This window comes from Microvirga sp. P4_A5 (assembly GCF_056402495.1).
This window is the reverse complement of sequence record NZ_JBFUHH010000001.1, coordinates 1-54,771: the sequence shown is the minus strand read 5'-3', so window position 1 is coordinate 54,771 and position 54,771 is coordinate 1. Positions and strand designations below refer to the sequence as shown.

Sequence of the window (54,771 nt, the reverse complement as noted above, 5' to 3'; positions counted from 1 at the left end):
ATGCTCACCGCCGAGGGGCCCCGCAGCTCCGGCGCGCCCGGGACGGGATCAACCGCGATTTCCCGGGTGTCCGCGAATGCCCGGGCGAGCGGGATCTCATCGTGGGCGAAACGCGGCTCGCCCATATCCACAGTGAAAACGCGGTCGGCGACCCGGTCGACCGGCAGCAATCCGGCCTTCGTTTCCAGCGCCAGCGCGTCCGAGGCACCGCTTCCCATGACCGGGTCGCTCATCATCGCCCAGGCGACGCAGCGGGTGCCGTTGCCGCAAGCGCCGGATTCCGTGCCGTCGGTGTTGTAGATGCGCATGAAGGCCTGGGTGCCAAGGGTCACGGGGTCGTGCAGCACCATGAGCTGATCGAAATGCGAGCGCGGTTCGGCCGCGATGGCGCGGGCCTCGGCCGCGCTGACGCGCAGGGGCGAGCCGCGCAGGTCCAGCACGGTGATCTCGTTGCCGAGACCGTTCATCTTGAGAAAACGGCAATTCGCGAGGGCGCTCATGGGCCGTATATGGCGCAAAATCCCCATGACCGCGAGGGGGGTCGGTGCTCCCGCGCTCATCGGATCGGGGCGCCGGGGCGAAACCCGCAATTTCGACCCCTTCGCGCCATCGTGCCGGCCTCGCGGATACACAGAAACGCCTCTATGGTGCGTCGCAATGACGTGGTGATTCGTTGAGAGGCCCCGATGCGGCTCCGTTTGAGTGTTTTTTGCCTGCTGGCTGCTCTCAGCCCGGGCCTGTCCCTGGCGCAGACGCCCCCTTCGGGCTCGGTGGACGCGCTCGTTCCCACCATCGCACCCGCGCCGGTGATCCTGCCGGGGCAGGCCGCGCCCGTCCCGCAGGCACAGATTCCGCCCGCCGTGAGCGCACCGGCCGCGCCCGCTCCCTCACCGACCCCGCCTGCGGCAACTGCCCCCACGATTGCCCCGGGCACCCGCACGACGCTCGCGCCCAATCCGGGCGATCCGACCAATGTGGAAGAGGTGACGCTGCCGGGAAAACCCGCCGCGATCATCGCCGGCATCAGCAACTGGGAACAGGCCTTCGACAACCTCAAGGGCGTGTTCGCCCGGATCGAGGCCGAACTCGCGCGCGCAGGCATCACGCCCACGGGCAAGCCGCTGACGGTGTTCGTCCACACCGACGATCAGGGTTTCCGCTACGAGGCGATGATCCCGATCGCCGCCGTGCCGGAGGGCAAGAGCGAGTTGACACCGGAGATCAAGTTCGGCCGGACGCCCGAAGGCAAGGCGTTCCGCTTCGTTCACAAGGACGCGTACGAGGAAATCGACGGCACCTACGAGACGATCACCGCCTATCTGGACGCCAAGGACATCGTCGCCCGCGACGCCTTCATCGAGGAATATGTGTCGGAGATGAAGGACGCGACCGATGCGGATCTCGAAGTGAACATCTACGTCCAGCCGAAGGACTAGGCCCGCCACACCTCACCCGGCCGCAGCGCGAGAAACCGCTGCGGCGGGATGCCGGCGGATTCCATCGCCGCCGCGAGATCCGCCACCGGCTCCTCGATGCCCTCGTCGGTGAGCCGGAACGTGCCCCAGTGATGGCCGAGCGCCTGCCTGGCGCCGACGATGTCGAGAACCCGCACGGCATCGCCCGGATTGATGTGCTGGGGCTCCATGAACCAGCGCGGCTCATAGGCTCCGATGGGCAGATGCGCCACGAGCGGCGCGCCGAAGCGCTCGCGCATGTCCGCGAAGATGCGGCCGTCGCCGAAGCCGGTATCGCCCACATGGTAGATCGTGCCGCTGGGCGTCGTGAGCGCGAACGCGCACCACAGGGCCATGCGCCGGTCGCCGAGCCCGCGCGCGGACCAGTGATAAGCCGGCAGCAGATGCGCCGAGATCCCGTGGCCCAGATCCACCGCCTCCCCCCAATCCCGCGTCTCGACCGCGATGTCGGGATGCCGCGCCTTGACGATCGTATCGTTGCCGAGCGGCGCCACGATGTGGGGACGGTCGCGCCGCCACAGGCGATCGAGCGCCGCGAGGTCCAGGTGATCGTAATGGTTGTGCGTGAGCAGCACCGTGTGGATCACGGGCAGATCCGCGAAGGCGATTCCGGGCGGGTTGACGCGCTTCGGGCCGGTAAAGCCGAACGGGCTTGCGCGGTCGGCGAAGACGGGATCGATCAGGATATTGCGGTCCGCCACCTGAACGAGAAACGACGCATGGCCGATGAGGGCGGTGCGCAGGCCCGCGAACGTCGCCGGAGGCTTGTCGGCGAACGGGCTCGGAAAGCTTTCGGGCCACGCCTTCCTGCCGCCCGCGAATCGCCATCGCAGCAGGTCGGCGAGTTTCTTGTCCCTCGGCTGGGCGGGAAGATGGAAGCGCAACCCGTCGAAATGGTCGCTGACCGGGCCGCCGTAATAGGCTTTCGGGCGCACGAGGCCTTGCAGGGCCAGAAGTCTTCGGGACAGGCGGCGGCTCATTGGTCTTCTTCTTTCGACAGCTCGAGAAGCGTGGCGATCGCGGTTCGGGTCCGCAAGGGGTTCCGCGGCGTTTTGGCCCGTGCCGCGATCTTCGACTTTCTGGTTACATGGTCACGCTTCCGCCCCCGACGGGTGCTTGTTAACCTAGGGGTAAGCGCACTGGGCGGATGCTCTGCCTGTCGGGCCCGCCCGCCATCGCCCTTTGCCGAGGCTTGAACCCATGAGCGACCTCCTCGTCAGCATCCGCCGCGCCAAGACCGAGGATTCGGCCGGCTTGTCACGGGTGTTCGAGGCCGCATGGCGGGAAGCCTATCTGGGAGTGATTCCAGGGGTGGCGCTGGAAAAGCTGATCGCCCGGCGCGGCCCCGATTGGTGGCGTTCGACCATCGGACGCGGGCGGCCGCTCGCCGTCCTCGACGTGGGCCAGGGCATTGCGGGCTACGTGTCGTATGGCCGCTGCCGCGACCGCCGCCTCGCAGCCGAGGGGGAGATCGACGAGCTCTACCTCGCGCCCGAATACCAAGGTGTCGGCTATGGCCGCCGGCTCTTCAAGGCGGTCCGCAACGATCTTCACGACCGGGCCCTGAAACGCATCGGCATCTGGGCCCTGTCCGACAACGAGCGCGCGCGGCTGTTCTACGAGAGCCTGGGCGGCCGCCGGGTCGCCGAGGTGGAGGAGCGGATCGGCGGCGTGACCCTTGCCAAGACCGGCTATCTCTTCGCGTAGGCCCGGTTTTGCCGGTTCGCGCTCAATTTCGCCGACCCGACTTGTTGCCCGGCGTCACTGCGGTTAGTGAAGCGCACGAATTGTCTTTTGCCTTCGAAGTGGATTCTCCATGCGCCTTGACGCGATTTCAATCGGACAGAACCCGCCGGACGACGTGAACGTCATCATCGAGGTCCCCCTCGGCGGCGAGCCCATCAAATACGAGATGGACAAGGATTCGGGCGCGCTCTTCGTGGATCGCTTCCTCTACACCGCCATGCGCTACCCCGGGAATTACGGCTTCATTCCCCACACGCTGTCCGGCGACGGCGACCCTTGCGACGTGCTGGTGGCCAATACCCGCGCCATCATTCCGGGTGCCGTGATGAACGTGCGGCCCGTCGGCGTGCTGGTGATGGAGGACAATGCGGGGGAGGACGAAAAGATCATCGCGGTCCCGTCGGCCCATCTCACCCAGCGCTACGACCGGGTGCAGACCTATACCGACCTGCCGGAGATCACACTCAAGCAGATCGAGCATTTCTTCCAGCATTACAAGGACCTGGAGCCCGGCAAGTGGGTCAAAATCCTGCGCTGGGGCGACGCCGAGGACGCCCGCCGCCTGATCCGCGAAGGCATCGAGCGGGCCGCGAAGGCGAAATAGGCGAGCCCGAAGGCCGGGATCACCCGGCCTTCCGCGCCCCTTGGCGCAGGTCGAGCTCCCAGTTCTGACCCACCAGATCCTTGCCGAACGAATGGTGGTTCTCCTGGGCCACCAACCGAAAGCCCGCCTCTTCGTAGATGCGGCGGGCGGAGGCCAGGATGTCGTTGGTCCAGAGCGTCAGGGTCCGGTAGTTCCTAGCCCTGGCATAATGGATGCACTCGTCCACGAGCCGACGGCCGATGCCGAGTCCCCGGGCCGCCGGCTCCACATAGAGCAGGCGAAGCTTGGCGACCTCATCCGATTGCCGGACGAGGAAGATGCTGCCGACGATCTCTCCCTCGCGCTCGGCGATCCAGCAGCCTTCCCGCTTCGGGTCGAAGGTCTTGACGAAGGCGGCGGCGATTTCCGCCACCAGCGCCTCGAAGGTGTCGTCCCAGCCGAATTCTTCCGCATAGAGCATGCCCTGTCGGCGGATGATCCAGCCGATATCGCCGACCCGCAGCGGTCGCAGGATGTAGGGAATACCGGGCTCGCCTGTGCCCCCGAGCAGCTGCTCGACAATCGCCATCGCGGAGACGAGCCGATCACGTCGCGGCTTGGGCAGATCCGCGAGGATATTGCCCGCTTGCAATTCGGAGGCGCGGTTCAGCGGCGCGAAAGCCTCCCGGCCTGCCGCCGTCATCACGAGCACGGCCTGCCGCCCGTCGCCGGCCGCGGGTGCGCGCTCCACCAACCCGCGAGATTCGAAACGCTTGAGAATACGGCTGAGATAACCCGGGTCGAGGCCAAGCTCCCGGCCGAGCTCGGCTGCCGTCAGACCCTCGCGATGGGCGAGTTCATACAGGACCCGGCTCTCCGTGAGGGAAAACGGACTCGTCAGGAGGCCTTCGGGAAGCAGCCCGAGCTGGCGGGTATAGAAGCGGCCGAAGCGACGGATCGCGGCAATCTGCTCGGCGGTTGGCTGTTCTGACATGTCTCACCTCTTGGGCGAACATCGTCAACAAGTTACTTGACTGAGTCAAGTAACTACAGCCCCTCCCCTTTCAAAAGCCGTGGCGGTTCGCGGCCGGTGAGGCCGGCGGCCTCGCTGATGAAGAACCGTTTCAAAGCCGGCATCCTGTCCACGAGGCCGAGGCCGAGGTCGCGGATGAGGCGGACGGGCAGCAGGTCGTTGGAAAACAGGCGGTTGAGGCCGTCCGTCACGAGACCCATGGCGGTGATGTCGGTGCGGCGCGCGCGCTCGTAGGCGTCGAGAACCTCCGGAGAGCCGGGGTCCTGGCCGAGGCGGATGCCATCGACGATGGCCTCGCCCAACGCGGCGGCGTCGTGAAGGCCGAGATTGAGGCCCTGCCCGGCAATCGGGTGGATCACGTGGGCGGCATCGCCCAGCAGCGCGAGGCGATCCGCCACGAAGGAGCGCGCGACGCCAAAGGAGAGCGGATAGGCGTGGGGCTTGGTCTCGAACGCGATATGTCCGAGCTGCAGGCCGAAGCGGCGCTCGAGTTCCGCCAAAAGGTCCTCGGCCTCGGATGCGAGCAGGCCCGGCACATTGTCGGTCCGCTCGGTCCAGACGATGGACGAACGGTGTTTCATCGTGCCGTCGCTCTGCGCTTCCGGCTTCAGTGGCAGGATCGCGAAGGGCCCGGAGGGGAGGAAATGCTCGACCGCCCGGCCGCCGTGATCCCGTTCGTGCACGATGGTGGCAACGATGCCGGACTGGCGATAGGGCCAGGAAATCCAGCCGATACCGGCCTGCTCGCGCAGACGCGAGCGCCCCCCATCGGCCGCCACCAGCAGAGCTGCCGACAGAACGTCGCCCTCCGACAGTTTGACCTCCGTGTGAAGCGCGTCGGTGCGGAAGCTCTCGACCCCCTCTGGGCGGAGATTGACGCCAGACGCCCGGCAGGCCTCGACCAACGCGCCCGTGAGATCGCCTGCCGTGACCATGTGGGCGAAGGGCTCGCCGTCGCCGACCTCGCCGTCGAAGGTGAGAAAGGCGGGTCGGACGGGATCCTGCAGGCGGCTGTCGGTGATGACCATATCGAGGATGGGCTGCGCCCGATCCGCGACCTTGTCCCAGATTCCGAGCGCCGCGAGCATCCGTCGCGCCGCGGCCGCGATCGCGAAGGCGCGCTTGTCCCCATGCGGATCGCGTCTGAGCGCCGGGTCGCACATGACCACGTCGAGGCTATCGCCCAGGGCCTGCTTCAGCGCGAGCGACAGGGACAGCCCCGCGAGGCCCCCGCCGGCGATGACGATGCGCCACGCTGCGGCGCTGGAAGGCTCGGAGCTCATGACATCCTCCCGGTCGATGCAAGTGCCTGAACCGCGATAGGCTTGCGCCCGTTCCCTGTCGAGCCCTTTGTGTCGCGACGACAGGCGGGCCGTTCCGAGACTTGACCTCGGCGGCGCCCTCTCCGATGGATGAGGCTCCACAAAGGAACACGCAAAGATGCCCAGCGCCGTGGCGAACCTGCTTTCCATCCTCGATCTGGAACAGCTCGAGCTCAACCTCTTTCGCGGCCAGAGCCCGAAGGTCGGTTGGCAGAGGGTTTTCGGCGGACAGGTGATCGGGCAGGCGCTGGTGGCGGCGAGCCGCACGGTGGAGGGACGCCAGCCGCATTCCCTGCACGGCTATTTCATGCTGCCGGGCGACCCCAAGATCCCGATCATCTACGAGGTCGACCGCATCCGCGACGGGCGCAGCTTCACCACAAGGCGGGTGGTGGGCATTCAGCACGGGCATGCGATCTTCTCCATGTCGGCGTCGTTCCAGGTGGAGGAGGAGGGATTCTCGCATCAATCCACGATTCCGGACGTGCCGGGGCCCGACACCCTGCCGAGCGAGGAGGAGATGCAGGGCGAGATCATCGCCGCCATGCCCGAGCCGATGCGCACCTATTACGAGCGCGAGCGGCCGATCGAGATGCGGCCGGTCGAGATCCAGCGCTACATGTCGAAGGACCCGATGCCGCCGATCTTCCGCGTGTGGATCCGGGCCACCGGCCCTCTGCCGGACGATCCGGCGATTCATCAGGCGGTCCTCGCCTACGCGTCCGACATGACGCTCCTCGACACCTCGCTGATGCCTCACGGCCACACGGTGTTCGACAAGACCATCCAGGCCGCGAGCCTCGACCACGCGCTCTGGTTCCATCGGCCCTTCCGCGCTGACGAGTGGCTGCTCTATGCGCAGGACACGCCCAATGCCTCCGGCGCGCGGGGCTTTTCCCGCGGCTCGATCTACAAGCAGGACGGCACCCTCGTGGCCTCCGTCGCCCAGGAGGGCTTGGTCCGCGATCGGGGCTGAGGACATGCCTTTTTTTTAGGCACATTGGTCAAAAGCTGCCGTTTTGGACTTGCCTGTTTGGTAGGCAACCCCGTGTCGATGCCGGATTCCAAGGTTTGGCACCCTTCTTGCTTTAACCCTGCCTGAGATCCCGCCGCGACGGCAGGATTCATCGGGAAACCGCTTGTCGAACCGGAACCGGGTCGGCAGCGCCACAAGGGGGGCAGCAACCCATGAAAATCGTGATGGCGGTCATCAAGCCGTTCAAGCTGGACGAGGTGCGCGATGCGCTCACCGCGCTCGGCGTCCACGGCCTGACGGTGACCGAAGTGAAAGGCTACGGGCGACAGAAGGGGCATACGGAAATCTATCGCGGCGCCGAATACGCCGTCAGCTTCCTGCCGAAGCTCAAGATCGAGGTGGCGGTGGCGAGCGAACTGGTTCCCAGCGTGATCGACGCGATCATCGCCTCCGCCCGCACCGGGCAGATCGGCGACGGCAAGATCTTCGTCCTGTCGCTGGAAAAGGCGGTTCGCATCCGGACCGGCGAGACCGACACCGATGCGCTCTGAACCCGCCCTCCGCGATTTCCCCTCTTCCCTCCACCGGAGTTTCAATCCGATGAATCGTCGACTTTTCGCAACCCTTCTCGGAGGGGCCGGTCTGGGTCTGATGGCCTTCGACCCGGCGCTCGCGCAGGATGCAGCGCCCACCATCAACAAGGGCGACACCGCCTGGATGCTGATCTCCACCGTGCTCGTCATCCTGATGACGATTCCCGGCCTGGCGCTGTTCTATGGCGGCCTCGTGCGCACCAAGAACATGCTGTCGCTGCTGACCCAGGTCTTCGCGGTGTTCAGCCTCGTTGCCATCCTGTGGGTGTTCTACGGCTATTCGCTGGCCTTCACCTCCGGTCCCGGCAGCCTCGGGGCGATCATCGGCGGCTTCTCGAAAGCGTTCCTCGCCGGCGTCACCAACGAGACCACCGCCGACACCTTCACCAAGGGTGTGGCGATTCCCGAAATGTCGTTCCTCGCCTTCCAGCTCACTTTCGCGGCGATCACCCCGGCGCTCATCGTCGGCGCCTTCGCGGAGCGCATGAAGTTTTCCGCCATCATGCTGTTCACCGGCCTGTGGCTGACCTTCGTGTACCTGCCGATCGCCCACATGGTGTGGTTCTCGGAAGGCTATCTGTTCGGCCTCGGCGCCCTCGATTTCGCGGGCGGCACGGTGGTGCACATCAATTCGGGCGTCGCGGGTCTCGTGGGCGCATTGCTGGTCGGCAAGCGCATCGGCTACGGCCGCGACCTCCTGGCGCCGCATTCGCTGACGCTGACCTTCGTCGGCGCCTGCCTGCTCTGGGTCGGCTGGTTCGGCTTCAATGCGGGCTCGAACCTTGAAGCCACCGGCGGCGCGGCGCTGGCGCTGCTCAACACCATCGTGGCGCCGGCAGCGGCGGGCCTCGCCTGGATGACGGCGGAAGCCTTCTCGAAGGGAAAGCCCTCGCTCCTGGGCATCGCGTCGGGCGCGGTGGCGGGTCTCGTGGCGATCACGCCGGCGGCAGGGCTTGCCGGACCGATGGGCTCCATCGTGCTGGGCCTCGTGGCGGGCGTGGTGTGCTTCTATGCGGTGACGGGGGTCAAGAATGCGCTCGGCTATGACGACGCGCTGGACGTGTTCGGCATCCACGGCGTCGGCGGCATCATCGGCGCCATCGGCACAGGCATCGTGGCGGCGCCCGCGCTCGGCGGTTACGGCGTCGGCGAATATTCGATCGGCGGCCAGCTCGTCACGCAGATCATCGCCGTCGTGGTGACCATCCTGTGGACCGGGATCGGCTCGCTGGTCCTCTACAAGATCGTCGACATGGTGGTGGGCCTGCGCGTCACCCCGGAAGCCGAGCGCGAGGGCCTCGATCTCGCGGAGCACGGCGAGCGCGCTTACAATTACTGATCATAAGACGAAGCCATCCAGAGGCTCGAACGACGAAGCCCCCCGGCTCACCGGCCGGGGGCTTTTCGCGTTACAGCTCCAGCGTCACCGTGACGGGGACGTGGTCGGACGGACGTTCCCAGCCCCGCGTCTCGCGGGTGACGTCCATGGCGCGAAGGCTGGGGGCGAGATCGCCCGACACCCAGATATGGTCGAGCCTGCGCCCCTTGTTGGCGGCGGCCCAATCGGGCGAGCGATAGCTCCACCACGAATAGATCTTCTCGGGCTCGGGGCGCAGATGCCGCATGGCGTCGATCCAGCCCGCCTCCTGGCGCAGCAATTCGAGGGACGAGGTCTCGACCGGCGTGTGGCTGACCACGTCGAGTAATTGCTTGTGGCTCCAGACGTCGTTCTCCAACGGCGCCACGTTGAGATCGCCGACCAGGATCGCCGGCGCGCCGGTGGGGTTCGAACGGGAGCCCCAGGCGCGGATCTCGTCCATGAACTGCAGCTTGTGCCTGAACTTCTCGTTCAGGTCGGGATTGGGGATGTCGCCGCCGGCCGGCACATAGAAATTGTGTATCGTGATCCCCGACGCAGCCCTGGCCTCGGTCAGCGTCACGGTGATGTGGCGGGCATCCGCCCGGCCGCACATCTCCATCACGCTGGTGGCCCGGAACGGATAGCGCGACAGGATCGCGACGCCGTTATAGCCCTTCTGGCCTATATGGACGACGAACGGATAGCCGAAGCTTTGCAGCACTTTCAGCGGAAACACATCGTTCGGACACTTGGTTTCCTGAAGGCACAGGACATCGGGCCGGTTCTGGCCGAGAAAGCGGCCGACCTGCTCGATGCGCAGGCGGACGGAGTTGATGTTCCAGGTCGAGACGGTGAGTTTCACGGGAGATCCTGTCGGCGGCGCGGGGCTACCGGCTACGACAGTTCGGCGCGCGAGGGAAGCGCCAGCGTCTTCTTCCCTTCCCCTTGCGGGGAGGACACAAAGCCCGCCCTATCGGCTGCTGCCGATCGTGGGGGCGTTGGGAATGCGGAACAGCGCCTGGTCCAGGGGCTTGCCGCGATCGATCTTGTTGAGCGTCAGCACGGTCTGGAAACCCTGCGGGTCGACGATCCGCCATTGCGTGAGGGTTTTCACCTCGGGATCGAAATACAGCGTGATGCGGGACGTGCCGCCGAGGGTGGACTTGTCCTCGAGATTGAGGCGCACGGAATTCGCCTCGTTGGAAATTCCCGTAATGGCGATATCGCCGCCGAGATTGACCTTTTCGCGCAGCAGGAACTTCAGCGGCGTCTGCTGGATGAAGTACATGTCCTGAGTCAGAAGCTTCTTGTCGCGCACCGCCACCGACGTGCCGTCGGCGATGACCTCCAGCGTCGCGGGCGGATCGAACTCGAACCGGAGCTTGCCGGGACGCTGCAGATACAGCGTTCCGCCAAGGCGGCGTCCGTCGCCGCCGACTTGCGTGAAATCGGCCGTCAGCGTCGAAATCCCGGTGAAATAGGCGTTCGCGCGGTCGACGATCTCGCGGTTGGAGAGCTGCTGGACCTTGGCGATCGCCACCGGTCCGGCGGCGGCGGTCACGATGGGTTTGGGCGCGATCTCGACCGGCCCGTTCTGTCGGCCCTCGGACCACTCGGCCTGTTTGGGGATCGGCACCGGCTTGAGCGAGGCCTCGCGCACGGGCCGCGGCGGCAGCGGCGCCAAGGCCGGCTGCGCCTCCTCCATCTCCCGGATCATCGCGGCTTCGAGAGCGCTTTCCGAAACCTCCACCGGCTCAGGAGCCCGCGCGGCGGCGGGTCGGAACCTGGCGGTGGGAAGGGGCGCGGCCGAGAGGTTGAAGCCCTCGGCGATGGACGCGATGGTGGCGGGTGCGAGGGCGGTCTTGGGCGGCTGGAAAAGATCGGTCGGCGCGCCTTGAGCCCCAGCCGCGGACGTGGCCGCGCCCGCCAGGGCGAGGATGGTCGTGACGGTGGCGAGGCTCGACAGGCGCGTTTTCAAGAGGCTCTCCGGCAAACTCGGAAGGGTTGTGGGATCGGCGGCACTCTACCGCCTCATGTGGCTAATCGATGACCCCACGCCAAGGTTCCGAGGCGATCTGAATCGTCACGGGCCTGCAAGTCCGGCTTCATTCGTCGGAATCCGCCACTTCGATGAGAATCTCGCGCTTCCCCGCATGGTTGGCGGCCCCCACGATGCCCTCCTTCTCCATCCGCTCCATCAGCGAGGCGGCGCGGTTGTAGCCGATCTGCAGGCGGCGCTGGATGTAGGAGGTCGAGGCCTTCTTGTCCCGCAGGATCACGGCGATCGCCTGATCGTAGAGATCGCCGGACGGGGCGCCGAAATCGCCCTGGTCGAACACCGCCGGATCCGCGCCGCCCTCGTCCTCTTCGGTCGTCACCGCGTCGAGATATTGCGGACGGGCCTGTCGCTTGAGATGCGCCACGACCTTCTCGACTTCCTCGTCGGAGCAGAACGGCCCGTGCACGCGGGTGATGCGCCCGCCGCCCGCCATGTAGAGCATGTCGCCCTGGCCGAGCAGCTGCTCGGCGCCCATCTCGCCGAGGATGGTGCGGCTGTCGATCTTCGAGGTCACCTGGAAYGAGATGCGGGTGGGGAAATTCGCCTTGATGGTGCCGGTGATCACGTCGACGGAGGGACGTTGGGTSGCCAGCACCACATGGATGCCGGCGGCGCGGGCCATCTGGGCGAGACGCTGGATCGCGCCCTCGATCTCCTTGCCGGCGACCATCATCAGGTCGGCCATCTCGTCGACGATGACCACGATATAGGGCAGCGGCTCGAGATCCATGATCTCGTCCTCGTAGACCGCCTGTCCGGTTTCCTTCTCGAAGCCGGTCTGCACCGTGCGGGTGATGACCTCGCCCTTGGCCTTGGCCTCCGAGACGCGCACGTTGAAGCCGTCGATGCTGCGCACGCCGAGCTTCGACATCTTCTTGTAGCGATCCTCCATCTCGCGCACCGCCCATTTGAGCGCCACCACGGCCTTTTTCGGGTCGGTGACGACCGGCGTCAGCAGGTGCGGGATGCCGTCATAGACCGACAATTCGAGCATCTTCGGATCGACCATGATGAGGCGGCATTCTTCCGGCTTCAGCCGGTAGAGCAGCGACAAGATCATGGTGTTGATGGCGACCGACTTGCCCGAGCCGGTGGTGCCGGCGACGAGCAGGTGCGGCATGCGCGCGAGATCGGCGATCACCGGTTCGCCGCCGATCGTCTTGCCGAGGCAGAGCGCCAGCTTCTGCTTGGTGTTCTCGAAATCCTGGCTCGCCAGCAACTCGCGCAGGAAGACGGTTTCGCGCTTGTGGTTCGGCAGCTCGATGCCGATGGCGTTGCGGCCCTGCACCACGGCGACGCGCGCCGAGATCGCGCTCATCGAGCGGGCGATGTCGTCCGCGAGCGAAATCACCCGCGAGGATTTGGTGCCCGGCGCCGGTTCGAGCTCGTAGAGCGTCACGACCGGACCCGGCCGCACGTTGATGATCTCGCCCTTGACGCCGAAATCCTCCAGCGTGCCCTCCAGAAGGGCGGCGTTCTGCTCCAGCGCGTCGGCCGACACGATGGGGCCCTGCTGCTTCTTCGGCTCGGCGAGCAGCGTCAGGGCGGGAAGCTGGTAGAGGCCCTCGTCGAGGAGCGAAGGCTGCGCCTCGCGCGCCATGCGCTTGCCGGGCTTCGGGGCGACCGGCAGCGGCGCCACCCGCGCGGCGGGCTGGTCGGGACGACCCTGGCCCTGCCGCGGCGGCACGCTTTCCATGTTGTCCCACGGCTCGTCGTCCTCGTCGTGGAACGGGGCCGCGTCCGGCGCCGGCCGCGCGCGGGGTGCCCCGGCATCGAGACACGGTTCCCGTCGCGCGAAGCCCGCATCGCCGCGACTGGCCGGAATGTCGGCGAAATCGTCCGGATCCCCGCCTCGCCGGGCTTCGGCGAATCGGCGCGCGGCGCCGCGCAGGCTCATGATTCCGTGCGCCAGAGCGCCCAGCGAAACGATACCCCAGCCCGGTTCGTCCGGCGTCAGGTCGTCGGCCTCGTCCCAATCGGCGATCTGCTTGGCCTTTCGCTGGGGGGCCAGATTGTCATCGAATTCCTCCGTCACATCGCGATGGGGCTCGTCCGACAGGCCAAGCCCGCAGGCGGCGCTCAGGCTGAGGATGGCGATGACGGCGAAGACGATGCCCAGAGCGGCGCCCGCCGAGCCGCTCGCCATGCCGGTGATGGCCCGCGCGCCGGCCAGAACCGCATCCCCGACGACGCCGCCGAGACCGCTCGGCAGGGGCCAGCGGTCGGTGGCCGGCATCGCGCTTGCAAGCGCGGTCGCGGCGCCCGCGCCGATGACCCACAGGGCCAGACGCAATTGGCGGCGGCCGAGTTCGCCGGACTTCATCAGCCGCCAGCCCCAGACCGCGAGCGGCAGCAGGGCCGCGACGGAGCCGAGCCCCAGGATCTGCATGGCGAGATCCGCCACGATGGCGCCCGGCCAGCCGAGGAGATTGCGGACGGGCGAATCGGTGGCGTTGTTGAGGCTGGGATCGTCCACCGACCACGTCGCCAGCGAGGCCGCCACGAGGCCCGCGATCGCCAGCAGCGCCAGCCCGATCAGCTCCTGGGCGCGGCGGGCCACGAAAGCCCGCAGGCCGCTGGCAAGACCTTCATAGGATGAGGAGGAACGGCGGGCGGTGCGCATGGAAGGACCAGACGGAATCGAGAATTCTGACCTCCAGCCTAGCCGCGCCGGGTTAAGGGTCCTTTAACCCTAAGAGCCATGCGTGGATATTGACGGGGACGCCGCTTCCGGACCATGGTCCGGCCCATGTCGGGCAGAGCCACCACGAGCGGTTGGAAGCGCACCCTCCTTGCGGCGTTGCTCGCCTATGCGCTGGTGGCACAAGGCGGCCTTCTGGCGCTCGCCGGCGCGATGCACCTAGGAGCGGCGGAACTGCCACCGGCGGTTCTGTGCATCAAGGCGGATGACGGCGGATCGCCGCACCAGCCGGGCCAGACGGACCATGCCGCCGACCATAAAATGTGCTGCATCGCCGGTTGTTCGTCGCCCGCCGGCGCGGCAGGACCGTTGCCGGTCGCAGCATCGCTGACAGATCGTGTTTCCGCCGCGATGGAGTTGGGGGCGGCCCTGGCATCCGCCGATCGCGTCATCGCCCCCGCGCTCCCCCCGGTCGGTTCGCGCGCGCCGCCGCGCCTCGGTTGAGTCCTCGATCTTTCGTTTCCCGATCAATCGACAAAGCCGGACTGCCATCATGAAATCATCCTTCGCCTCCGGCGCGCTCGTCGCGGCCGGGTTTTTCGCCCTGTCGCTGCCTGCTTTCGCCCATGTGTCGTTCGATGCCGCCGAGGCGCGGCAGAACGCCACCTACAAGGCAGTTCTGCGGATCCCCCATGGCTGCGCCGGAGAGCCGACGCTGAAGGTCAGCGTGCGCATCCCGGAGGGCGTCATCGACGTCAAGCCGATGCCGAAGGCCGGCTGGACCCTGGAGACCACGAAGGCCGCCTTTGCAAAACCCGTCATGCTGCACGGAAAGCCCGTCGCCGAGGGTGTGAGCCAGATCGTCTGGTCGGGTGCGCTCGCGGATGCGCATTTCGACGAGTTCGTCTTCCTGGCCCGGATCACCGACGCGGTGGCTGCCGGCTCCGACCTCGCCTTCCCGGTGGAACAGACCTGTGCCGGCGGCACCGAGGCCTGGACCGAGATCGCCGCGCCCGGGCAGGACGCTCACGCGCTGAAAAACCCCGCCCCGACCGTGAAGGTCGTGGCTGCCGCCTCCGCGCCGAAATCCTTCGCGGCGGGAACCATGACCGTCGAGCAGCCCTGGTCCCGGGCGACGCCCGCCGGCGCGAAGGTCGGCGGCGGTTATCTGCGCGTCACCAATGCGGGCAAGGACTCGGATCGCCTCGTCGGCGGCACCTTCCCCCTCGCGGCGAAAGTCGAGCTGCATGAGATGTCCATGGCCGACAACGTGATGCGCATGAAGCAGGTGACCGGGGGCCTCGAGATCAAGCCCGGGGAGAGCGTGGAATTGCGGCCGGGCGGATACCACCTGATGTTCCTGGACCTGCGCGAGGGACTGAAGGACGGCCAATCGATCAAGGGCACGCTGATGTTCGAGAAGGCGGGCGCCGTCGAGGTCGAGTATCAGGTCCGCGCGATGGCGGGGGCGGGTGGCCCGGCCGCCCAGCCCCATCACTGACCGGCAGGAGTCGACAATGAAACTAAACCGATCCCTGCTGCTGCCGTTGAGCGTGTTCCTCGTCGCCGCGCTCACCCTGCTGGGCACGCTTCTCTACGTGATGCCGGAGCCGAAAAGCGGCGCCGCGCGCGTACCCATCGGCGGTCCGTTCGAACTCACCGATCAGACCGGCAAACGGCTGTCCAGCGAGAGCCTGAAGGGCAAGCCGAGCGCGGTGTTCTTCGGTTTCACCCATTGCCCGGAAGTCTGCCCGACGACACTGTTCGATCTCACGCAAGATCTGCAAGCGATGGGCGCGGATGCGGAAAAACTCAACGTGGTGTTCATCACCGTCGATCCGGAACGCGACACGCCGGAACTGATGAAAACCTACCTGTCATCCTTCGATCCGCGGATCGTCGGCCTGACCGGAAGCGAGGCGGAGATCACCGCGGTCGCCAAGGAATACAAGGTCTATTTCAAGAAGGTGGCGACCGATTCCGGCTACACGATGGACCACACCGCCACGATCTTCCTGATGGACCGCAAGGGGGACTTCTTCGGTTCGTCGAATTTCCAGGAGGCTGAGCAGGTCCGCCGTGACAAGCTGAAACGGCTGGTGCGGGAGGGGTAAGGCGCTAGGCGTTCCCGTCGATCGCCATGAGCTTGCGGCGGACCTCTTCGAGACCCCGGGTGAGCGTCGACAATTCCTCCGCCATCGCGGCCTGCATGGCGGCGGCGGCGGTGGGGAATTCCTCGAGGACCCGGCGCATGAGGCTCGGCGAGACGCGCAACACCGTAGAGGGCTCGCGGGCCGTGGCGGTGGCCGGGCGCTCGATGCGGGTGAAGAGGGCCGAGCGGCCGATCACCGCGCCGGGCGCCGCGATGAAGGTGGCGGGCGAGCCGTCATCCTGCGCGTCGAGGGCGATGGCGCCCCGGGTCACCACATAGCCGCCGTCGGATTTGTCACCCTTGCGGAACAGCATGTCGCCGGCGCGCAGCTGCCGGCTTTCCGCCGCGAAGGCGACAAGCCGCAGCGCATCCCGGTCGAGAAGGCTGAAGAGCGGTGCGGCGGACAGGATCGCGATGTCGTCGTCGAGAGCCATCTTATGGGATCAGCTTGTAACCGCCGGGTTCCGTCACAAGAATGGTCGCCTTGGAAGGATCGGATTCGATTTTCTGACGCAGGCGGTAGATATGCGTCTCGAGCGTGTGCGTGGTCACATTCGAATTGTAGCCCCACACCTCGGCGAGCAGGGTTTCGCGCCCCACGACGTTCTGACCCGCCCGGTAGAGATAGCGCAGGATCGCCGTCTCCTTCTCGGTCAGCTTCAGCTTGGAACCCTTGTCGTTGGTGAGCAGCTTCGAGCCGGGACGGAACGTGTACGGACCGATCTGGAAGACCGCGTCCTCGCTCGCCTCGTATTGGCGCAGCTGGGCGCGGATGCGGGCAAGCAGCACCGCGAACTTGAAGGGCTTCACCACGTAATCGTTGGCGCCCGCCTCCAGCCCCATGACGGTGTCGCTTTCGGAGCTCTGGCCGGTGAGCATGATGATCGGGCTGCGGAAACCGTCCCGGCGCATCTGCTTGACGGCGTCCCGTCCGTCCATGTCGGGCAGGCCCACATCCATGATGGCGAGATCGATCCGGTCGCCCTTGATGGCCTGCATGGCGCCCGAGGCCGTGCCGGCGGTGGTGATCTGAAATTCCTCGTAAAGTCCGAGCTGTTCGACGAGCGTGTCGCGCAGGTCCTGATCGTCGTCCACGACGAGGAGGCGGCTGGCATTCGACATCTCAGGCCTTTCGAGAGAAATTGACGCGCGCGTTCATGCGTCCGGGACCGATAGACTAGTCTTTCCCGGCTTGACAACAAGGGGATGGGGCGGCCCTTCCACTGCGATGATACGATCCTACGTCAACTCCGTGCGGGTTTATCGCTCGCCGCTCGACCCCAAGCGAGGCCGGATCGAGGTCGGCGGCCTGGTGATTCCATGCGCGCTCGGGCGCTCGGGCACGCTGCGCTGCAAGCGCGAGGGGGACGGCGGCACGCCGATCGGGCGCTTCGGCCTCATCCAGGCCTTCTACCGGCCGGACCACATGACGCGGCCCCGCACCGGCCTCCCCTTGCGCCGCACGACCCCGCGCGACGGCTGGTCGGACGATCCGCGCGACCGGCGTTACAACCGCCTCGTTCCGCTCCCCTGCGCCACCAGCCACGAAAAGATGTGGCGGGACGATCACCTCTACGACGTGGTGATCGACATCGCGTGGAATCGCGGTCCGGTGGTGCACGGTCGCGGCAGCGCCATCTTCCTGCACCTGGCGCGGCCGGAATTTTCGCCCACCGAAGGCTGCGTCGCCGTCGCGCCGGCCGTGATCCGCCGGCTGCTGGAGCGGATCGGGCCGAAGACGCGGATCGAGATCGTCGGCTAGCGAACCTCTCCCATCACCGACGCATAGAATACCTCCGGCGCCTCGATCTCGCGCATTCTCACCCCTTCCACGAGAAGGAAGCGGGTGCCGATGGTCGCGACGAAGGTTCGGTCATGCGACACCACGAGGCAGGTCGCCCCGGAGACGAGGATCTCCGCTTCGAGCTGCTCGCGCCCGGAAATGTCCACATGGTTGGTGGGCTCGTCCATGAGGTAGAAATTCGGCTCCGTGAGCCGCAGACCGAGCAGACCCAGGCGTGCCTTTTCCCCCGGCGACAGGCGCGCGATGGGCAGCTTCTGCTTTTCGACGGAAAACCCGGCGCCGGCCAGCAGCGCGCGGCTGCGCTGGTCGCCGAGGCGGAAGGTCGACAGGATGAAATCATGCGCGGTCGCCCCGGCCGGAAGCTGCGACATCTCCTGATCGGTATAGCCCATGACCACCGAAGGGCTGATCCTGATCCCCGCTGCATCGTTTGCGGCACCTGTCGCCTGCCGGAGCAGCCGGATGAGTTGCGATTTTCCGACACCATTGCGCCCCAGGACGACGATGCGCTCGCCCTGCGCCACCTCGAGCCTGTCGATGGCAAAGAGTTTTTCGCCGTCGGGCTTGCGCACGATGACGTTGTTCAGCGCCACCAGAACCCGCGCATGCGTGCCGCGACTGACGAGCTTGATCTCGCCCGGTCGTTCCTGATGCGCGGCGCGCAAGGTCTGTTCGATCGTCTCCGCGCGGCCGCCGAGTTGCTTGGCTTTCCGAAGCAGCAGGTCGCTGCCGCTGTTGATGCCGATATTCTTCAATTCGCCCGCGTTCTGCCGCAGCCTTTTCGCTTCCCGGCGCTCCTTGTCGAAGCGATTTGCCTGCGCATCGTCATGCTCCGCGAGAAGCGCGCGGGCCGCACGGTAGGGATGGTCGAACAGCATCGATTCTTCGGGCCGCAGAAAGAGCGTGCGCGTGGTGGTGGCGTCGAGAAAATCCCGGTCGTGACTGGCGATAACGATGGGGACCTTCTGGCCCGCCGCCGCGATCCAGTGTTCGAGCTGGAACAGCCGCGCGAGATCGAGATGGTTGGTGGGCTCGTCGAGCAGAAGCGCGTCGGGTTCCGCGATCCACGCGCGAGCGATCAGCGCCAGCCGCTGCCAGCCGCCACTGAGCCTGCGCAGGGGTTGCGTTCGGAAATCGTCGGGCGTTTCGAATTCATCCAGCGCCATGTCGACGCGCCAATCGCCGCCATCGCGCTCAAATGCCGGCAATCCGTCGAGGACGGCCTCATGCATCGTCCGATCGAGCAAGGCTGCAGGCACATCCTGCTCGACGAGGCCGACACGCATTCCGCGCGCGCGAACGATATCGCCATAGGTCGGCTCATTGGTTCCTGAGAGACATCGCAGCAGGGTCGATTTTCCCGCACCGTTGCGGGCGACGATCGCGAGCCGGTCGCGCTCGCCGATGACGAGGTTGAGGTCCTGAAAGAGGGGAGTCTGCGACAGGAACGTAACGTTGCGGAGGCTGATGGTGGCCATGTGTCTTCTCTGGAAGGCGCGTCGGGCCCTGGAGGCTGAGATCGCGCAAGGTCGTGAACGTCGTTCGGGCGCGGCGATCCGTTTTCAGGAATCGCGGCGCGGCAAGCCGTTCAGAGCTGACCAGACAAGATGAAGGACGCGGAAGACGCGTCAGATCCGGATGGACTTCAGGTTCTGGACCGGCCCTGCAACTCGCTGCCGCAGGGCATGCCAGGGGCCGAACATGCGAAGATGGTGTCGCTCACACATGCAGCCCTCCTGTGGTTGGTGTGGATTGGCCGGGAACTTAGCGGTGTCGGGGATCGAGCGCAACTTGAAGCTGCTGTCGATGGACGGGCAGCCGCTATCTGTTATGATGCAACGAAGCAAATCACGCCGTGACGCCCGATGAAGCGTTCTCTCGCCGCCCGTATCCGCGTCGCCGTCGCGGTGGCGTCGATCCTCGCGCCCCTGTCGGCCTCAGGCAAAGCACCGACAGGATGGAGAGATCTGACGCCCGAAGAAGAGCGGCTACGCGTGGCGGACACCGCGCCGGATTCCATCGATCCTGCGGCGATTGAGGCAGATTTCGACGGGGACGGCGCGAAAGATCGGGCGGCAATCCTGGTCCGACTCGCGGATGGGGCGAGGGGCGTGGTCGTGGCGCTCAAGAATCGCGTTGTGGTGCTGGCTTTCTCCGGCAGCGATCGTAGCGGAATCGATCCGGATGCCGAGGACCTCACCCTGGCGACAGGCGGCCTCGGCGTTGCCAAACCTGGCCTTTGGGCCCGAATTGTTTCGACGATGATTGCAGGGCCGCGAGGCGTTCGGTTCGGCTGAAGTCGACGGGCCTCATCGTCATCGATGAGACAATCACTTTGCTCTACTACTGGAACCCGAAAACGGGACGCTTCGCCCGCATGCTCATGGTTCATTGAATGTCCGAGACATCACCCTTTCGTCGCCCGCATGCCGAAAATAGCACTTCCCACCCGCACATGCGTCGCCCCGAGCTGGATCGCCGGGTCGTAATCGGCGCTCATGCCCATGGAGAGGGTTTTCAGGTCGTGCTTCGCCGCCATGGCGTTCAAGAGTGCGAAATGGGGCGAGGGCGGGTCTTCGGCGGGCGGGATGCACATCAGGCCCTCGACGGTCAGGCCAAGTGACCGGCACCGGTCCAGAAACCCGTCGAGCTCCGACGGCATCAGGCCGCCCTTCTGCGGCTCCTCGCCGGTATTCACCTGCACCAGCAGGCGCGGAGCTTTGCCCTGCTTGGCGATTTCCTTCGCCAAAGCCTCGGCGAGGGAGGGCCGGTCGAGGGTTTCGATGACGTCGAAGAGCGCGACGGCCTCCTTGGCCTTGTTGGATTGCAGGGGGCCGATGAGGTGAAGCTCCACATCCGGATAACGCTGGCGCAATCCCGGCCATTTGGCGTTCGCCTCCTGCACGTAGTTCTCGCCGAACACCCGCTGGCCCGCCGCCAAGACCGGCTCGATCTCCTGCGGCGGAAACAGCTTCGAGACCGCCACCAGGGTGATCGAGGCCGGATCGCGTTCGTAATCGGAGGCCGCGCGGGAGATGCCCGCCCGCACCTCGTTCAGCGCCGCGACGGAATCGTGTTCGGTCATGGGTATCGCCTGCCTCTCGCCATGCGGTTGAAATCGTCAGGGCTCCCGTGCGCGCGGGGGCGTTGACCGCGCGGGAGAGCTGTGTCCTAGATCACGATGATTTGTGACCGTTTCGGTCTCAGATCATAAAACGTGATCGATTCCAATAACCTGAGCATGATGTCGGCCGAAATCCGCGTTGCACTTTTCGGCATCATGTTCTAGTCCGCCCACACCCGGTGGCGCAACGCCGCCGCCCCCACGCTATGACGGATGTGTAACGAAAAATGAGGCCCGAGCGCTACAACGCCAAGGAAGCCGAGCTGAAATGGCGCAAGGTCTGGAACGACCGCGATCTCTTCAAGACCGACAACGCCGATCCGCGCCCGAAATATTACGTGCTGGAGATGTTCCCGTATCCGTCCGGGCGCATCCATATGGGGCACGTGCGCAACTACACCATGGGCGACGTGGTGGCGCGCTACAAGCGCGCGCGCGGCTTCAGCGTGCTGCATCCGATGGGGTGGGACGCCTTCGGCATGCCGGCGGAAAACGCCGCCATGCAGAACAAGGTGCATCCGAAAGAATGGACCTACGCCAACATCGCCACCATGCGGGCGCAGCTCAAATCCATGGGCCTCGCCATCGACTGGAGCCGTGAGATCGCCACCTGCGATCCGAGCTATTACCGCCACCAGCAGCGCATGTTCATCGACTTTCTGGCCGCGGGCCTCGTCGACCGCAAGACCGCCAAGGTGAATTGGGATCCGGTCGACCACACGGTGCTGGCGAACGAACAGGTGATCGACGGCCGGGGCTGGCGTTCCGGTGCGCTCGTCGAGCAGCGCGAGTTGACGCAGTGGTTTTTGAAGATCACCGATTACGCGCAGGACCTTCACGACGCGCTGGACACCCTCGATCGCTGGCCCGAAAAAGTGCGCCTGATGCAGCGCAACTGGATCGGCCGCTCGGAGGGCCTCCTGGTGCGCTTCGCACTCGACCCCAACACCACCCCCGGTGGCGAGGACGAGGTCGAGATCTACACCACGCGTCCCGACACGCTGTTCGGCGCCAAGTTCGTCGCCGTCGCGCCGGACCACCCCCTCGCCCGGGCCGCGGCCGAGAACAACCTTGAGCTTCAGGCCTTCATCGAGACGGCCAAGCGCACCGGCACCGCGCAGGAGGCCATCGACAAGGCCGAGAAACTCGGCTTCGACACCGGCATCCGGGCCGTCCATCCCCTCGACCCGGCCTGGTCGCTGCCCGTGTACGTGGCGAATTTCGTCCTGATGGAATACGGCACCGGCGCCATCTTCGGCTGCCCGGCCCATGACCAGCGCGACCTCGATTTCGTCAACAAATACGGCCTCGGCAATATCCCCGTGGTGTGCCCGCCCGACGCGGACCCGGCGACTTTCGTCATCACCGATACGGCCTATGACGGCGACGGCCGGATGATCAATTCGCGCTTTCTCGACGGCAAAACCATCGCGGACGCCAAGGAAGAAGTCGCGCGCATTCTCGAAAATCAAAGCCGCCGCAACCGCCCGGTGGCCGAGCGCAAGGTCAATTTCCGCCTCCGCGACTGGGGCATCTCGCGCCAGCGCTATTGGGGCTGCCCGATTCCCATCGTCCATTGCGAGGATTGCGGCATCGTGCCGGTGCCCAAGGAGCAGCTTCCCGTGGTGCTGCCGGAGGACGTGTCCTTCGACGTGCCCGGCAACCCGCTCGATCGGCACCCGACCTGGAAGCATGTGGATTGCCCGCAATGCGGCAAGGCGGCCCGGCGCGAAACCGACACCATGGACACCTTCGTCGATTCGTCCTGGTATTTCGCCCGCTTTACCGACCCGACCCTGACCGACCGCCCGACGGACCGCGCCGTTGTGGATTCCTGGCTGCCGGTCGACCAGTATATCGGCGGCATCGAGCACGCGATTCTGCACCTGCTCTATTCGCGCTTCTTTACCCGCGCCATGAAGAAGACCGGCCATGCGGGCATCGACGAACCCTTCGCGGGGTTGTTCACGCAAGGCATGGTGGTGCACGAAACCTACAAGGATGCGGCCGGCGGCTGGGTTCTGCCGAGCGACGTGCGCTTCGAACAGGACGGGAGCGCCCGCAAGGCGCTGCACGTGACGACGGGAGCGCCGATCGAGATCGGCTCCATCGAGAAGATGTCGAAGTCGAAGAAGAATACGGTCGATCCCGACGAGATCATTGCCTCCTACGGCGCCGACACCGCGCGCTGGTTCATGCTGTCGGATTCCCCGCCCGAGCGCGACGTGATCTGGACCGAGGAAGGCGTGCAGGGCGCGGGCCGCTTCGTACAGCGCGTGTGGCGCCTGATCTCGGAACTCGCGGACCGCACCGCCGACGGCGCTGATAGGCCCGGCGACGGCCCTGTGGCGCTCGCTGTCCGCAAGGCTGCCCACAAGGCGCTGGCGGCTGTCAGCGACGACGTGGAGCGGCTGCGGTTCAACCGCTGCGTGGCGCATCTCTATGAACTCGCCAACAGCCTGCAGGATCTGCTGGGTCAGGCCAAGACCTCCCAGGAATCCGGGCTCAGTGGCGCCTTCCGCGAGGCCGGGCGGATTTTCGTGCAACTCCTGGCCCCCATGATGCCGCATCTGGCGGAGGAAAGCTGGCAGGCGCTCGGTCAGGCGGGCCTCGTCGCCGACACGCCGTGGCCGGAGCTCGATCCTTCGATGCTGGTCGAGGACCAGATCACCCTGCCGGTCCAGGTCAACGGCAAGAAGCGCGCCGACGTCACGGTGGCGCGCGAAGCCGACCAGGCGACGATCGAGGCCGCCGTGCTGGCACTCGACGGCGTCCAGCGGGTTCTCGAGGGCAAGGCGCCCCGGAAAATCATTGTCGTTCCACAGAGGATCGTGAATGTCGTTGCTTAACCTCCCCCACCTCCGCAGCGGCCTTCGCGTGGCGGCCATCGTGGGCATCGCACTCGGGCTGTCGGCGTGCCTGCGACCGCTCCACGGACCCGCGGTCTCGGGCGCTTCGCTTCAGAATGTGCTCGCCTCCATCGATATTCCGGACAAGGAATGGCCGGATTCGCAGGCGGTCGTGGGTCATTACCTTCGCAGCGAACTGATCTACGCCTTCAACGGCTCGGGGTCGGACACGCCGAAGAAGTACAACCTCAAGCTGGCGCTGACCGAGCGCCTGAGCACGCCCATCGTCGATTCGGTCTCGGGTCGCGCCCAATCCGCGACGCTCATCGGCAACCTGAAATACACGCTGACGAGCCTCGACGGAAAGACCGTCGTGACGACCGGCACCGCTACCGGGCAGACGACTTATGACCGTTTCAACCAGCGGTTTGCCACCGTTCGGGCGGCGCGCGACGCGGAAATCCGCCTCGCCAAGACCCTGGCCGAGCAGGTCAAGACCCGCATCGCCGCGACCCTGTCGCAGATGTAGTCCGGATGGTCGCGGTCAAAGCCGGTGACGTGGAAGGTGTGCTGCGGCGCGCCGATCCGCGCATCGGCGTCTATCTCGTCTATGGGCCCGATACGGGGCTGGTGAACGAGCGCGCCAGGGCGCTGGCCCAGCGCGGGGTGGACGACCCCGCCGACCCGTTCCAGCTCATCCGCCTCGATGGCGACGACATCGCGGCCGACCCCGGACGGCTCGCCGACGAGGCCGGCACCATGGGCCTGTTCGGCGGCAGGCGGGCGCTCTGGATCCGCTCGACCTCCCGCAACATCGCGCCCGCGGTCGATGCCGTGTTGAAGTCCGACCTGCAGGACACGACCATCGTGATCGAGGCGGGCGACCTCGCCAAATCCTCGCCCTTGCGCAACCTGTGCGAGAAGTCCCAGCGCGCGCTGGCCCTGCCCTGCTACGCGGATAGCGGCCGCGATCTCGGCTCGGTGGTGGACGAGGCCATCAAGACCGGCGGCTTTTCGGTGTCCCGCGAGGCCCGCGCGGCAATCCTGGCGTCGCTTGGCGGCGACCGGCTTGCGACCCGTGGGGAGCTTGCGAAGCTGATGCTCTATGCGCACGGCCAACGCGAAATCACCCTCGCGGATGTGGACGCCATCATGAGCGACGTCTCGAGTCTCGCCATGGATGCGGTGGTGGATGCGGCCTTCGCGGGCATGGGCTCGGAGCTCGAAATCGGCTCGCGTCGCCTGGCGGCCGAGGGGATACATGCTTCAGTCGTTCTGGGCGCGGCCTTGCGCCACGCCATGATGTTGCTCTCGGGCCGTCAGTCCGTGGAGGAGGGCCGAAGCGTCTCAAGCGTCATGGAGACGATGCGCGGCCTGCATTTCCGGCGAAAGCCGCTGGTCGAACGCCAGCTCCAGCGCTGGGACGTCGCCGGATTGAAGGACGCCATCGCGTCGATCCAGACCGGCATCCTGCAAACCCGCCGGCTCGCCACCCTCGCCGACGTGACCGCTGCCAAGACGCTTCTCGATCTGGCCCGCGCCGCGCGGCGGTAAATGATTGCTTGGGTCTAAAACACGAGCGGCTTGGCGAGCTTGTCGAACAGAGGGGTGCGCCAACTCTCATAATCCGACCCGTCCGGCTCGTCGTGCAACGAGCCAAGAAAAGCTTCAAAGGACGCGGCCTGGTACCAAATCCGGTCATTGTCGTCGGTGCCCCAAATATTCGTGCTGTGAAACCAACAAAAAAGATGTCCGTAATCCGCCGGACGAAGCGACAGGAGAACTTCAATGCCCCCAGGGTCGCAGCCGATGAAAAGCATCTCGGGCGGGGTGCCTTTGCCATACATATCCCCGCGCGTATAAGTTTCGACTTTCGTCCACGAATAGAACGGGTCGATGAAGGTGGTGAGCTCGCCTTGAGAATGCTGCAATGAAAAAGCCGCGGATAAACGCGGCCGCCATTGAACCTGAGCATGAATCGGCGATACCCATCCGGAAGAGAAAGCCCTGTGCTTTCCTCCCAGCGCGCAATGTCATGATTAGGGTCTTTGACGAACGCCCAGTCGCGCTCGCCCTCGTTCCAGCGCTCGGTCAAGGGTGCTATCAAGCGCCGGACATCCATGCACTTCCCTCGCCCGACCTATTGCGGGTTGAGCCTGCGGCAGAGGCCGTCGAGCTGCTCCAGGGTCTTGTAGCGAATGCGCAATTCGCCGCCCTGGCCCTTATGGGCGATCTCGACATTGAGGCCGAGCACGTCCTGCAAAGCGCGTTCCAGGGCCCGGGTATCCGGGTCCTTGCCGGGCTTGAAGGCCGACTTGGTCTCGAGGTTCTTCGGGATGGTCTGGTCGGCTTGGGCGATCTCCTCGACCTGCCGGACGCTCATGCCTTGGTCGACGATGCGGCGGGCCACCCCGTGCGGATCGCTGACCGAGAGCAGCGCGCGGCCGTGGCCGGCGGTGATCTGGCGGTTGACCAGCAAGGCTTTCACGGATTCCGGCAGATCCGACAGCCGCATCATGTTGGCGATGTGGCTCCGGCTCTTGCCGATGATCTTCGCCAGATTCTCCTGCGTGTAGGAAAATTCAGCCATCAGGCGCGAATAGCCTTGCGCCTCTTCGATGGGGTTGAGATCGGCACGCTGGACGTTTTCCAGAATGGCGTATTCGAGCGACGTCTTGTCGTCGATCTCCACAACCACGACGGGTACGTCGTGGAGACCCGCATTCTGGGCCGCCCGCCAGCGACGCTCGCCGGCCACGATTTCGAACGCGTCGGACTTGTTCGGCACGGGCCGCACCACGATCGGCTGGATGATGCCGCGATCGCGAATCGACTGGGATAATTCCCGCAGCTCGCTCTCTTCGAAATATTTGCGCGGGTTGCGCGGGTTCGGGCGCAGAAACTCGACGGGAACGCGGCGCTGGCCGCGCCCGCGCTCCACCACCGACATCTCGTCTCCGACCTCGCCAATGAGGGCTGCCAATCCTCGGCCCAGGCGGGGCTTCGCGTCTTCTGCCATTGAGTTTCTCAGATCTGGTTCAAGCGGCGCGAAGCGCGCGCTCGCGTTGGATGATTTCGGAAGCGAGTCGAAGATAGGCCTGCGAACCGGCGCATTTGAGGTCATAGAGCAGAACCGGTTTACCGTGGGACGGGGCCTCGGACACCCGGACGTTCCGGGGGATCATCGTCTCGTAGACCTTGCTGCCCATAAACTGGCGAACATCGGCCACCACCTGCCCCGACAGATTGTTTCGCGGGTCGAACATGGTGAGCACGACGCCATGGATGGTGAGATTGGGGTTGAGGGCCGACCGGACCTGCTCGACCGTCTTCAGCAACTGGCTGAGGCCTTCCAGAGCGAAGAATTCGCATTGGAGGGGTACCAGAACGGCATCAGCTGCGGTCAAGGCATTGATGGTCAAAAGATTGAGCGAAGGCGGGCAGTCAATCAGGATATAAGTAAACGGATCACTTACCTCTGAGGTCATGAGAGCTGAAATGGCTTTCTTGAGGCGCTGAACCCGGTCGCGCTCTCCGGAAATCTCGAGCTCGACCCCGAGAAGGTCCAGGGTCGACGGCGCCACGAAAAGGCGCGGCACCACCGTGGCAGTGATGGCGCTTTCCAGCGACGCTTCGCCGGTCAGCACGTGGTAGGTCGAGACTGGCCGGTTCTTGCGGTCAAGGCCTAGTCCGGTGGAGGCGTTGCCCTGCGGGTCGAGATCCAGAATCAGGACCTTTTCGCCGATGGCGGCGAGCGCCGTGCCCAGATTGATGGCCGTCGTGGTCTTTCCCACCCCGCCCTTCTGGTTGGCGAGCACCAGCGTGCGCGGCAGGGCCGGGCGCGCTCCGGCAGGAGATTCGCTGCGTTCGGTGGTCATGACACTCTCTCGATGGAGGTTATGCGGAGAATCCTGGCGTCGGAATCAGTCTGGCTCGGAAGGATCTCCGTGCCTAGCTTCCACGATCGCGCTGCCTCGGTCAATTCCGCATCCACGTCCCGGCCCTTCGGGAACAGGCCAATTGTCCCCGCTTTCAACAGGGGCTCGGTCCATTCCAGGAGCTTGGTTAAGGACGCGAGTGCCCTCGCCGACACCACGTCGACCTTGCCGACAAATTGCGGGATGATTGCTTCAAGCCTGGCTTCGTGGACACGCGCATTGGCCTCGGTGAGCCGCGCGACGTGCCGCAGGAAGGCGCATTTTCGCGAGTTGCTCTCGACGAGATCGACTTGGAGGTCTCGTTCGCGGCCCGCGATGGCCAGTACGAGACCGGGAAAACCGGCGCCGGAACCGAGATCGAGCCAGCTTTTAACGTCGGGAGCCGCGTTCAAAAGCTGGAGCGAATCGACAATGTGGCGGTTCCAGATGTCGTCCAACGTCCCGGGGCCAACCAGATTCTTGATCGCCTGCCAGCGCCGCAATTCGCTTTCGAGCAGCCGCAGGCGCTCGGCTGTTTCACGTGAAACATTCTGTAACGGCGCAAGCGACTCGCTCATGAGAGATCCGCCGCAGGAGCGCGACCCGTACCGTCGCGCTTCGCAAAAGCGGCGAGCAGCGTCAGCGCGGCGGGCGTCACTCCCTCGATGCGGGCTGCCTGCCCCAGCGTAGCGGGGCGGACACGGTCGAGCTTGGCCCGTATCTCGTTCGAGATTCCCGGTAGGTTGGTGAAATCGATGGCCTCCAGAACGACGCTCTCGTCGCGTCGGAAAGCCGCGATATCGGCGCGCTGACGGTCGAGATAGACCGCATAGGTCGCGTCGGTTTCCAGGCGATCCTTGATGGCAGGCGCCGTGTGGGCGAGGGCGGGCCAGGGCCGTTCCAAATCCGACCACGAGATCGTCGGATAGGACAGGAGCTGGTAGGCGCTGCGCCGGACGCCGTCCTGGTTGATCTCCAGGCCGTGCTTGGCGGCCTCCTTCGGGGTAATCGCCAACGACCGGAGCGTCGCCTCGGCCTCTTTGATCCGCTGCTGTGAGAGCGAGAAGTGACGTTCCCTCTTAGAGCCAACGCATCCGATCGCGAGGCCCTTGGGCGTCAAACGCTCATCCGCGTTATCCACCCGGAGGCTGAGGCGATATTCAGAGCGCGACGTGAACATCCGGTAGGGCTCGCTCACGCCCCGTGTCACGAGGTCGTCGACCAGCACGCCCATATAGGATTCGGCGCGGTCGAGAACGATGCCGGCTTGTCCTCCCGCGAAACGCGCGGCGTTGAGGCCGGCCAGCAATCCCTGCGCCGCCGCCTCTTCATAGCCGGTCGTCCCATTGATCTGGCCTGCCAGGAACAGACCTCTCACGGCCTTCGTTTCGAGGGTGGGTGTCAGGTTCCGGGGATCGACGAAATCATACTCGATCGCATAGCCGGGCTGGATCATCCGGACCCGTTCGAGGCCCGGAATATGGGTCAACAGACCCAACTGCACGTCTTCCGGCAGCGACGTGGAGATGCCATTCGGATAGACGGTGATATCGTCCAAGCCCTCGGGCTCGAGAAAGATCTGGTGGCTTTCCCGATCGCTGAAGCGGACCACCTTATCCTCTATGGACGGGCAATAGCGCGGGCCGAGGCTCTGGATGTCGCCTGAATACGTGGGCGCCCGGTGAAGATTCTGCCGGATCAGATCGTGCCCGGCCGCATTTGTCCGGGTGATGCCACATTCGATCTGCGGCACCGTGATACGATCCGTCAGGCTGGAGAACGGTACGGGCTCGTCATCGGCGGCCTGCTTGTCCACGCCCGCCCAATCGATGGTGCGCCCGTCGAGGCGGGGAGGGGTCCCGGTCTTGAGCCGTCCCAGGGTGAAGCCAAGCCGGGAAAAGGTCTTGGGCAGACTGAGCGACGGATTCTCCCCCATACGCCCGGCCGGAATCTTGCGCTCACCGATATGGATGAGTCCCGAGAGAAAAGTCCCGGTCGTGAGGACCAACGCGCCTGTTTCCAAATGCCGACCGTCGGCGAGCACCAAGGCCGTCACGCGGCCGTCGGACGCGAGGAAATCCGACGCTTCGCCCTCGACAATGGTCAGGTTTTCGGTGGCCCCTAACTCGGCCTGCATGGCGCGCGCGTAGAGCTTGCGGTCGGCCTGCGTACGGGGACCCCGAACCGCCGGCCCTTTTCGTCGATTGAGAAGGCGGAACTGGATGCCGGAAGCGTCGGCGATCCGCCCCATTACGCCATCGAGGGCGTCGATCTCGCGAACGAGATGGCCCTTCCCCAATCCGCCAATCGCCGGGTTGCAGGACATGATGCCGATAGTCGCCGCCTTGTGGGTGACAAGGGCCGTGCGTGCCCCAAGCCGCGCGGAAGCCGCGGCGGCCTCTGCGCCGGCATGCCCGCCTCCCACAACGATAACGTCAAATCTCATCATGCGTGACTCTCCGAGAGGGGGATACGCGGTCGCTTCCCGCAGGTCAAAGGACAAAATGTTTCACGTGAAACATCCCAGCCGTGCGCAGGTTTTCCACTGCCCGCCCACAGGTTCTCGACTCCTTGTCGACTCTCCACGCACAGGCTTGGGGTCCGCATCCTGTCATCCAAAACAAGTCATTTCCCAATGCAGAAACTGGAAAACAGCCTGTCCAGCACGTCCTCCACATCGACTCGCCCCGTGACCCGCCCCAGCGCCCGCGCGGCCAAACGGGTCTCCTCGGCGGCGAGTTCGACCGGCCCCTGCCGTCGCAGAATTTCGATCGCGTTGGTTAAGCAATGGTTAGCATCCTGCAGAGCGAGCCGATGGCGCTCGCGGGTGAGCAGCGCGTCCGAACCCCCGTCCAGCAAGCCCATGGCCTCTCCTTCGAGGCGCTGAATGAGATCGGGAATGCCTTCTCCGGTCGCCGCCGACACGACAAGATCGCAATCATGACGGACCCGATTCAAATCGCCCTTGGTTCCGACCCGCAGAAGCAAGCGCCCAGGGGGCGGCTTGACCGCGTTCTCGTCTCCAGGCGCAACGAGCCACAGAACGATATCGGCGTCCCGCGCCCGCGCCTCCGCCCGCGCCACGCCCTCCCGCTCGATCAGGTCGCTGCTCTCCCGCAGACCCGCCGTGTCGACGATCGTCACCGGCAGACCACCAAGATCACACCGAACCTCGATGACATCCCGCGTCGTGCCGGCAACGGGCGACACGATGGCTACATCCCGCTGGGCGAGGGCGTTGAGCAGGGTCGATTTGCCCACGTTGGGCGCGCCGGCCAGAACCACCATCAGACCCTCGCGCAGCCGCTCGCCGCTGCGATTGGCGAGGGTCCGGCCGATGGCCCCGGCTAGAGCTTCGAGGCGACGAACGATATCGGCTTCCAATGCCTCCGGAACATCGCCCTCGTCAGAGAAGTCGAGGCTCGCTTCCAGCCTGGCGAGTGCCTGCAACACATCCTCGCGCCATTGCTCGGCGGCATTTCCCAAGCGGCCTTCGAGTTGCAGAAACGCCTGGCGTCGTTGCGCCTCGGTCTCGGCGTCGATGAGATCCGCGAGACCCTCGACCCGGCTGAGGTCCATGCGTCCATTGAGAAAGGCCCGGCGGGTGAATTCGCCGGCCTCGGCCGACCGGCAATGGGGGAGGGCGCCGAGGCAGCGCAGGATGGCCGCCCGCGAGGCAAGCCCGCCATGGATGTGAAGCTCGGCCTGATCCTCGCAGGTGAAGCTGGCAGGCCCCGGCATCCACGCCACCAGGGCCTGATCGAGGGGCTCGCCGCTGGCCGGATCCCGCAGCATCCGCAGCGCCAGACGACGTGGCGGCGGCAGCGCGCCGGCAATCGTTTCGACCATAAATCGACTTTGCGGCCCGCTGATCCGGATCACGCATACGGCAGCGCGGCCAAATCCCGAGGCGGGAGCAAAGATGGTATCGTCGGATCGCATGTCTTGAACCTTCAAAATCCACACCGGCGCTGAACCAGCCGGGCGACGAAGCTTTAAACCTGTGGCAGCACCCCGTTCGGCCTCGCATGAAGCCGACATCCAACCGGAAGCAGCATCATGAACCGCCTCCAAGAGGCAAGCTCGCCCTACCTGCTCCAGCACCGCCACAACCCCGTCGATTGGTGGGAATGGGGCGAAGAGGCGCTTGCACAGGCCCGACGCCTCGATCGGCCGGTCCTGATCTCCATCGGCTACGCAGCCTGTCATTGGTGCCACGTGATGGCCCATGAGAGCTTCGAAGATCCGGAGGTCGCGGAGGTCATGAACGCGCTCTTCGTCAATATCAAGGTCGACCGGGAAGAACGGCCCGATGTGGACCAGGTCTATATGAGCGCACTTCACGCGCTCGGTGAGCAGGGCGGTTGGCCGCTGACGATGTTCCTCACCCCCCAGGGCGAGCCGTTCTGGGGCGGAACCTACTTTCCGAAGGAGCCGCGCTTCGGCCGGCCCGGCTTCATTGCGGTCTTGCGGGAGATCGCCCGCATCCACGGGGAAGAGCCGGACCGCGTCCACAAAAACGCCCGCGCGCTGAAGGCGCATCTGTTGCAAACCTCCCAGCCTGACGGAGGCGCGCTGACCGGGACCGAACTCGACGATCTGGCGGGGCGGCTGTCGGGAATCCTCGATCCGGTCAATGGCGGGCTTCCCGGCGCGCCGAAATTTCCGAACCCGCCGATCCTCGAATGCGTCTTCCGGCACGCCAGACGGAACCGCGATTCCACCGCCCGCGACCGGTTTCTGCTGGCGATGGAGCGGATGGCGCTCGGCGGCATTCACGACCATATCGGCGGCGGCTTTGCGCGCTACGCGGTCGACGAGCGCTGGCTCGTGCCGCATTTCGAGAAGATGCTGTACGACAACGCGCAGCTTCTCGAACTCTACGCCCTGGCCTACGCGGAGAGCCGGCGGCCCCTGTTCCGCAATGCCGCGGACGGGATCGTCCGGTGGCTGATGCGGGAGATGACCACGCCCGAAGGCGCCTTCGCCGCGAGCCTCGATGCCGATTCGGAAGGGGTCGAGGGCAAGTTCTATGTGTGGGGCCTCGACGAGGTCCGCGAGGTGTCAGGAGCCGACGCGACGCTCTTCGCCGCCACTTACGACATCACCCAGCACGGCAACTGGGAAGAGACGAACATCCCCAACCTGTTGATCACCGGCGAGATCCCCGCCGAGCTCGACGCCCGGCTCGCTCCCATGCGCGACAAGCTTCTGGCCCGCCGGGCCCTGCGCATCCGGCCTGGCCTCGACGACAAGGTGCTGGCGGATTGGAACGGATTGATGATCGCCGCCATGATCCGGGCCGCTGCGCTCCTCGATCGTCCGGATTGGATCGGCCCTGCCACCAACGCCTATCGTTTCATTGCCGAATCGATGGACCGGGAGGGTCGGCTTGGACATTCCTGGCGTGGGGGCGCGTTGATCTTTCCGGGTTTCGCCCTCGACCACGCCGCGATGATGCGCGCGGCCCTGGCGCTCTTCGAGACCACGGGACAGCAGCGATACCTGAGCGATGCGCGACGTTGGGGCGAAACGCTCGGGCGGGATTTCACAGTTCACGAAACCGGCACGCTCGCCATGACGTCGGCCGAGGCCGATCCGCTCGTGGTCCGGCCCCAGCCGGTCAACGACGATGCGGTCCCCAACGCCAACGGGGTCTTGGCCGAAGCCCTGGTAAGGCTGGCGCAGATCACCGGGGAGGACGGCGACCGCAAGAACGCCGAAGCGATGCTCGCGACCCTCACGGCTATCGCGCGGACGAACCCCTTCGGCCACACGTCGATCCTCAACGCCCTCGACCTGCATCTGCGCGGCCTGACCATCGTGATTTCGGGGGAGGCCACGGATACGCTGCGCGAGGTCGCCATGCGGGTGCCCTATACGGACCGGACGGTCGTGACGGTCCGTCCCGGCGACCTCCTCGCCTCCGGACACCCGGCTCATGGGGCGGCAATGGGCGACCGGCCGCAGGCGCTGGTCTGCGCGGGCATGCGCTGTTCGCTGCCGGCCTACGATGCGGCTGATCTGGAGATGCGGGTGCGGGAGATGCTTGGCGGCTCGGGGGGCTGACGGCTGGATCAAATTCCGTCATGGCCAGGCTTGACCCGGCCACCCAAGTCTATCTGGCGGCGGCATGGAAGAAGGTGTGGGTGCCGGGGTCGAGCCCGGGCATGACGGCGTGGGATGGATGTCCAACCGCGCCATCGACCCCGGACAAAAAAATGCCCGGGAATTTATCCCGGGCATGTGACAGAATATGACGGTCTCTTGGACTCAGGTATTCATCGAATCGAAGAACTCGGCGTTCGATTTCGTCTGCCGCAGCTTGTCGAGCAGGAACTCGATGGCGTCCACGGTGCCCATCGGGTTGAGGATGCGGCGGAGCACGTACATCTTCTTGAGCGTGTCGCTCGGGACCAGCAGCTCTTCCTTGCGGGTGCCCGACCGGGTGATGTCGATGGCCGGGAAGGTGCGCTTGTCCGCGACCTTGCGATCCAGGATAATTTCCGAGTTGCCGGTGCCCTTGAACTCTTCGAAGATCACCTCGTCCATGCGCGAGCCCGTATCGATGAGCGCCGTCGCGATGATGGTGAGCGAGCCGCCTTCCTCGATGTTGCGCGCGGCGCCGAAGAAGCGCTTCGGACGCTGCAGCGCGTTCGCGTCCACACCGCCGGTCAGCACCTTGCCGGATGACGGCACGACGGTGTTGTAGGCGCGGCCGAGACGGGTGATCGAATCGAGCAGGATGACCACGTCGCGTCCGTGTTCGACGAGGCGCTTGGCCTTCTCGATCACCATCTCGGCGACCTGCACGTGGCGCGAGGCCGGCTCGTCGAAGGTGGAGGCGACGACCTCGCCCTTCACCGAACGCTGCATGTCGGTGACTTCCTCGGGCCGCTCGTCGATGAGCAGCACGATGAGGTAGCATTCCGGATGGTTGGTGGTGATCGATTGCGCGACGTTCTGCATGAGCACGGTCTTACCCGTGCGCGGCGGCGCGACGATCAGCGCGCGCTGGCCTTTGCCGATCGGCGATACGATGTCGATGATCCGCGGCGAGTAATCCTTGCGCGTCGGATCCTCGATTTCGAGCTTGAAGCGCTCGGTCGGGAAGAGCGGCGTCAGGTTGTCGAAATGAACCTTGTGGCGGATCTTCTCGGGATCCTCGAAATTGATGGTGTTGACCTTGAGCAGCGCGAAATAGCGCTCGCCCTCTTTGGGTCCGCGGATCGGCCCGTCGACGGTGTCGCCGGTGCGCAGGCCGAATTTCCGGATCTGGCTCGGGCTGACGTAGATGTCGTCGGGCCCCGACAGGTAATTCGAATCGGCCGAGCGGAGAAAGCCGAAGCCGTCCTGAAGAACTTCGACGACGCCCGCGCCGATGATCTCGACTTCGCGCGTGGCCAATTGCTTGAGGATCGCGAACATCAGCTCCTGCTTGCGCATCGTGCTGGCGTTCTCGACCTCGAGCTCCTCGGCGAACGCGATGAGTTCGGTGGGAGTCTTGGACTTCAGGTCCTGTAGTTTGATTTCCCTCATGGGGGAGTACTCGCGAAGGTGGGTGCGCGCACAGACGGATGCTGGACGCGGGGGAGACGGAAAGGGACGTTCGGGCAGGGCGCTCATTTCACGAACCGCGACTCAAGGGAATGAGTCAGTGGGGCCGGGCAGCGCAACCTGTCTTTTGAGGAAGGAGAACTGATCATTAGCCGCAAACGTTCCCGGCCTCAAGTCCCCTACCCCGAAGTTCCCTAAAGGCGATACCGATGTCGCCAAATCGTGACATTCCGCGCCGGGATCAGAACGGTTTGACGATCACCAGGATCACGATGACGATCATCAGCACCGTCGGGACCTCGTTGAGCATGCGGTAGAATCGGGCCGGCCGGACATTGCGATCCGCGGCGAATTCCCGAACGGTCTTCGACAGGAAACCGTGCACGCCGCTGAGCGCGATGACCAACAGGAACTTCGCGTGAAGCCAGCCCGAGGTGATCCACCCGCCCTGCCAGATGAGAACCAGTCCGAGGATCCAGGTGACGATCATCGCCGGCGTCATGATCGCCTTCAGGAGCCGCCGCTCCATGATCTTGAACGTGTCGGACTGGATCGAGCCCTTGGGCGTTTCGCTGTGATAGACGAAGAGCCGCGGCAGGTAGAGCATCCCGGCCATCCAGCTGATGACCGCGATGAGGTGAAAGGCTTTGACCCACGCGTAGCTCATGTCAGTGTCCGGATCCTCTGACACGGGCGATCAGTTGCGCCACGTGTTCGGTCGGGGTTTCAGGCAGGATGCCGTGCCCCAGGTTGAAAATGTGCGGGCGTCCGCGAACGGATGCCAGAATGTGATCGATGCCGTTTTCCAGCGGCGCGCCTCCGGCGATGAGCGCCAGCGGATCGAGATTGCCCTGGGTGGCAACGCCGTCCGGCAGGGTCGGCAGAACCCGCGCCGGATCGAGGGTCCAGTCGAGGGCGAGGCCGTCGCCGATGCCCGCCGCCGCGAAACGATGAAGGTTCGCTCCCCCGCCCCGCACGAACACGATCACCTTGGCCTGCGGCCGCGCCGTCTTCAGGCCCTCCACCATGCGGCGGATCGGATCGAGCGAAAGCCGATCGAAGAGCGCCGGCGGCAGGGCCGAGCCGAAACTCTCGAAAATCTGGATCGCTTCCGCGCCCGCGTCGACCTGGCGGATCAGATAGGCGGTCGAGGCGACCACCAGCTTGTCGATCAGCTTATGCATGAAGGCCGGATCGCGATAGGCGGTCAGCCGCGCGGGCGCCTGGTCGGGGGTGCCCTTCCCGGCGATCATGTAGCTGGCGACGGTCCAGGGTGCGCCGCAGAAACCCAAAAGGGTGGTTTCCTCGGGCAGTGACGTCCGCAGGCGATCCAGCGTCTCGAAGACGGGCTCGAGACGCGCCATGGGCATCTCGTCCGAAAGCCTGTTGAGATCGGCCTCCGACGTCACCGGATCGAGCTTGGGTCCCTCGTTCTCGACGAAACGCACGTCCTGGCCGAGGGCGTGCGGGATGACCAGGATGTCGGAGAACATGATGGCGGCATCGAATCCGAACCGGCGGATCGGCTGCAGCGTCACCTCCTCGGCGAGACGCGGCGTGTAGCAGAGATCGAGGAACGAGCCCGCCTGTTTGCGGGTTTCCCGGTATTCCGGCAGATAGCGCCCCGCCTGACGCATGATCCAGACCGGCAGAGGCCAGACCGGTTCGCCATTGAGGACGCGCAAAATCGTTTTAGCGGGACGGTGGTTCACAGGGCCTCTCTAAAGAAAGAAAAGAGATTGATCTAGAATCTGTTGTTTCTCTTGGGCCGTGATTCATGACGCCGCAAGCCCGTCCACAGGTCGTCCACACGGGTGCGGCCATTAACCATCCGTTAACGAGTAAGGCGTCGTCGCCACAATCCTTGCCGAAATCTTAAAGCTTAACAAAATCCTAACGCGCCGAAGCGAGATTCGACTCAAGGCGGTTTTGCCGATTCGTACCGGATTCTCCCAAAAGGCCGGCGGCGGGCACCCACATCGGACGGTGCTGTTGATGGATCCCGGAACTGCCCACAGGGCTGCGCGCTGGACCTTCCCGAACAAGCGCTCTATCCACACTTATCAACCCCTCATACAGGAGCCTGTTCGTGGGGCGCAGCTACTTCCATCTCCACCTCGTATCCGACTCCACCGGCGAGACGCTGATCACCGTGGCGCGCGCGGCCGTGGCGCAATACGAAGGCATCGCCGCCATCGAGCACGTCTATCCGCTGGTGCGATCGACGACGCAGCTCGAACGGGTGCTGTCGGAAATCGAGGCGGCGCCCGGCATCGTCCTCTACACGCTGGTGGAGCGCGATCTGGCGAGCCGCCTCGAGGAAGTCTGCCGCGCCACCTCTTCGCCCCACCTGTCGGTGCTGGAGCCGGTCCATTCCCTGCTGCAATCCTATCTCGGCGCGGCCTCGACGGCGCGGCCGGGGGCGCAGCACGTGCTCAATGCGGAATATTTCAAGCGCATCGACGCCATGAACTTCACGCTCCTGCACGATGACGGGCATCTGCCGCACGATCTCGAAGAGGCCGACGTGGTGTTGCTGGGCGTCAGCCGCACGTCGAAGACGCCGACCGCCATCTATCTCGCCCATCGCGGCATGAAGACCGCCAACATCCCGCTCATCCCGGGCATGCCGCCCCCGGCCGTCCTGGAATCGGCCCGCAAGCCGCTGATCGTCGGCCTCGTGGCGACGCCGGAGCGGATCGTGCAGATCCGCCAGAACCGCCTTCTGTCTTTGAAGGCCGACGACGACACGGCCTATGTGAACCGCGACGCGGTGGCGGAGGAGATCGCCGCCTCGCGACGGCTGTTCCAGCGTCATAACTGGCCGTCCATCGACGTGACCCGCCGTTCGATCGAGGAAACCGCCGCGGCGATCCTCGATCTCTACCGGGACCACCGCCTGCGCTTCATCGCCGAGTGAGTGCCGTGACGAGCCTCTGGACCCAGCCGCTGCCCCTGCTCCTTGCCTCCACCAGCGCCACCCGGCGCGGATTGCTGGAGCGAGCCGGGATTCCGGTCGAAACGCAGAAGCCCGACATCGACGAGCGGCAGGTGGAGGACGCGGCCCGCCTTCCCGTGCCCGAGCGGCTCGCGGCGCGGCTTGCCGCCGAGAAGGCGCTGGCGGTGAGCCGTCTTTGCCCCGGCAGGCTGGTGCTCGGCGCCGACCAGGTCCTCTCCTGCGCGGGCCGTGTGTTCCACAAGCCGGCGGATCGCAACGCGGCGCTGGCGCAATTACGGGATCTTGCCGGGCGTACGCATGTCCTGCACAGCGCCGGGTGCCTGGCGCGGGATGGGGAGCCGGTCACGTGGTTCCACGATTCGGCAAAACTCACCATGCGGGCCTTGGACGATCCGTCCCTCGACGTCTATCTCGATGCGGCGGGTGACCAGGCCCTGTCGGGCGTCGGATGTTATCAGGTGGAACATCTCGGCATCCACCTGTTCGACGCGATCGAGGGCGATCACGCCACGATCCTCGGCCTGCCGCTCCTTCCGCTTCTCGCCGCCCTGCGCCGTCTCGGCTGCCTCGCCCTCTAGAGTCGGATTCATTTTCTTCGAATCCGATCCGGCTCTATCTCTTTGTCTTGCCGCATGATCTGTCGGCGAACCGGCGGCCACTTCGCCGGATCATGCTCTAGGATTGACGTTCGATGATCAAGGCCTTCGTGGTCGGGCACCCGATCAAGCATTCGCGCTCCCCGCTCATCCACGGATACTGGCTGCGCCAGCACGGGATTGCCGGGTCGTATGAACGCCTGGACGTGGCACCAGTCGATTTCCCCGAATTTCTCCGGACCTTTGCCGAACGGGGATTCGCCGGTGGGAATGTCACGATCCCCCACAAGGAGGCGGCCTTCGTCGGCGTGGACCGACGGACCGGGCGCGCCGAGCGGGCGCAGGCGGTCAACACGATCTGGATCGAGAACGGCATCCTTTGGGGCGACAACACCGATGTGGCGGGATTCGTGGACAATCTCGATGCGAGCCTGGGGACAACGTGGGGACAACATGGGGAGACCGCCCTGGTGATCGGTGCCGGCGGCGCCGCCCGGGCAGTCGTCGCGGGCCTGCAGGATCGCGCCTTCGGGCGCATCGACGTGGCCAATCGCACCCTGGCGAAGGCTGACGAACTGGTGCGGAATCTGGCCCTGCCGGTCGGCCCGTCGCTAGAGGCTGTGACTTTCGGGGAAATCGGCCATCTGGTGTCCACCGCCGGCCTCATCGTCAACACCACTTCGCTCGGCATGGCGGGCCAGCCGCCGCTCGACCTCGATCTGGCCAATGCCCCGCCGGACGCCATCGTCACGGACATCGTCTACGTGCCGTTGAAGACGCCCCTGCTGCGGGAGGCGGAGGCGCGCGGCTTGCGGATCGTCACTGGCCTCGGCATGCTGCTCCATCAGGCGGTGCCGGGTTTCGAACGCTGGTTCGGCGTCACCCCGCATGTGACGCGTGAGCTCGAAGCGCTGATTCTGGACGATATCGGGACGCCCGCATGAGCTTTGTCCTCGGCTTGACCGGTTCCATCGGCATGGGAAAAACCGCCACCGCGGCGATCTTCCGGCGTCTTGGAGTTCCGGTTCACGACGCGGATTCCGCCGTCCACGCCCTCTATCGCGGCCGCGCCGCTCCGCTCATCGACGCCGCCTTTCCGGGCACGGTCGTGTCGGGCGCCGTCGACCGCCAGAGACTCGGCGACGCGGTGCTGGGTCGCACCGATCGGCTGCGCGCCCTCGAGGCGATCGTCCATCCGCTGGTCCGGGAGGAGGAGGAGGCTTTCCTGCGGCGGGTCACGCCGCTTGCGCCGCTGGTCGTCCTCGATATCCCGCTTCTGTTCGAAACCGGCGGCGACACGCGCTGCGACGCGGTCGTCGTGGTGAGCGCGCCCGCCGCCATCCAGGCCGAACGGGTCCTTGGCCGCGCCGGAATGACCGGAGACAAGTTCAGGGCGATCCTCGACAAGCAGATGCCGGATGCCGAGAAGCGCAGGCGCGCCCACTTCCTTGTGGATACGAGCCGCGATTTCACATCGGCGGAGGCGCAGGTGCGCTCCATCGTGACATGCTTGGCGGGACGTCCCGGCCGGCTCGCGGCCTGGCGCCGAGAGGAAAGTTGATGCTGCGTGAAATCGTTCTCGACACGGAAACCACCGGCATCGACCATGGCAAGGGCGACCGAGTCATCGAGATCGGCTGCGTCGAACTCGTCAACCACGTGCCGACCGGCCGATTCTATCACGCCTATATCAACCCGGAATTTCCCGTCTCGCAGGGCGCCTTCGGGGTGCACGGGCTGAGCAACGAATTTCTGGCCGACAAGCCGGTCTTCGCCGCGGTCGTGGATAAATTCGCGGATTTCATCGGCGATGCGCGCCTGGTCATTCACAACGCGGCGTTCGACGTCGGCTTTCTGAACGCCGAGTATGCGCGTCTCGGGCGGCCGGCCATCGTCCTGAATGACTGCGTCGACACCCTGTCGCTGGCACGGCGCAAGCATCCGGGCGCGTCGAACAATCTCGACGCGCTGTGCTCGCGCTATGGCATCGACAATTCGCGCCGCACGAAGCACGGCGCGCTTCTCGATGCCGAGATTCTCGCCGAGGTCTATATCGAGCTGATCGGCGGCAAGCAGACCGGCCTCGATCTCACGATCCGTCCGAGCGGGCGCATCCCTGTTCTTGAAACGGGTGCGGCCGCATCCCGGGAGATGCGGCCGCGTCCATTCCTGTCGCGTCTGACCGATGCGGAGCGTGCCGCGCATCTGGCCTTCGTCGAAACGCTCGGCCCCGATGCGATATGGGGTGTCTATATCGCCAGGGCCGAGGTCATTACGACAGCGTGACGCCGGCTTGATTCTCGGTCTGCAGTTCCGAGGCGCGCTGGCGGTAGAGCGCCACGAAATCGATCGGGTCGATATAGAGCGGCGGGAAGCCGCCGTTGCGCACCGCGTCGGCCACGATCTGCCGCGCGAACGGGAACAGCAGGCGCGGGCATTCGATCATCACCACCGGGTGGATCTGATCCGTCGGCACGTTCTGGACGCGGAAGATGCCCGAATAGGTCAGCTCGAACGCGAACAGCGTCTCGGTGCCGCCCACCTTGGCGCTGCCTTCGAGGGTCAGTTCGACTTCGAAATCGGCCTCGGCGAGCTGCTTGGCGTTGACGTTGACCTGCAGGTTGATCTGCGGGCCTTCGCTCTGCTGCTGGAGCGAGCGCGGTGCGTTGGGATTCTCGAACGAGAAATCCTTGCAATATTGGGCGAGGGCATTCAGCGCCGGGAGGGCGGTATCCTGCGCGCCATTGGTTGCCGTGTTGTCGGCCATGTCTTCAAGCTCCGAAGAGAGTTATCGGTCGCGCCCGTGTGGAGCGCTCTGGGTACAAGCGTATATCGGCAACGGGCCGTGGACCTTCGCGCTATCATGTTCCCGCCGCAGGAACAAGATTCGCCCATTGCCTTCGCTTGTCGCCGCGAGAGGTGGATGTTACGACCCATAGGCCCCATATGCGCAGGACACCCATTTCTGCCCGGTGCGGCAAAAGCCCGGTCGCGTCTCCGCGGCCGGATCGGGAAGACCCTTAACGGATCGACGATGCAGGATTCCTTCGACATCACGACCCTCATTTTTATCGTCCTCGCAATCTTCGTAGTCTGGCGGCTGCGCTCGGTGTTGGGGCAGAAGACCGGAAACGAACAGCCGCCGCTCGATCCGATTTCGAGGCGGGAGCCGCCCTTGCGTCCCAACGCGCCGTCCGCCGACCAGGACAATGTGGTGCGGTTGCCGGGCGCCAATGGCGCCCGTCCCGCCGCGGAGGCGACCGCCACGGCGGCCGAACGCTGGAAGGGCTTCGCCGAACCCGGGACCCCCATGGCCCGCGCTCTCGACGAGATCGCCCGCGCCGAGCCGAGCTTCGATGCCGCCTCCTTCATCGAGGGCGCTCAGGCCGCCTACGAGATGATCGTCAGCGCCTTCGCGCAGGGCGACCGCAAGACCCTCAAGGATCTCTTGTCGAAGGAAGTCTATGAGGGCTTCGAGCGCGCCATCACGGAGCGCGAGCAGCGCGGCGAGAAGGTCGAGACGACCTTCGTGTCCGTCGACAAGGCGGAAATCACCGGCGCCGACGTTCAGGGCAAGACGGCCCAGCTCAGCCTCCGTTTCCTGTCGAAGCTCATCACCGTCACCCGCGACGCCACCGACGCGGTCGTGGATGGCAGCCCCGACGCGGTGGTGGACGTCACCGACGTGTGGACCTTCGAGCGCGTTCTCGGGAGCCGCGACCCCAACTGGAAGCTGGTCGCGACCGAAGCGGGGCAATGAATGCCCCGGGGCCGCGCCGTCGCGGCCTCCCCGGTTTTTTGTTTTGGACTTTGATCATGGCGACGTTCGATCCGGTCTCGGCGCTTGCGGGAAAAGCCCGGCTCGAACCCGTCACCTTCGCGGATCTTTCCGGCTGGGCCGAGGACGATCACGCGGCGGCCTTCGCGACCTTCCTGAAAAGCTGCCGCGCCGCCGAAACGGGCCTTACGCCCCTGCGGCCCGCCCAGGCTCCCTCCCTCGACCTGACCGGGGCCTGCCGCGCGGCGCTCGAGACGACGATCGTCGCCCCCGAGGATGCCCGGGGCTTCTTCGAGCGGCATTTCCAGCCCATGCGCGTCGCCCCGACGACAGGGAGCGGCTTTCTCACCGGCTATTACGAGCCTGAATTCGAAGGCTCACGCACCCCCTCGGCGACCTACCGGGTTCCCCTCCTCGACCGGCCTGACGATCTCGTCACCGTGCCGCAGGGCGAGAGCCTGCCCGGCCTCGATTCCAGCCTCCAGGCGGGGCGGCGCGGGCCCTCGGGCTTCGAGCCCTATCCGGATCGCGCCGCCATCGAGGAGGGCGTCCTGGGCCAGCGCGCGAGGCCCATCGTGTACCTGCGCGAGCCGGCCGAGGCGTTCATCCTCCACGTCCAGGGTTCGGCCCGCATTCGTCTCGACGACGGGTCGGTGATGCGCGTCGCCTATGCGGGCCGCAACGGCCACCCCTACACCTCCATCGGCAAGCTGCTGGTGGAACAGGGCGTGATGGACCTCGAGACGATGACGCTCGAACGCCTGATGGGATGGCTGAAGGACAATCCCGAGCCGGCGCGGGCGCTCATGCGCCAGAACCGCTCCTACATCTTCTTCCGCGAGGCGGCCGAACTGGCGGAGGCGCAGGGCCCCATCGGCGGCGCCGGCATCCCGCTCACCCCGGGCCGGTCGCTGGCGGTCGATCGCACGATCTGGCCCTACGGGCTGCCGGTCTTCATCGACGGCACGCTCCCGCACGCCCTCGACCGGACGGAGCCCCTGCGCCGCCTGATGGTGGCGCAGGATACCGGCTCGGCCATCGTGGGTCCGGCGCGGGGGGATTTCTTCGTCGGCAGCGGCGAGGGAGCCGGAACGCAGGCCGGCCTGATGCGCCATGCGGTCTCCTTCGTCATCCTGAAACCCAAAGCCCGTCCATGACGAGGCGGCGTCGCGCGCTCAGCAGCGAGGAGCGCAAGCTCTGGGCACACGTGGCCCGGGGCGTGGCGCCCATGAAAGGCCGCGCGATCCCGCTCGAGCCCGAGCCGGCGGAGGCGCACGGGCGCGAGCCCAAGGCCGAGCCGATTTTGCACCCCGCGCCCCTCCCCCTGGCGTCCCCCAAGCCACGCCTGCTGCCGCTCGCGCCGCTCGAACGCAAGACCCTGACAGGTCTGCGCCGGGGCACGAAAGCCGTTGATGCGCGGATCGACCTGCATGGACTGCGCCAGAGCGAGGCCCATGAGGCGCTGCTGCGCTTTCTCTACCGCGCCCAAGGGCAGGGCCACGGCCTGGTGCTGGTCATTACCGGCAAGGGCGGAACCGGCCGGATCGGCGCGCTCTACGAGGAGCGGGGAATCCTGCGGCGTCTGGTGCCGCACTGGCTCGGCCTGCCCGATCTGCGCTCCCTCGTGATGGGCTTCGAGGAGGCCTCGGCCCATCATGGCGGCTCCGGCGCGCTCTATGTCCGGCTGCGCAGCCGGCGCGGAGCCGATGCGCCATGACGCCATTCGGCGAAAAGGTCAGGCGCCTGCGCCGGGAGCGCGGACTCCTCTTGAAGGACATGGCGGCGCATCTGGGCGTTTCGAGCGCCTATCTGTCGGCGCTGGAGCGGGGCGAACGCGGCAAGCCCACCTGGGCGCTGATTCAAGGCACGCTGCAGTATTTCCACATCATCTGGGATGAGGCCGACGAACTCGCCCGCCTCGCCGACATGTCCGATCCGCGGGTGAAGATCGACACCGCCGGGACCCATCCGCGCACGACGCTCCTGGCGAACCGCCTCGCCCGCGAGCTCGGCGGCCTGACCGAAGACGAGGTCGATGCCGTGCTGGCGGTTCTCGATTCGGCTCAGGAAAGAGCGCGGGGCACGGCAGCGCCGCCGCCCTGAGACTTGACCCGACCCGCGCCGGGTGCGAAAGCGCGCTTCTTTCAACAACCCGGTTTCCCATGTCCCATTCCCAAATCGACGTGCTCACGCTCGGAAACGCCATCGTGGACGTTCTCGCCCATACGGACGAGGCATTCCTGATCAGCAAGAACGTGCACAAGGGCGCCATGCAGCTCATCGACGAGGCGCGCGCCGAGGAATTGTTCGGCGATATGGGCCCCGCGACCGTGATCTCGGGCGGTTCCGCCGCCAACACCGCCGCGGGCGTAGCCTCCCTCGGCGTGAGGGCCGGCTTCATCGGCAAGGTCAAGGACGACGAAACCGGGCATCACTTCGCCCATGATCTTCGGGCCATCGACGTCCATTACGACGTGGCCCTGGCAAAAGACGGCCCTGCCACCGCCCGCAGCTTCATCCTGGTGACGCCGGATGGCGAGCGCACCATGAACACCTATCTGGGGGCCTGCCAGAACCTCACCCCGGACGACATCAAGGACGCCACCGTCGAGGCCTCCTCCATCGTCTATCTGGAAGGCTATCTGTGGGATCCGCCGGCCGCGAAGGAGGCCTTCCGCAAGGCCGTGAAGATCGCTCACCGGGCCGGCAACAAGGTGGCGCTCACCCTGTCGGATGCCTTCTGCGTCGATCGCTATCGTGAGGAGTTCCTCGGGCTCATCCGCGACGGCAGCCTCGATATCCTGTTCGCGAACATCCACGAATTGCAGAGCCTCTACGGCGTGTCCGATCCGCAGACGGCGCTCGCGGCCCTGCGCGAGGAGAACGTGCTTGGAATCGTCACGCGCTCAGCCGAGGGAGCGCTCGTGGTCACACGCGAGGAAACCCGCGCCGTCGCGGCGTTTCCGGTCGAACGGGTGGTCGACACCACCGGCGCCGGCGACCTGTTCGCCGCGGGCTTCCTTGCCGGCCTGACGCAGGATCTCGACCTCGTCTCTTGCGCGCGCCTCGGCGGCCTGGCGGCGGCGGAAGTCATCAGCCATCTCGGTGCGAGGCCGCAGGCGAACCTTCGCGATCTCGCGCGACAGGAAGGCCTGCTGGCCTGAGGCCGGCGCTTGCAGGCCCCGGCGCGGCCCGATAACTTCGGGGCCGGTCGGGAGCATGCCCATGCGTCTCAAGAGAGCATCCTGTGGTGTCGTCGCGTTGCTGGCGAGCGTGCTTGTCGGCCGGGCACAAGGGGCCGACCTGCCAGCCCGTCCTGCCGTGGCGGTGGATTATGTGCAGGTCTGCTCGACCCATGGGGTCGGATATTTCGCCATCCCGGGGACGGAAACCTGCCTGCGGGTCGGCGGACGGGTCCGGGTGGAATACCGATATCTCGAGCCCGGCAACCGCGCCAGCGATGCGATCAGCACCCGCGCCCGCGGGAGGATCGAGCTCGACGCGCGGACGGCCACCGCCTACGGCGCGCTGCGCACCTTCGCTCGCTACGAGGTGACGCGGAATACCGGGAGTTACGGGTCGAATACGTTCAATCTCGACCGGGCTTTCGTGCAATTCGGCGGGCTGACCGCGGGCCGAACGCAATCCTATTTCGACTTCTACACCAACGATTACAATTTCGGCGCGATCCTGGTGTCGGATTTCAACACGCAGGTCCTCGCCTATTCGGCCAAGTTCGGATCGGGTTGGACGGCCAGCGTCGCGCTGGAGGACGGCATCGAGCGACGGTTCCTCCGAAACCCCAATGGGCCGGATTTTCCCGGCGAGGCATTCGCCCCCCCAGGCCTGCGAATGCCCGACGTGGTCGGGCAATTGCTCGTCGATCAGAGCTGGGGCAAGGCCCAGGCCTCGGCCGCTTTGCATCAGATCCGCGGCGACAATCTCAGGCCCGGCCTGGTGCCGGATTTTTCCGACACCGAATACGGCTTCGCGGTTCAGGGCGGCGTGCAGATCAAGCTGCCGGCGATCGCCGACGGCGACCAGCTCTGGCTGCAGGGCGCCTATACGCGGGGCGCGCTGAGCTATCTGGGTTTCGGCAATACGGATGTGGGCAATCTCGGCCTGACGCAGACCGACGCCTATGTGGACGCCCTCGGCCAGACGAAGCTCTCCGAGGGATGGGCCGCCAACGCCCTGTTCCTGCATTATTGGACCCCGGGAATCCGGCAGGCGGCCTTCGTGTCCTACGGAATCATCGATTATCCGGGCGCCGCGTCCTTCGTGACGCCCGCCGGCGGGCGGCTCGGCTTCGTCGGCTTGACCGATTGGCGCGTGGGCACCAACCTGTCCTGGCTCCCGACCCGGGGATTCTACATCGGCATCGAGGGGCTTTATCGGTCGGTCGACCCGAAAGGGCGCGTGCCGGTCGACAACGATCCCGCCGCGCTGCGGCTCATCGGGCGTGAGAATGCCATGGAGGCCCGCCTGCGCGTGCAGCGCGATTTCTGAGCGCGCGGCTCCGGCCGCGAACCCATTCTCCGCAGAGGTTCAACCGATGACATCCCGGATCTCCTCTTCTGCCGCCCTTGCGTGGGGGCTGACCTTGCTCGCCGCGCCGGCCATGGGCGCCGAATTGCCGGCGCGAAGCGCCGCGTCCGTGGAGCCGCAGCGCTCCTGCGTCACGCAAGGCACGGGGTTCTTCTCGGTCCCCGGCACCGAGACGTGCCTGCGCGTCAGCGGCCGGGTGCGGTCGGAATATCGCTATGTCCAGCCACAGCGCCGTTTTCAGGATGCGAGCGGTTTTCGCTCCGGCGCCCGGGTGCAACTCGATGCCCGCACCCCCACGCCCTACGGGACCTTGCGAACCGTGATCCGCTACGATTCCCGCCACATGCGGGATTGAACTTCCGTCCCCGGCCTCACAGCCGCCGCAGCGCCACCGTCTCGATGCGATGGCTCGCGCCCTTCTTGAGGATCAGGCTCGCGCGCTGGCGCGTCGGCACGATGTTTTCGCGCAGGTTGGTGAGGTTGATGCGGTTCCACAGGCTCTCGGCGGTGGCGATTGCCTCCTCCTCGGGAATTTCCGCATAGCGCCGGAAATAGGAGAGCGGATCGCGGAAGGCCGTGTGGCGCAGGCGCAGGAAGCGGTTGACGTACCAGCGGTGCAGGTCCTCCTCCTCGGCGTCGATATAGACCGAGAAATCGAAGAAGTCGGACACGAATGGAATCGCCATCCCGTCCTTGGGCATGCGCGCCGGCTGCAACACGTTCAGCCCCTCGACGATGAGGATGTCCGGCAGGTCGACGATCTTCTCCTCGCCGGGCACCACGTCGTAGACGAGGTGCGAATAGAGCGGGGCTGCGACATTGCGCTTGCCCGCCTTGATGTCGGCAAGGAAGCGCAGGAGCGCGCCCGTATCGTAGCTCTCGGGAAAGCCTTTTCGGTCCATCAGGCCGAGCCGGTCGAGTTCGGAATTCGGCAACAGGAACCCGTCGGTGGTGACGAGGTCGACCTTCGGGGTGTTGGGCCAGCGGGCGAGCAACGCCTTCAGGACGCGGGCGGTGGTGGATTTGCCCACCGCCACCGACCCGGCGACGCCGATGATGTAGGGCACCTTGGCGTCGTTCTCGGCCATGAGGAAGCGCTGGGTCGCGCGGAAAAGGCCTTGCGTCGCCGCCACATAGAGAGACAGGAGGCGCGACAGCGGCAGATAGATCGCCGCCACCTCGTCGAGCGAGATCGGATCGTTGAGGGATTGCAGTTGCAGCACCTCTTCGCCCGACAGCGTCATGGGCGTGTCGGCGCGCAGCCTCGCCCATTCCTCGCGGGTGAAGCGACGATAGGGCGAAAGCCCGTCACCGTTCTCGGTCGAGAGCATGCTTGCCTGGTCCATGAGAGGCACCTTCCCGGACATCACGGCTTGCGCGCGGCCTTTTCGGTCAATCCCGATTGCCCGGTCCGCCGCTCAAGCTCTTTCATCACATCACTTAACGGAATGCGCGCGCCCTGCAAGACGACCAAGAGATGATACAAGACGTCGGCGGCCTCGGCGGTAAGATTTTCGCGGTCGCCCGTCATCGCGGCAATCACCGCCTCGACGGCCTCTTCGCCGAGCTTTTTCGCGGCCTTCGCCGGGCCGTCCGCCAGAAGCTTCGCCGTATAGGATTCGGACGTTGGCGCCGAGGCGCGCTCGGCGACGATCCGGGCGAGGTCGTCGAGGGTGAAGGCAGTCATCGGTAGTCCCATTATGGATCGTCAAGGTCATAGACCGAAAAGGTCACTGGGCGCCAATGCTTTGGTCGAAGGCGGGGCGAAACAACGATGACATCAGGGTTCAATCCCAATCGCAGTGACGGAGTTGGTCCTTGGTCAATCCGCTGATGAAAATCTCAGGGTCGATCAGCATGCTGACGGAGCCGTCGGTGTAGAAATCCTCTGGGGCCAATCTGCCGGTTTCTCGCGTCAATCGGTGGTCAATCGCCCGGAATCGAAGCGTTGCAACGCGGCCGCCGCTGCTGAAGGCGACTTCGATAGACTCGCTGGGGGCTTCAAAGCACAACAGCACGCGGTTTTGGTCGAACTTCTTAAAAACCGGGTGGAGCCCGACCGGCAGCCAGCCGGCTGCCCATGTGACGACGATGGCCCAAAAAGCGACCACAAGAGTCCAGCCCGATAGGCGAAAGAATTGCTCTGCGCCGCGGGGCATTCCCTGGACCTCGGAAAAGGGGACGCTCGGGGGATACTGACACACTATAGCGTTTAATCCAACCGCACCCGCAACCCCGCCGCCGCCATATGCTCTTTCGCCTCGCCGATCGTATGCGTGCCGAAATGGAAGATCGAGGCGGCGAGCACCGCGCTGGCATGGCCGTCGCGGATGCCCGCCACGAGATGGTCGAGATTGCCGACGCCGCCGGAGGCGATGACAGGCACTGACACGGCATCGGAAATGGCCCGCACCAGCGCCAGGTCGTAACCGCTCTTGGTGCCGTCCCGGTCCATGGAGGTGACGAGCAATTCGCCGGCGCCGAGTTCGGCGACCTGCTTCGCGAACGACACGGCGTCGATGCCGGTGGCTTTCCGGCCGCCATGGGTGAAGATCTCCCAGCGATCCGGTTCGCCCGCCGCCGACACCTTCTTGGCGTCGATCGCCACGACGATGCATTGACTGCCGAACTTTTCCGCCGCCTCGCGGACGAAATCAGGGTCGGATACCGCCGCCGTGTTGATCGACACCTTGTCGGCGCCGGCGAGCAGAAGCCTGCGGATATCCTCGACACTGCGGACGCCTCCCCCGACGGTGAGCGGCATGAAGCACGCCTCGGCGGTGCGACGGACCACGTCGAGCAGGATGCCGCGCGCCTCGACGCTCGCGGTGATGTCGAGGAAGCAGAGTTCGTCCGCGCCGGCCGCGTCGTAGGCCTTGGCGGCTTCCACCGGATCGCCCGCATCGATCAGATCGACGAATTGCACGCCCTTGACGACCCGGCCGTCCTTGACGTCGAGGCAGGGGATGAGGCGGACTTTCAGCATCAGGCTTTCTCCCGCCGGATCGAGCGCAGGAGCGCCAGCGCCTGGTCCGGGTCGATGCGACCGTCATAGAGCGCGCGGCCGGAGATCGCGCCGCCGAGGATCGCGCAATCGGCCTCGGTCAGCCGCTCGATATCGGCCATGGACGCAAGACCGCCGGAGGCGATGACGGGGATTTTCACCGCGCGCGCCAGCGCCAGCGTCATGGGAATGTTGAGGCCCTTCAGGATCCCGTCGCGGGCGATGTCGGTGTAGATGATCGCCGCCACGCCCGCATCCTCGAAGCGCCGTCCGAGCTCCTCGGCGGTGAGCGTCGAGGTCTGCGCCCAGCCCTCCACCGCCACGAGCCCGTCCTTGGCGTCGATGCCCACCGCCACCTTGCCGGGATGAAGCCGCGCCGCCTCGCGCACGAAGGCCGGGTCGCGCACCGCCGCCGTGCCGATGATGACCCGCGACACGCCTTTGGTCAGCCAGCCCTCCACGGTCTTCATGTCGCGAATGCCCCCGCCGAGCTGCACCGGGATCGCGATGCGCCGCAGAATCGCCTCGACGGCCGAGGCGTTCATGGGCTTTCCGGCGAACGCGCCATCGAGATCGACCACATGCAGCCATTCGAACCCTTGCGCCTCGAAGGCGGCGGCCTGCGCCGCCGGGTCGTCGCTGAACACGGTCGCCTGATCCATGTCGCCCTGGACGAGACGAACGCAGCGGCCTTCCTTGAGGTCGATGGCGGGAAACAGAATCACGGATGCCACCTCAGGAAGTTGGAAATGAGCTTGAGACCGAGAGCCTGGCTCTTCTCGGGGTGAAATTGCGTGCCCGCCAGGTTGTCTCTCGCCACCATGGCGGTGACGGGACCGCCATAATCGACGCTCGCCACCACGTCGTGCGGGTCTCTGGCTTCGAGCGCGTAGGAATGGACAAAATAGGCGTGCAGACCGTCATCTCCGGTGCGTATCCCGTCGAGGAGCGGGTGCGGGCGGTGCTGGCGCAGGTTGTTCCAGCCCATATGGGGGATTTTCAAGGTGGGGTCGCCGGGCCGGATCGCCTTCACGTCGCCGTGGATCCAGTCGAGACCCTGGCTGGTCACGTGTTCGAGCCCGCGCGTCGCCATCAATTGCATGCCCACGCAAATGCCGAGAAACGGGCGGCCCTTTTCGCGCACGGCGCGCGTCAGCGCCTCGACCATGCCGGGAACGGCGTCGAGGCCCTTCCGGCAATCGGCGAAGGCGCCCACGCCCGGCAGCACGATGCGGTCGGCGGCAAGAACCTCGGCCGGATCGGAGGTGACCAGGATGGCATCGTTCAGGCCGGCCTCGCGGGCAGCGCGCTCGAACGCCTTGGCGGCGGAGTGCAGGTTGCCCGAGCCGTAATCGACGATCGCAACACTCACCGGAACCGCTCCGCATCGGGAAAGAGACCCAGCACCGGTTCGCTCACGCCGCGGGGGCGGGAGGACGCGGTCGGTGCGGCGGGCCGTTGCGCGGGGGTACGCGCCAGCCAGCGGACGAACGCCTTCGCTTCCGCCTCGTCCCGGTCGGAGGCCGACACCACGTCGGTTTCCGGCAACCCGCTCCGGGCGAGCGTCCAGCGGCGGAGCGAATTGGCTTCGAGGCCAATGAGCCAGGACAGCAGCAGCGCCGCCGCGAAGGCCGCGACGGGTTGCACGTGGAGCAGGGACATGGCGCCGTTGAGAGCGATCACCGCGACGAGCACGAGCAGGCCCGCGATCCAGGCACGGTGGAAGAAGAACCACAGGAATGTGAACGCGAAGGCGCCCCACGAGAAGCCGTCCTTGACGATTTCAGAGCGCTCCAGAGCGGCCGGGTCGCCGGGTCTCGCATCGCGGGGCAGATGCAGCGTGAAGGTCGCCATCGGGATTGTCCTTACGGAGCGTTCAGCCCTGCCGGAAACGAACCTGCAGGATTGAACCTCATAGCATCAAAAGCCGGATCGGTTTTGCCCCGAAATGCGGGATTGCCGACAAAAAGCGCTACAGCGTGCCCTTGGTGGAAGGAATGCGTCCTCCCTCCTTCGGGTCCACCGCGACGGCCCGGCGCAGCACCCGCGCCAGGCCCTTGAAGCAGCTCTCGGCGATGTGGTGCGAATTCGCGCCGTAGAGCGTCTCCACATGCAGCGTGACGCCCGCCTGGATGGCGAAGGCCTGAAAGAATTCCCGCACCAGCTCGGTGTCGAACGCGCCGATCTTCTCCGTCGGGAAGGTGGTGTTGAAGACGAGGAACGGGCGGCCCGAAATATCGAGCGACACGCGGGTCAGCGTCTCGTCCATGGGCATGTGGATGTCGGCATAGCGCGCGATGCCCTTCTTGTCGCCGAGCGCCTGCGCGAAGGCCTGTCCCAGCGCGATGCCGGTATCTTCCGTGGTGTGATGCTGGTCCACATGCAGGTCGCCCGTCACCTTCGCGGTGACGTCGAACAGGCCGTGGCGGGCGAACAATTCGAGCATGTGGTCGAGGAAGCCCACCCCGGTCGCGATCTCGGCCCGGCCGGTGCCGTCGAGGGCGATCGACACGGCGACATCGGTCTCGGCGGTGCGGCGGCTGACGCTCGCTTCGCGCATCGAAAAAATCCTTGGCAGAAACAACGGGAAGATGGCGCGTTCTTATCAAGACCCGCGGCGAAACGCTACCCGCGTTGCTTTTGCATGATGAATGCTTAAGTCAGGGCTGTTCTTCGAGGCCTTGCGGGGCCTTTTCCAGCGTCTTGCCTTCCGGAGTTTGCCGCTTGTCCGATGCCCTTCCCTCCATGCACGCCACCACGATCCTGATGGTCCGAAAAGAGGGCCGTGTCGTCATCGGCGGCGACGGCCAGGTCAGTCTTGGCCAGACCATCGTCAAGGGCAATGCCCGCAAGGTGCGCCGCCTCTCCAAGGGCGAGGTCATCGGCGGCTTCGCGGGATCGACGGCGGATGCCTTCACGCTGTTCGAGCGGCTGGAGGCCAAGCTCGAACAATATCCGGGCCAGCTCACCCGCGCCTGCGTCGAACTCACCAAGGACTGGCGCACCGACCGCTATCTGCGCCGGCTCGAGGCCATGATGCTGGTGGCCGACAAGGATGTGGGCCTGCTGCTGTCGGGCAGCGGCGACGTGCTGGAGCCCGAAGGCGGCATCATGGCGATCGGCTCCGGCGGCAATTACGCGCTCGCGGCGGCCCGCGCGCTGGCGGATTCCGGCATGGACGCGGAGGCGATGGTGCGGCGCTCTCTCGGCATCGCCGCCGAGATCTGCGTCTACACGAACGCCAACATCGTCATCGAGACGCTGGACGAAAAGTAATTCCGTAGCCGGGCCTTCCCGGCTGATCGCGACAAAAGCTCTGGGCCAAGACACACATGACCTCCTTCTCTCCCCGCGAAATCGTCTCCGAACTCGACCGCTACATCGTCGGCCAGAACGACGCCAAGCGCGCCGTCGCCATCGCGCTGCGCAACCGCTGGCGTCGCCAGCAGCTCGAAGGCGCGCTGCGCGAGGAGGTGGCGCCCAAGAACATCCTGATGATCGGCCCCACCGGCTGCGGCAAAACCGAGATTTCGCGCCGGCTCGCGCGGCTCGCCAACGCGCCGTTCCTGAAGGTCGAGGCGACGAAGTTCACCGAGGTCGGCTATGTGGGCCGCGACGTGGAGCAGATCATCCGCGATCTCGTCGAGGTCGGCATCGGCCTCGTGAAGGAGGATCGCCGCCGGCAGGTCGAGGCGAAGGCGCATCTGGCCGCCGAGGAGCGCGTGCTCGACGCGCTGGTGGGATCGACCGCGAGCGCGGCAACCCGCGAATCCTTCCGCCGCAAGCTGCGCGCCAACGAGCTCGACGACAAGGAAATCGAGATCGAGACGCAGCAATCGGGCGGCCAGGGCCTGCCGATGTTCGAGATCCCCGGCATGCCCGGCGCGTCCATGGGGGCGATCAATCTCGGCGACATGTTCGGCAAGGCCTTCGGCGGCCGCACCAAGGCCCGGCGCACCACCGTGGTGGAGGCCTACGCGCCGTTGTTGGCCGAGGAAGCCGACAAGCTGATCGACCAGGACGCCATCGTGCAGGAGGCGATCTCGCAGGTGGAGAATAACGGCATCGTGTTCCTCGACGAGATCGACAAGATCTGCGCCCGCGAAGGGCGCGGCGGCGCCGACGTGTCGCGCGAAGGCGTGCAGCGCGATCTCCTGCCGCTGATCGAAGGCACCACGGTCGCCACCAAGCACGGCGCGGTGAAGACAGACCACATCCTGTTCATCGCCTCGGGCGCGTTCCACGTGTCGAAACCGTCCGATCTCCTGCCCGAACTGCAGGGCCGCCTGCCCATCCGCGTGGAGCTGTCCTCGCTCACCGTTGAGGATTTCAAGCGCATCCTCACCGAGACGGAGGCAAGCCTCATCAAGCAGACCGTGGCGTTGATGCGCACGGAGGGCATGGAGCTGGTCTTCACGGACGATTCCATCGACGCGCTGGCGGAGGTCGCCGTCCAGGTCAACAACTCGGTGGAGAATATCGGCGCGCGCCGCCTGCAGACCGTGCTCGAGCGCGTGCTGGACGAGATCTCGTTCACGGCGCCGGACCGCTCCGGCGAGACCATGGTGATCGACGGCGCCTATGTGCGGGCTGAGGTGGAGAGCCTTGCGATGAACACCGATCTGAGCCGCTTCATTTTGTGACACCGCCCTCACTTCCGCGCGAGAATGAGTTCTCATCGACTCGCCCCTGGAA

The 54,771-nt window shown here is 65.8% G+C and carries 58 protein-coding genes and 1 pseudogene (1 of these 59 only partly in view); 29 read left to right on the top strand and 30 right to left on the bottom strand.

Going from position 1 to position 54,771, the window contains the following annotated elements; all coding sequences use genetic code 11:
* Positions 1–500, bottom strand: the 5' portion of a protein-coding gene (gene dapF, locus AC1DVM_RS00295; RefSeq protein WP_477250986.1) for a diaminopimelate epimerase. The gene continues 382 nt to the left of window position 1, outside the view; the window shows 500 of its 882 coding nt (coding positions 1–500); the start codon lies at positions 498–500; its stop codon lies beyond the left edge, outside the window.
* Between the two features lie 186 nt (positions 501–686).
* Here dapF and AC1DVM_RS00290 point away from each other — a divergent pair, with 186 nt between their 5' ends.
* The gene (locus AC1DVM_RS00290; protein WP_477250984.1) at positions 687–1,436 is read left to right on the top strand and encodes a GyrI-like domain-containing protein; all 750 of its coding nucleotides are present in this window, start codon (positions 687–689) and stop codon (positions 1,434–1,436) included.
* Here the strand turns inward: AC1DVM_RS00290 and AC1DVM_RS00285 are convergent.
* Positions 1,433–2,455: an MBL fold metallo-hydrolase gene (locus tag AC1DVM_RS00285; protein WP_477250982.1), complete on the bottom strand. Its 1,023-nt coding sequence runs from the start codon at positions 2,453–2,455 to the stop codon at positions 1,433–1,435. The genes AC1DVM_RS00290 and AC1DVM_RS00285 overlap by 4 nt on opposite strands.
* Positions 2,456–2,675: 220 nt before the next feature.
* Between AC1DVM_RS00285 and AC1DVM_RS00280 the strand changes: the two genes are divergently transcribed.
* Together AC1DVM_RS00280 and ppa are read left to right on the top strand one after the other, a co-directional pair.
* Positions 2,676–3,182 carry an N-acetyltransferase family protein gene (locus AC1DVM_RS00280; protein WP_477250981.1) on the top strand — a complete coding sequence of 169 codons (507 nt, stop codon included), beginning with the start codon at positions 2,676–2,678 and terminating at the stop codon, positions 3,180–3,182.
* Positions 3,183–3,291: 109 nt separating this feature from the next.
* A complete protein-coding gene (gene ppa / locus AC1DVM_RS00275; RefSeq protein ID WP_477250979.1) occupies positions 3,292–3,825 on the top strand; it encodes an inorganic diphosphatase in 534 nt (177 codons plus the stop codon).
* 19 nt (positions 3,826–3,844) lie between these two features.
* On the opposite strand, the gene AC1DVM_RS00270 is transcribed toward ppa, so the two are convergent.
* Both AC1DVM_RS00270 and AC1DVM_RS00265 read right to left on the bottom strand, forming a co-directional pair.
* Positions 3,845–4,798, bottom strand: coding sequence for a bifunctional helix-turn-helix transcriptional regulator/GNAT family N-acetyltransferase (locus tag AC1DVM_RS00270; RefSeq protein ID WP_477250977.1), 954 nt, complete (start codon positions 4,796–4,798; stop codon positions 3,845–3,847).
* A gap of 53 nt (positions 4,799–4,851) precedes the next feature.
* Positions 4,852–6,120 (bottom strand): ubiquinone biosynthesis hydroxylase, encoded by a 1,269-nt coding sequence (locus AC1DVM_RS00265; RefSeq protein WP_477250975.1) that lies wholly within the window; start codon positions 6,118–6,120, stop codon positions 4,852–4,854.
* Positions 6,121–6,277: 157 nt separating this feature from the next.
* Between AC1DVM_RS00265 and tesB the strand changes: the two genes are divergently transcribed.
* The 3 genes from tesB to AC1DVM_RS00250 all read left to right on the top strand — a co-directional run bounded on the left by tesB (position 6,278) and on the right by AC1DVM_RS00250 (position 9,067).
* On the top strand, positions 6,278–7,135 hold the full coding sequence (tesB, locus tag AC1DVM_RS00260) for an acyl-CoA thioesterase II (protein WP_477250973.1): 858 nt from the start codon (positions 6,278–6,280) through the stop codon (positions 7,133–7,135).
* 212 nt (positions 7,136–7,347) lie between these two features.
* Entirely contained in the window at positions 7,348–7,686 is a 339-nt protein-coding gene (locus AC1DVM_RS00255; protein WP_477250971.1) for a P-II family nitrogen regulator, read from the top strand.
* Positions 7,687–7,735: 49 nt separating this feature from the next.
* Positions 7,736–9,067: an ammonium transporter gene (locus AC1DVM_RS00250; RefSeq protein ID WP_477250970.1), complete on the top strand. Its 1,332-nt coding sequence runs from the start codon at positions 7,736–7,738 to the stop codon at positions 9,065–9,067.
* Between the two features lie 70 nt (positions 9,068–9,137).
* Here AC1DVM_RS00250 and xth read toward each other — a convergent pair whose 3' ends face one another.
* The 3 genes from xth to AC1DVM_RS00235 all read right to left on the bottom strand — a co-directional run bounded on the left by xth (position 9,138) and on the right by AC1DVM_RS00235 (position 13,770).
* The gene (gene xth / locus AC1DVM_RS00245) at positions 9,138–9,950 is read right to left on the bottom strand and encodes an exodeoxyribonuclease III (RefSeq protein WP_477250968.1); all 813 of its coding nucleotides are present in this window, start codon (positions 9,948–9,950) and stop codon (positions 9,138–9,140) included.
* Positions 9,951–10,058: 108 nt separating this feature from the next.
* Positions 10,059–11,066 (bottom strand): outer-membrane lipoprotein carrier protein LolA, encoded by a 1,008-nt coding sequence (locus AC1DVM_RS00240; protein WP_477250966.1) that lies wholly within the window; start codon positions 11,064–11,066, stop codon positions 10,059–10,061.
* 127 nt (positions 11,067–11,193) lie between these two features.
* On the bottom strand, positions 11,194–13,770 hold the full coding sequence (locus tag AC1DVM_RS00235; protein ID WP_477250964.1) for a DNA translocase FtsK: 2,577 nt from the start codon (positions 13,768–13,770) through the stop codon (positions 11,194–11,196).
* A gap of 126 nt (positions 13,771–13,896) precedes the next feature.
* Between AC1DVM_RS00235 and AC1DVM_RS00230 the strand changes: the two genes are divergently transcribed.
* Genes AC1DVM_RS00230 through AC1DVM_RS00220 form a run of 3 tightly spaced genes read left to right on the top strand, consistent with a single transcriptional unit; the run spans position 13,897 to position 15,902 of the window.
* Positions 13,897–14,292 carry a hypothetical protein gene (locus AC1DVM_RS00230; RefSeq protein ID WP_477250963.1) on the top strand — a complete coding sequence of 132 codons (396 nt, stop codon included), beginning with the start codon at positions 13,897–13,899 and terminating at the stop codon, positions 14,290–14,292.
* A 49-nt stretch (positions 14,293–14,341) separates the two neighbouring features.
* On the top strand, positions 14,342–15,289 hold the full coding sequence (locus tag AC1DVM_RS00225) for a DUF1775 domain-containing protein (RefSeq protein ID WP_477250961.1): 948 nt from the start codon (positions 14,342–14,344) through the stop codon (positions 15,287–15,289).
* Between the two features lie 16 nt (positions 15,290–15,305).
* Positions 15,306–15,902: an SCO family protein gene (locus AC1DVM_RS00220; protein ID WP_477250960.1), complete on the top strand. Its 597-nt coding sequence runs from the start codon at positions 15,306–15,308 to the stop codon at positions 15,900–15,902.
* 4 nt (positions 15,903–15,906) lie between these two features.
* On the opposite strand, the gene AC1DVM_RS00215 is transcribed toward AC1DVM_RS00220, so the two are convergent.
* Positions 15,907–16,374, bottom strand: a complete 468-nt coding sequence (locus tag AC1DVM_RS00215; RefSeq protein WP_477250958.1) for a cyclic nucleotide-binding domain-containing protein — start codon at positions 16,372–16,374, stop codon at positions 15,907–15,909.
* Between the two features lies 1 nt (position 16,375).
* The gene (locus AC1DVM_RS00210; protein ID WP_477250956.1) at positions 16,376–17,062 is read right to left on the bottom strand and encodes a response regulator transcription factor; all 687 of its coding nucleotides are present in this window, start codon (positions 17,060–17,062) and stop codon (positions 16,376–16,378) included.
* Between the two features lie 106 nt (positions 17,063–17,168).
* On the opposite strand from AC1DVM_RS00210, the gene AC1DVM_RS00205 reads away from it, so the two are divergent.
* Entirely contained in the window at positions 17,169–17,702 is a 534-nt protein-coding gene (locus tag AC1DVM_RS00205) for a L,D-transpeptidase family protein (protein ID WP_477250954.1), read from the top strand.
* Here AC1DVM_RS00205 and AC1DVM_RS00200 read toward each other — a convergent pair.
* Positions 17,699–19,222, bottom strand: coding sequence for an ATP-binding cassette domain-containing protein (locus AC1DVM_RS00200; RefSeq protein WP_477250952.1), 1,524 nt, complete (start codon positions 19,220–19,222; stop codon positions 17,699–17,701). The two genes, AC1DVM_RS00205 and AC1DVM_RS00200, sit on opposite strands and share 4 nt — an antisense overlap.
* A gap of 387 nt (positions 19,223–19,609) precedes the next feature.
* Here AC1DVM_RS00200 and AC1DVM_RS00195 point away from each other — a divergent pair, with 387 nt between their 5' ends.
* A complete protein-coding gene (locus AC1DVM_RS00195) occupies positions 19,610–20,041 on the top strand; it encodes a hypothetical protein (protein ID WP_477250951.1) in 432 nt (143 codons plus the stop codon).
* A 110-nt stretch (positions 20,042–20,151) separates the two neighbouring features.
* On the opposite strand, the gene AC1DVM_RS00190 is transcribed toward AC1DVM_RS00195, so the two are convergent.
* Positions 20,152–20,829, bottom strand: coding sequence for a YggS family pyridoxal phosphate-dependent enzyme (locus AC1DVM_RS00190; RefSeq protein ID WP_477250950.1), 678 nt, complete (start codon positions 20,827–20,829; stop codon positions 20,152–20,154).
* Between the two features lie 266 nt (positions 20,830–21,095).
* On the opposite strand from AC1DVM_RS00190, the gene leuS reads away from it, so the two are divergent.
* From leuS to holA, 3 genes are read left to right on the top strand one after another with little or no spacing between them, the layout of a single operon-like run.
* Positions 21,096–23,717: a leucine--tRNA ligase gene (gene leuS / locus AC1DVM_RS00185; RefSeq protein WP_477250948.1), complete on the top strand. Its 2,622-nt coding sequence runs from the start codon at positions 21,096–21,098 to the stop codon at positions 23,715–23,717.
* Positions 23,704–24,246 (top strand): LPS assembly lipoprotein LptE, encoded by a 543-nt coding sequence (gene lptE / locus AC1DVM_RS00180; protein WP_477250947.1) that lies wholly within the window; start codon positions 23,704–23,706, stop codon positions 24,244–24,246. Before leuS ends, lptE begins: the two co-directional genes overlap by 14 nt.
* A 5-nt stretch (positions 24,247–24,251) precedes the next feature.
* Positions 24,252–25,271 carry a DNA polymerase III subunit delta gene (gene holA, locus AC1DVM_RS00175; RefSeq protein ID WP_477250945.1) on the top strand — a complete coding sequence of 340 codons (1,020 nt, stop codon included), beginning with the start codon at positions 24,252–24,254 and terminating at the stop codon, positions 25,269–25,271.
* Positions 25,272–25,285: 14 nt separating this feature from the next.
* Here holA and AC1DVM_RS00170 read toward each other — a convergent pair whose 3' ends face one another.
* The 7 genes and pseudogenes from AC1DVM_RS00170 to mnmE form a co-directional block, all read right to left on the bottom strand.
* On the bottom strand, positions 25,286–25,648 hold the full coding sequence (locus AC1DVM_RS00170) for a hypothetical protein (RefSeq protein WP_477251365.1): 363 nt from the start codon (positions 25,646–25,648) through the stop codon (positions 25,286–25,288).
* 17 nt (positions 25,649–25,665) lie between these two features.
* Positions 25,666–25,839 (bottom strand): annotated as a pseudogene (locus tag AC1DVM_RS00165) (SMI1/KNR4 family protein); the annotation flags it as partial.
* 18 nt (positions 25,840–25,857) lie between these two features.
* Positions 25,858–26,736 carry a ParB/RepB/Spo0J family partition protein gene (locus tag AC1DVM_RS00160; protein WP_477250943.1) on the bottom strand — a complete coding sequence of 293 codons (879 nt, stop codon included), beginning with the start codon at positions 26,734–26,736 and terminating at the stop codon, positions 25,858–25,860.
* Between the two features lie 19 nt (positions 26,737–26,755).
* Positions 26,756–27,595, bottom strand: a complete 840-nt coding sequence (locus AC1DVM_RS00155; RefSeq protein ID WP_477250941.1) for a ParA family protein — start codon at positions 27,593–27,595, stop codon at positions 26,756–26,758.
* The gene (gene rsmG / locus AC1DVM_RS00150) at positions 27,592–28,212 is read right to left on the bottom strand and encodes a 16S rRNA (guanine(527)-N(7))-methyltransferase RsmG (protein WP_477250940.1); all 621 of its coding nucleotides are present in this window, start codon (positions 28,210–28,212) and stop codon (positions 27,592–27,594) included. The genes AC1DVM_RS00155 and rsmG overlap by 4 nt, the downstream gene beginning before the upstream one ends.
* A complete protein-coding gene (gene mnmG, locus AC1DVM_RS00145) occupies positions 28,209–30,083 on the bottom strand; it encodes a tRNA uridine-5-carboxymethylaminomethyl(34) synthesis enzyme MnmG (RefSeq protein ID WP_477250939.1) in 1,875 nt (624 codons plus the stop codon). Before mnmG ends, rsmG begins: the two co-directional genes overlap by 4 nt.
* Positions 30,084–30,259: 176 nt before the next feature.
* A complete protein-coding gene (mnmE, locus tag AC1DVM_RS00140; RefSeq protein ID WP_477250937.1) occupies positions 30,260–31,576 on the bottom strand; it encodes a tRNA uridine-5-carboxymethylaminomethyl(34) synthesis GTPase MnmE in 1,317 nt (438 codons plus the stop codon).
* Between the two features lie 117 nt (positions 31,577–31,693).
* On the opposite strand from mnmE, the gene AC1DVM_RS00135 reads away from it, so the two are divergent.
* A complete protein-coding gene (locus AC1DVM_RS00135) occupies positions 31,694–33,703 on the top strand; it encodes a thioredoxin domain-containing protein (protein WP_477250935.1) in 2,010 nt (669 codons plus the stop codon).
* 204 nt (positions 33,704–33,907) lie between these two features.
* Here the strand turns inward: AC1DVM_RS00135 and rho are convergent, their stop codons facing one another.
* The 3 genes from rho to hemE all read right to left on the bottom strand — a co-directional run bounded on the left by rho (position 33,908) and on the right by hemE (position 36,903).
* Positions 33,908–35,173 carry a transcription termination factor Rho gene (gene rho, locus AC1DVM_RS00130; protein ID WP_477250934.1) on the bottom strand — a complete coding sequence of 422 codons (1,266 nt, stop codon included), beginning with the start codon at positions 35,171–35,173 and terminating at the stop codon, positions 33,908–33,910.
* 259 nt (positions 35,174–35,432) lie between these two features.
* Positions 35,433–35,858 carry a protoporphyrinogen oxidase HemJ gene (gene hemJ, locus AC1DVM_RS00125; RefSeq protein ID WP_477250933.1) on the bottom strand — a complete coding sequence of 142 codons (426 nt, stop codon included), beginning with the start codon at positions 35,856–35,858 and terminating at the stop codon, positions 35,433–35,435.
* A 1-nt stretch (position 35,859) separates the two neighbouring features.
* Complete coding sequence (gene hemE / locus AC1DVM_RS00120) at positions 35,860–36,903, bottom strand: uroporphyrinogen decarboxylase (protein WP_477250932.1); 1,044 nt, start codon at positions 36,901–36,903, stop codon at positions 35,860–35,862.
* 377 nt (positions 36,904–37,280) lie between these two features.
* Between hemE and AC1DVM_RS00115 the strand changes: the two genes are divergently transcribed.
* The 5 genes from AC1DVM_RS00115 to dnaQ all read left to right on the top strand — a co-directional run bounded on the left by AC1DVM_RS00115 (position 37,281) and on the right by dnaQ (position 41,032).
* Entirely contained in the window at positions 37,281–38,111 is an 831-nt protein-coding gene (locus AC1DVM_RS00115; RefSeq protein ID WP_477250931.1) for a pyruvate, water dikinase regulatory protein, read from the top strand.
* A gap of 5 nt (positions 38,112–38,116) precedes the next feature.
* A complete protein-coding gene (locus tag AC1DVM_RS00110; protein WP_477250930.1) occupies positions 38,117–38,728 on the top strand; it encodes a Maf family protein in 612 nt (203 codons plus the stop codon).
* 113 nt (positions 38,729–38,841) lie between these two features.
* On the top strand, positions 38,842–39,690 hold the full coding sequence (locus AC1DVM_RS00105) for a shikimate dehydrogenase (protein ID WP_477250929.1): 849 nt from the start codon (positions 38,842–38,844) through the stop codon (positions 39,688–39,690).
* A complete protein-coding gene (gene coaE, locus AC1DVM_RS00100; protein ID WP_477250927.1) occupies positions 39,687–40,307 on the top strand; it encodes a dephospho-CoA kinase in 621 nt (206 codons plus the stop codon). The genes AC1DVM_RS00105 and coaE overlap by 4 nt, the downstream gene beginning before the upstream one ends.
* On the top strand, positions 40,307–41,032 hold the full coding sequence (gene dnaQ / locus AC1DVM_RS00095; RefSeq protein WP_477250926.1) for a DNA polymerase III subunit epsilon: 726 nt from the start codon (positions 40,307–40,309) through the stop codon (positions 41,030–41,032). Before coaE ends, dnaQ begins: the two co-directional genes overlap by 1 nt.
* Here the strand turns inward: dnaQ and secB are convergent.
* Complete coding sequence (gene secB / locus AC1DVM_RS00090; protein ID WP_477250924.1) at positions 41,019–41,513, bottom strand: protein-export chaperone SecB; 495 nt, start codon at positions 41,511–41,513, stop codon at positions 41,019–41,021. The two genes, dnaQ and secB, sit on opposite strands and share 14 nt — an antisense overlap.
* A gap of 267 nt (positions 41,514–41,780) precedes the next feature.
* Here secB and AC1DVM_RS00085 point away from each other — a divergent pair, with 267 nt between their 5' ends.
* The 7 genes from AC1DVM_RS00085 (at position 41,781) to AC1DVM_RS00055 (ending at position 47,427) form a co-directional block, all read left to right on the top strand.
* A complete protein-coding gene (locus AC1DVM_RS00085; protein WP_477250922.1) occupies positions 41,781–42,506 on the top strand; it encodes a Tim44/TimA family putative adaptor protein in 726 nt (241 codons plus the stop codon).
* A 56-nt stretch (positions 42,507–42,562) separates the two neighbouring features.
* Positions 42,563–43,681 (top strand): murein transglycosylase A, encoded by a 1,119-nt coding sequence (mltA, locus tag AC1DVM_RS00080; RefSeq protein WP_477250921.1) that lies wholly within the window; start codon positions 42,563–42,565, stop codon positions 43,679–43,681.
* The gene (locus AC1DVM_RS00075) at positions 43,678–44,241 is read left to right on the top strand and encodes a Smr/MutS family protein (protein ID WP_477250919.1); all 564 of its coding nucleotides are present in this window, start codon (positions 43,678–43,680) and stop codon (positions 44,239–44,241) included. The genes mltA and AC1DVM_RS00075 overlap by 4 nt, the downstream gene beginning before the upstream one ends.
* Positions 44,238–44,627, top strand: a complete 390-nt coding sequence (locus AC1DVM_RS00070) for a helix-turn-helix domain-containing protein (RefSeq protein WP_477250918.1) — start codon at positions 44,238–44,240, stop codon at positions 44,625–44,627. Before AC1DVM_RS00075 ends, AC1DVM_RS00070 begins: the two co-directional genes overlap by 4 nt.
* A gap of 59 nt (positions 44,628–44,686) precedes the next feature.
* Positions 44,687–45,688, top strand: coding sequence for an adenosine kinase (locus AC1DVM_RS00065; RefSeq protein ID WP_477250916.1), 1,002 nt, complete (start codon positions 44,687–44,689; stop codon positions 45,686–45,688).
* A gap of 61 nt (positions 45,689–45,749) precedes the next feature.
* The gene (locus AC1DVM_RS00060; protein ID WP_477250914.1) at positions 45,750–47,033 is read left to right on the top strand and encodes a porin; all 1,284 of its coding nucleotides are present in this window, start codon (positions 45,750–45,752) and stop codon (positions 47,031–47,033) included.
* 46 nt (positions 47,034–47,079) lie between these two features.
* A complete protein-coding gene (locus AC1DVM_RS00055) occupies positions 47,080–47,427 on the top strand; it encodes a porin (RefSeq protein ID WP_477250912.1) in 348 nt (115 codons plus the stop codon).
* A 16-nt stretch (positions 47,428–47,443) separates the two neighbouring features.
* Here AC1DVM_RS00055 and coaA read toward each other — a convergent pair whose 3' ends face one another.
* The 8 genes from coaA to hisB all read right to left on the bottom strand — a co-directional run bounded on the left by coaA (position 47,444) and on the right by hisB (position 52,636).
* Positions 47,444–48,418 (bottom strand): type I pantothenate kinase, encoded by a 975-nt coding sequence (gene coaA / locus AC1DVM_RS00050; protein WP_477250910.1) that lies wholly within the window; start codon positions 48,416–48,418, stop codon positions 47,444–47,446.
* A 20-nt stretch (positions 48,419–48,438) separates the two neighbouring features.
* Positions 48,439–48,759 carry a phosphoribosyl-ATP diphosphatase gene (locus tag AC1DVM_RS00045; RefSeq protein ID WP_477250909.1) on the bottom strand — a complete coding sequence of 107 codons (321 nt, stop codon included), beginning with the start codon at positions 48,757–48,759 and terminating at the stop codon, positions 48,439–48,441.
* A 100-nt stretch (positions 48,760–48,859) separates the two neighbouring features.
* Complete coding sequence (locus tag AC1DVM_RS00040) at positions 48,860–49,231, bottom strand: hypothetical protein (protein ID WP_477250908.1); 372 nt, start codon at positions 49,229–49,231, stop codon at positions 48,860–48,862.
* Positions 49,232–49,284: 53 nt separating this feature from the next.
* A complete protein-coding gene (gene hisF / locus AC1DVM_RS00035) occupies positions 49,285–50,058 on the bottom strand; it encodes an imidazole glycerol phosphate synthase subunit HisF (protein WP_477250906.1) in 774 nt (257 codons plus the stop codon).
* Entirely contained in the window at positions 50,058–50,810 is a 753-nt protein-coding gene (gene hisA / locus AC1DVM_RS00030; protein WP_477250904.1) for a 1-(5-phosphoribosyl)-5-[(5-phosphoribosylamino)methylideneamino]imidazole-4-carboxamide isomerase, read from the bottom strand. Before hisA ends, hisF begins: the two co-directional genes overlap by 1 nt.
* Positions 50,798–51,448, bottom strand: coding sequence for an imidazole glycerol phosphate synthase subunit HisH (gene hisH / locus AC1DVM_RS00025; protein WP_477250902.1), 651 nt, complete (start codon positions 51,446–51,448; stop codon positions 50,798–50,800). Before hisH ends, hisA begins: the two co-directional genes overlap by 13 nt.
* Positions 51,445–51,930 (bottom strand): DUF2628 domain-containing protein, encoded by a 486-nt coding sequence (locus AC1DVM_RS00020; RefSeq protein WP_477250900.1) that lies wholly within the window; start codon positions 51,928–51,930, stop codon positions 51,445–51,447. Before AC1DVM_RS00020 ends, hisH begins: the two co-directional genes overlap by 4 nt.
* A 118-nt stretch (positions 51,931–52,048) precedes the next feature.
* Positions 52,049–52,636, bottom strand: a complete 588-nt coding sequence (gene hisB / locus AC1DVM_RS00015) for an imidazoleglycerol-phosphate dehydratase HisB (protein ID WP_477250899.1) — start codon at positions 52,634–52,636, stop codon at positions 52,049–52,051.
* Positions 52,637–52,821: 185 nt separating this feature from the next.
* Between hisB and hslV the strand changes: the two genes are divergently transcribed.
* Positions 52,822–53,352, top strand: coding sequence for an ATP-dependent protease subunit HslV (hslV, locus tag AC1DVM_RS00010; RefSeq protein WP_477251345.1), 531 nt, complete (start codon positions 52,822–52,824; stop codon positions 53,350–53,352).
* A gap of 56 nt (positions 53,353–53,408) precedes the next feature.
* A complete protein-coding gene (gene hslU, locus AC1DVM_RS00005; RefSeq protein WP_477250897.1) occupies positions 53,409–54,719 on the top strand; it encodes an ATP-dependent protease ATPase subunit HslU in 1,311 nt (436 codons plus the stop codon).
* The last annotated feature ends 52 nt before the right edge of the window (positions 54,720–54,771 follow it).

Bases quoted from the DNA above. Each gene is read 5' to 3' on its own strand.
- tesB (WP_477250973.1), top strand. From the start codon at position 6,278: ATGCCCAGCGCCGTGGCGAACCTGCTTTCCATCCTCGATCTGGAACAG.
- hslV (WP_477251345.1), top strand. From the start codon at position 52,822: ATGCACGCCACCACGATCCTGATGGTCCGAAAAGAGGGCCGTGTCGTC.
- AC1DVM_RS00210 (WP_477250956.1), bottom strand. From the start codon at position 17,062: ATGTCGAATGCCAGCCGCCTCCTCGTCGTGGACGACGATCAGGACCTG.
- rsmG (WP_477250940.1), bottom strand. From the start codon at position 28,212: ATGAGCGAGTCGCTTGCGCCGTTACAGAATGTTTCACGTGAAACAGCC.
- AC1DVM_RS00085 (WP_477250922.1), top strand. From the start codon at position 41,781: ATGCAGGATTCCTTCGACATCACGACCCTCATTTTTATCGTCCTCGCA.
- AC1DVM_RS00060 (WP_477250914.1), top strand. From the start codon at position 45,750: ATGCGTCTCAAGAGAGCATCCTGTGGTGTCGTCGCGTTGCTGGCGAGC.
- mnmG (WP_477250939.1), bottom strand. From the start codon at position 30,083: ATGATGAGATTTGACGTTATCGTTGTGGGAGGCGGGCATGCCGGCGCA.
- AC1DVM_RS00220 (WP_477250960.1), top strand. From the start codon at position 15,306: ATGAAACTAAACCGATCCCTGCTGCTGCCGTTGAGCGTGTTCCTCGTC.
- AC1DVM_RS00135 (WP_477250935.1), top strand. From the start codon at position 31,694: ATGAACCGCCTCCAAGAGGCAAGCTCGCCCTACCTGCTCCAGCACCGC.
- dnaQ (WP_477250926.1), top strand. From the start codon at position 40,307: ATGCTGCGTGAAATCGTTCTCGACACGGAAACCACCGGCATCGACCAT.
- AC1DVM_RS00155 (WP_477250941.1), bottom strand. From the start codon at position 27,595: ATGACCACCGAACGCAGCGAATCTCCTGCCGGAGCGCGCCCGGCCCTG.
- AC1DVM_RS00280 (WP_477250981.1), top strand. From the start codon at position 2,676: ATGAGCGACCTCCTCGTCAGCATCCGCCGCGCCAAGACCGAGGATTCG.
- AC1DVM_RS00040 (WP_477250908.1), bottom strand. From the start codon at position 49,231: ATGCCCCGCGGCGCAGAGCAATTCTTTCGCCTATCGGGCTGGACTCTT.
- secB (WP_477250924.1), bottom strand. From the start codon at position 41,513: ATGGCCGACAACACGGCAACCAATGGCGCGCAGGATACCGCCCTCCCG.
- hisB (WP_477250899.1), bottom strand. From the start codon at position 52,636: ATGCGCGAAGCGAGCGTCAGCCGCCGCACCGCCGAGACCGATGTCGCC.
- rho (WP_477250934.1), bottom strand. From the start codon at position 35,173: ATGAGGGAAATCAAACTACAGGACCTGAAGTCCAAGACTCCCACCGAA.
- AC1DVM_RS00270 (WP_477250977.1), bottom strand. From the start codon at position 4,798: ATGTCAGAACAGCCAACCGCCGAGCAGATTGCCGCGATCCGTCGCTTC.
- AC1DVM_RS00250 (WP_477250970.1), top strand. From the start codon at position 7,736: ATGAATCGTCGACTTTTCGCAACCCTTCTCGGAGGGGCCGGTCTGGGT.
- AC1DVM_RS00215 (WP_477250958.1), bottom strand. From the start codon at position 16,374: ATGGCTCTCGACGACGACATCGCGATCCTGTCCGCCGCACCGCTCTTC.
- leuS (WP_477250948.1), top strand. From the start codon at position 21,096: ATGAGGCCCGAGCGCTACAACGCCAAGGAAGCCGAGCTGAAATGGCGC.
- mnmE (WP_477250937.1), bottom strand. From the start codon at position 31,576: ATGCGATCCGACGATACCATCTTTGCTCCCGCCTCGGGATTTGGCCGC.
- AC1DVM_RS00200 (WP_477250952.1), bottom strand. From the start codon at position 19,222: ATGGCCACCATCAGCCTCCGCAACGTTACGTTCCTGTCGCAGACTCCC.
- AC1DVM_RS00205 (WP_477250954.1), top strand. From the start codon at position 17,169: ATGATACGATCCTACGTCAACTCCGTGCGGGTTTATCGCTCGCCGCTC.
- hemJ (WP_477250933.1), bottom strand. From the start codon at position 35,858: ATGAGCTACGCGTGGGTCAAAGCCTTTCACCTCATCGCGGTCATCAGC.
- hslU (WP_477250897.1), top strand. From the start codon at position 53,409: ATGACCTCCTTCTCTCCCCGCGAAATCGTCTCCGAACTCGACCGCTAC.
- AC1DVM_RS00045 (WP_477250909.1), bottom strand. From the start codon at position 48,759: ATGACTGCCTTCACCCTCGACGACCTCGCCCGGATCGTCGCCGAGCGC.
- AC1DVM_RS00255 (WP_477250971.1), top strand. From the start codon at position 7,348: ATGAAAATCGTGATGGCGGTCATCAAGCCGTTCAAGCTGGACGAGGTG.
- AC1DVM_RS00160 (WP_477250943.1), bottom strand. From the start codon at position 26,736: ATGGCAGAAGACGCGAAGCCCCGCCTGGGCCGAGGATTGGCAGCCCTC.
- lptE (WP_477250947.1), top strand. From the start codon at position 23,704: ATGTCGTTGCTTAACCTCCCCCACCTCCGCAGCGGCCTTCGCGTGGCG.
- AC1DVM_RS00285 (WP_477250982.1), bottom strand. From the start codon at position 2,455: ATGAGCCGCCGCCTGTCCCGAAGACTTCTGGCCCTGCAAGGCCTCGTG.
- AC1DVM_RS00265 (WP_477250975.1), bottom strand. From the start codon at position 6,120: ATGAGCTCCGAGCCTTCCAGCGCCGCAGCGTGGCGCATCGTCATCGCC.
- holA (WP_477250945.1), top strand. From the start codon at position 24,252: ATGGTCGCGGTCAAAGCCGGTGACGTGGAAGGTGTGCTGCGGCGCGCC.
- hisF (WP_477250906.1), bottom strand. From the start codon at position 50,058: ATGCTGAAAGTCCGCCTCATCCCCTGCCTCGACGTCAAGGACGGCCGG.
- coaA (WP_477250910.1), bottom strand. From the start codon at position 48,418: ATGGACCAGGCAAGCATGCTCTCGACCGAGAACGGTGACGGGCTTTCG.
- AC1DVM_RS00190 (WP_477250950.1), bottom strand. From the start codon at position 20,829: ATGACCGAACACGATTCCGTCGCGGCGCTGAACGAGGTGCGGGCGGGC.
- AC1DVM_RS00070 (WP_477250918.1), top strand. From the start codon at position 44,238: ATGACGCCATTCGGCGAAAAGGTCAGGCGCCTGCGCCGGGAGCGCGGA.
- AC1DVM_RS00195 (WP_477250951.1), top strand. From the start codon at position 19,610: ATGAAGCGTTCTCTCGCCGCCCGTATCCGCGTCGCCGTCGCGGTGGCG.
- coaE (WP_477250927.1), top strand. From the start codon at position 39,687: ATGAGCTTTGTCCTCGGCTTGACCGGTTCCATCGGCATGGGAAAAACC.
- AC1DVM_RS00290 (WP_477250984.1), top strand. From the start codon at position 687: ATGCGGCTCCGTTTGAGTGTTTTTTGCCTGCTGGCTGCTCTCAGCCCG.
- ppa (WP_477250979.1), top strand. From the start codon at position 3,292: ATGCGCCTTGACGCGATTTCAATCGGACAGAACCCGCCGGACGACGTG.
- AC1DVM_RS00230 (WP_477250963.1), top strand. From the start codon at position 13,897: ATGTCGGGCAGAGCCACCACGAGCGGTTGGAAGCGCACCCTCCTTGCG.
- AC1DVM_RS00055 (WP_477250912.1), top strand. From the start codon at position 47,080: ATGACATCCCGGATCTCCTCTTCTGCCGCCCTTGCGTGGGGGCTGACC.
- AC1DVM_RS00075 (WP_477250919.1), top strand. From the start codon at position 43,678: ATGACGAGGCGGCGTCGCGCGCTCAGCAGCGAGGAGCGCAAGCTCTGG.
- AC1DVM_RS00020 (WP_477250900.1), bottom strand. From the start codon at position 51,930: ATGGCGACCTTCACGCTGCATCTGCCCCGCGATGCGAGACCCGGCGAC.
- AC1DVM_RS00225 (WP_477250961.1), top strand. From the start codon at position 14,342: ATGAAATCATCCTTCGCCTCCGGCGCGCTCGTCGCGGCCGGGTTTTTC.
- mltA (WP_477250921.1), top strand. From the start codon at position 42,563: ATGGCGACGTTCGATCCGGTCTCGGCGCTTGCGGGAAAAGCCCGGCTC.
- AC1DVM_RS00065 (WP_477250916.1), top strand. From the start codon at position 44,687: ATGTCCCATTCCCAAATCGACGTGCTCACGCTCGGAAACGCCATCGTG.
- AC1DVM_RS00105 (WP_477250929.1), top strand. From the start codon at position 38,842: ATGATCAAGGCCTTCGTGGTCGGGCACCCGATCAAGCATTCGCGCTCC.